A 56,767-nucleotide genomic window follows, 5' to 3' on the forward strand; every position below is an offset into this window, starting at 1 on the left:
CCGCCGAGCACGGCCGCAACCTGACGAAAGCGGGTCCTCTCCGCCTCCGGATGTTTGTCGTCGTCCGCGGCAATGTCCAGCGCTGTGATGATTCGCCCCAACTGGGATTCCGGGGAGGGCCATTGCCCTGCAACCCTCAGCGCGTGACCCGTCGGAGGGCTGGCGATCGACACGCCTCCGCCGTAATCGGTCACCACATCGAAGTACGGTTCACGACCGAGGGCGCGGACGGCGCGCACAACGGTGGTGAGATCGAACCCGCAGAAATCCGCGAGTTCGTGGGGCTGAGCCATGGAGCCGGTCTTGTCGAAGATCTCGACAGCTGCGCGCAGGACAGGTAGGTCTCGGTCGTTCCACGTATCGGTCATATGCGCGATTATGCGGATCGACTCTGACATCCGGGAGTCTCGCGGTCGGCGATAGATCGTGCGATTTCCACAGATGGGCGCGGATCCACAGAAGCTGCGTCGAGCGTGGCTGACGCGCAAGGATTGTCGGTGCGCGCCGATAGCGTCGCACACATGTTCGAGAAGGTTGTCGAGGCGGCTGATCGTCTCGCCGATGCCGTCCGCGAGTGCGAACCGCCCGCGGACGATGACGCGCTGCTGGCAGGGCTATGGGCCGCGGTCGCTGCCCGGAACGCTGCGGACGGGTTGCTGGCCCGGGTGACCGGGGAGATCGAGTGCAATGGCTCTGCGAAGCGGTTGGGAATGTCGGTGCGGGAGCTGTTGCGCCGTAACGGCTGTGTGCCGGTGGTGGCATCCCGGGCGATCCGGCTCGGGCGTGCCATCGCGCACCTGCCGGTGCTGGCGCGGCATCTGCGGGATGGGTCGCTGTCGGGCGAGTACGCCGACGCCGTCGCCCGCGGAGTCCGCCACGTCTGCACGCGCACACGCTCACCGCTCGGATCGGAGCTCGCGATCGAGACCGAGGCGGTCCTGATCGGGCACGCCCTCGCCGGCCGGTCGCCGGTCGAGATCGGCGACCGAGCGCGGGCCATCGCCCTCGAGAACCAGCCTGACGTCGACGAGGTCGACGGTCCGGTGCCGCCGGTCGCGGAAGACACGACGTTGAACGAGGTGTCGTGGGCGCAGCGCGACGACGGTCGGTTGGCGGGGTCGTTCGACCTCGACGTGATCGCCGGCGAACGATTGATCTCCTGCGTCGACACCGCCTCGCGGCCGCGGCCGCTACCGGACGGCACGCCGGACCCGCGGTCGGCGAATCAGCGTCGGGCGGATGCGTTCGTGCAAGTTGTCGAGGCGGCGTCCCGGGCGCTCGGGGTCGATGGGCTCGTCGGGTCGGCGAAGACCGAGATCCTGCTGACCGTGCCCGCCACCCAGGACGAGTGCTGCGGGATCGCACCGGCGGGGCCGGCGCATCTGCAGTGGATGGGCAGCGTCTCCGACGAGGCGGTGTCGTTGCTGTCATGCGACGCCTCGGTCACCCGCATCGCCGTGGATGTCGACGCCGCGCCGATCGACATCTCACCCGCCGCCAGGTTGTTCACCGGCCGCACCCGCAAAGCGATCGTGGCGCGTGACCAGTCGTGCGTGATGTGCGGAAATCCCGCCTCGTGGACCGATGTCCACCACATCCTGCCGTTCTCGCAGGGCGGGGCGACGACGTGTGACAACGGGTGCCTGCTGTGCCGCACCTGCCACGTGGCGGTCCACCAGCACGGCTGGGAGATCGTCATGGGACCCGACCGCCACCCCTGGATCCGGCCATCTGCCACCGTCGACCCACACCGCGAACTGCAGCCCGCCTACAACCGACGAGCACTGCGCCTCGACGCCCTCGCTGCCTGACCAGGCAGAACACATACAGCACCTGGCCCCGGCCAGAACCGCATCCGACCTTCGACAACTCCACAGTGTGGGTCGCGGCGCGCAGCCCGGTGGCTGCCGCCGCGACCAGGGCCTCTCTCGTAGACTGTCGCCGATGATCGCGACCCCGTACGAGGACCTGCTGCGCGACGTGCTCGAGACCGGCACGCCCAAGTCCGACCGCACCGGAACCGGGACCCGCAGTGTGTTCGGTCGCCAGCTCCGCTACGACCTGGCCGAGGGGTTCCCGCTGATCACCACCAAGCGCGTGCACCTGAAGTCGATCGTCTACGAACTGTTGTGGTTCCTCCGCGGGGACTCGAACGTGCGGTGGCTGCAAGATCACGGCGTCACGATCTGGGACGAGTGGGCCGACGCGAACGGCGAACTGGGACCGGTCTACGGCGTGCAGTGGCGCAGCTGGCCGACCCCGTCGGGCGAGCACATCGACCAGATCTCCGCCGCGCTCGACCTGCTCCGCAGCAATCCGGACTCGCGGCGGAACATCGTCTCGGCCTGGAACGTGGGGGAGATCCCGCAGATGGCACTCCCGCCGTGCCACGCGTTCTTCCAGTTCTACGTCGCGGACGGGAAGCTGTCGTGCCAGCTCTACCAGCGCTCGGCAGACCTCTTCCTCGGCGTCCCGTTCAACATCGCCTCCTACGCGCTGCTCACCCACATGATGGCGGCGCAGGCGGGCCTCGAGGTCGGCGACTTCGTGTGGACCGGCGGTGACTGCCACATCTACGACAACCACGTCGAGCAGGTCGCCGAACAGCTCACCCGCGATCCGTTCCCGTACCCGACGCTGCGTCTCGCGCCCCGAGAATCGTTGTTCGACTACACCTTCGACGACATCGAGGTCCTCGACTATCAGCACCACCCGGCCATCAAGGCACCCGTCGCGGTATGACGGTCGCGCTCATCTGGGCTGCCGACCGCGCCGGCGCCATCGGCAGCGGCAACACGATCCCGTGGCGGGTGCCCGAGGATCAGCGCCGCTTCCGTGACCTGACATCCGGCCACCCCGTGATCATGGGACGACGCACCTGGGACTCGCTCCCACCGCGGTTCCGGCCGCTGCCGAACCGCCACAACATCGTCATCACCCGAGACGCTTCCTGGTCGGCCGAAGGTGCCACCGCCGTGACCGACGTCGACTCGGCTCTACACCTCGCCCAGCGCGAGGACGACACCGTCGTCATCTCCGGTGGAGAACAGATCTACGCGCTGGCGCTGCCACACGCCGACACCCTGTGGGTCACCGACATCGACCTCGAGATCGACGCGCCGGACGCGTTCGCGCCCGCGGTCACGGAGGCGGACTGGGAGACCGTCGCCGATCACGGATGGCAGACCTCGTCGACGGGAATCCGCTACCGCTACCGCGACCTCGCCCGTCGAGGATGACGACACCCCACGCGCCCCGTCGCGAGATCGGGTCGGCGGTGGCACGCCGGATCGCCCTGGGCGCACAGGGTTTCGCCGACCGACAGCCGACCGGGGACGTGACGCGGAGGCATCTGCGGCGGGTCGTCGACCGGCTCGGCGTCATCCAGATGGACTCGGTCAACGTCGCGGTCCGTGCGCACTACATGCCGCTGTTCAGCCGACTCGGGCCCTACACCACCTCGGTGCTCGACGACGCGGCGTGGAGATCGACCGCATGGCAACCTCGCCTGCTCACCGAGTACTGGGCACACGAGGCCGCCCTGATCGACGTCGACGACTGGCCGCTGTTCGGGTGGCGCATGGCCGACTACCGCTTCGGGCGCTACTCCCGCGCGACGTCGGAGAGTCCGTCCCAGACCCGCTTGCGGGCCGAGATACTCGCCGCGGTCACCGACCTCGGTCCGTCGACCGGAGGCATGCTCGAGGACGCGCTCGGTCGCCGGCGTGAGGGCCCACGCCGCGGTACATGGTGGGACCGCAGCGAGGTGAAGCACACCTGTGAGGTGATGCTCGCCGCGGGCGAGCTGGCCGCCGTCCGCGACAGCACGTTCGCGCGTCACTACGACCTCGCCGAGCGCGTGGTGGGGGAGGAGCGCGTCGGCCGACAGATCCCCCGCGACGAGGCCGTGGATGCGCTGATGCGCCGCGCCGCTGGCGCGCTCGGCGTCGCCGCCGAACTCGATCTCCGCGACTACTACCGGCTCCCCGTGGTCGACGCCCGGGAGTCCCTCGCACGGCTGGTCGAGGCGGGCGACCTCGTCCCGGTGACCGTGCGGGGGTGGGACGCGACGGCCTACCTCGACCCGACCGCCCGGGTGCCACGGCGGGTCACGGCGTCGGCCCTGCTCGCCCCGTTCGATCCCCTCGTCTTCTTCCGGCCGCGCCTGGCCCGCCTGTTCGGCATGGACTACCGCATCGAGATCTACGTCCCCGAGCCCAAGCGCGTGTACGGGTACTACGTGTTCCCGTATCTCTGGGACGAGACCGTCGGTGCCCGTGTCGATCTCAAGCACGACCGCGCCGAGGGGCTTCTCCGCGTGCAGTCAGCGCACGCCGAGGACGACGTCGACCGCGGCGCGCTCGCGGCGTCGCTCGCGGACGATCTCCAGACGATGGCCGGATGGCTCGGAGCCGAGGACGTCGTCGTCTCCGACCGCGGCGACCTCGCAGCCGAGCTCACGCACGCCCTGCGCTGACGCGGGTCAGCGCGGGGACGCGAGCAGCGACGACCGGAGCTGCGCGATCACCCCCGCGCCGAGCCCGAGCCCGCGGCGCACGTAGCCGTCCATCCCGCCGAAGCGGGAGTCGACAAGACGCCACGACGTGTCGAGAAGCCCTCGATTCACGCCGTTCACCGGATCCGCGGCGGACGTGTGGCGGTAGGCGTTGCTGGCGAGATAGTCGGATCCGATGGTCTCGCTGTCCACGCCGAGGATGCTCAGCAGTACCGCCGACACCCACCCCGTCCGATCCTTCCCGGCGGTGCAGTGGATGAGCACGCGGTGTCCGGCGCCGGTCGTGGCCGCGATGTCCCGCAGTGTGGCGGCGATCTGCGCTCGCGCCGACGGGTCCGTCACGAACGCGCGGTACGCCGCCGGGAGGTCGACGACCGTCGTGATCGGCGCCCGCCCCAGCACGTCACGGACGCGGACGGTCGCACCCGGCACCGCCCGGTCCGGCTGCAACGCGCGCTCGAAGCTCGTCCGCAGGTCGACGATCAACCGCACGTCACGACGCTGCAGCGCAGCGACGTCCGTCGCGGTCAGACGGGACAGGTTGTCGCTGCGGATCACCCGGTCGTCGACGACACGCCCGGCGACGCCGGTGTAGCCCTGGAACGTCCGGGCGTTCGGCGCCCCGGCGAGGTGCAGCGACCGGTCGACCGTCGGACTCGTCGGTGCGGCGTCGGCGGCGGCGGTCCCGAGGAGACCGAGCACCAGCGTGAGCGTCGCGACGACGGCGGTCGTCGCCGCGCGGACCGGACGAGCGGACATGGAGGCCTCCTGTCGTCGGGAATCCCTCGTCGAGTGTGCACCGGAGGTGCGACCGGCGGCCGGCGGAGGGCGGATGGCGGGTCCGGCAGCGCATCAGGGGAGAATCGGCCCGTCGCGAGAGTCGCGGGGCGAGGAGTGTGTGCGGTGTCGGAGATGGTCGGGCTGCGAGTGCGACTGGTGGCCCACAGCGCGTTCCTCCCACCCGCCGACGTCGACTGGGAGACCGACGCCGCGGACGGCGAGGCGCTCGTCGAGTTCGCCGGCCGCGCCTGCTACCAGAGTTGGGACAAGCCGAACCCCCGCACCGCGACCAACGCGGGCTATCTGCGCCACATCCTCGAGGTCGGACACCTGTCGCTGCTCGAACACGCGACCGCGACGTTCTACATCACCGGCATCTCGCGGTCCTGCACGCACGAACTCATCCGGCACCGCCACTTCTCGTACTCGCAGCTGTCGCAGCGCTTCGTCCCCGAACACGACAGCAATGTGGTCTGCCCGCCGGCGGTGGAGGGTGACCCGGAACTCGAGGCGCTGTTCGCCGCGGCGACCGACGCGTCCCGGGCTGCGTACACCGAGTTGCTCGCCGCGCTGGAGGCGAAGTTCGCCGACGTCCCGAACGCGATCCTGCGACGCAAGCAGGCCCGTCAGGCGGCGCGGTCGGTGCTGCCGAACGCGACCGAGACGAAGATCGTCGTCACGGGCAACTACCGGGCCTGGCGGCACTTCGTCGGGATGCGCGCCACCGAGCACGCCGACGTCGAGATCCGCCACCTCGCGGTGGAGTGCCTCCGACACCTCACCGAGCTCGCGCCGACCGTCTTCGGTGACTTCGAGATCGGGACCCTCGCCGACGGGACCGAGGTCGCGACCTCCCCCTACGTCGTCGACGCCTGACGGTCCCGGACGCGCGGCTGACCCGCTGGTCGTCGCGCCCGCCGGGCGGGGTGGGCTGTTCGTGAGACGGGGTCCCCGGGCGGTAGCCTCTCCGCCATGAACAGCGCCCCTGCCCAGCACGGGCCGCACCCGTTCGGAACGGTGGGTGTGGCGATGGTGACGCCGTTCCGTCCCGACGGCTCGCTGGACCTGCCGCGGGCCGTGGAGCTCGCCGAGCACCTCGTCTCCCGCGGCATCGACGGGCTCGTCGTGTCGGGCACGACGGGGGAGTCGCCGACCACCACCGTCGACGAGAAGCTGGACCTGCTGTCGGCGATCGTCGAGGCGGTCGGGGATCGCGCGCGGATCACGCAGGGCGCCGGCAGCTACGACACCGCGGAGAGCGTCCGTTTCGCCGTCGAGGCCCACAAGCGCGGTGCCCACGGTCTGCTCGTGGTGACGCCGTACTACTCGCGTCCGCCGCAGACCGGCCTCCTGGCGCACTTCACGGCGATCGCCGACGCGACGCCCCTGCCGGTGCTGCTCTACGACATCCCACCGCGATCGGTGGTGCCCATCGAGCACCGCACGCTGCTCGAGCTCGCCCGCCACCCGAACATCGTCGGGGTGAAGGACGCGAAGGGCGATCTCAACTCGGCCGCCTCGCTCATCGCCGACGCCGGGCTCGAGTACCTCTCCGGAGAGGACGCGCTCAACCTGCCGTGGCTCGCGGTCGGTGCCAGCGGGTTCGTGTCCGTCATCGGCCATCTCGTGCCCGAACGCCTCCGCGACCTGCTCGACGCGGTCACCAAGGGGGACATGGTCACCGCGCGGGAGATCAACATCTCGAACATCCCGCTCGTCAACGCGATGGGCCGCCTCGGCGGGGTGACGATGGTCAAGGCCGCCCTGCGCATTCTCGGCATCGACGTGGGCGACCCCCGTCTCCCGCAGGTGCCCGCCACCGGCCCCCAGATCGAGCAGCTCATCGCCGATCTCCGTGCAGCGCAGGTGCTCTCGTGACGCAGCCCACCGGTGGGAACCGCCGCCGCAAGCGCGCCAGCCGTCCCTCGGGGCCACCGGCACCCGCACCCGAGCCGACCGTCGAACCGACACCGCAGCCCACCCGCGCGTCCGAGCCCGCCGCGCAGGACACGCGCACGCCCGACACCGCCCCGCAGGATGCACCGACGCAGCGATCCGGCGGCAGGCGTGGGCAGCGGAGCGGCGGCCCGAAGGGCAACGACCAGAACCCCTCTCGTGCTCCGCGCGACACCGGTCCGCGTCGGGACCGGCAGCCCCGGCCGGCGTCGGTCGAACCCGCCCGGGACCGGACGACGCGCCCGGCGTCGCAACCCGTGGGTGACGCGATGGACCGCCTGGGCACCCCGCGTAAGCTGCCGAAGAACGGCCTGCGCGTCGTCGCGCTCGGCGGCATCGGCGAGATCGGCCGCAACATGACCGTCTTCGAGTGCGACGGCAAGCTGCTCATCGTCGACTGCGGCGTCCTCTTCCCCGAGGACCAGCAGCCCGGCGTCGACCTGATCCTCCCGGACTTCCGCTACATCGAGGACCGGATGGACGACGTCGAGGCGATCGTCCTGACCCACGGCCACGAGGACCACATCGGCGCCGTGCCGTTCCTGCTGCGCCTGCGCGGCGACATCCCCGTCGTCGGGTCGCGCTTCACGCTGGCCCTCCTCGCGGCCAAGTGCCGTGAGCACCGTCAGCGCCCGACGCTGGTCCAGGTCGCCGAGGGCGACAGCACGAACCACGGGCCGTTCGAGTGCGAGTACTTCGCGGTCAACCACTCGATCCCCGACGCAATCGCCGTCGCGATCCGCACACCGGCGGGCGTGGTGCTGCACACCGGCGACATCAAGCTCGACCAGCTGCCGCTCGACGGCCGCCTCACCGACCTCGCCGGGTTCAGTCGACTGGGCGACGAGGGGGTCGACCTGTTCCTCGTCGACTCCACCAACGCCGAGGTCCCCGGGTTCGTCACACCCGAACGCAACATCGGCGGCGTCCTCGACACGGTCATCGGCAAGGCCCGCCAACGGGTGATCGTCGCGTCCTTCGCCAGTCACGTCCACCGCATCCAGCAGGTCGTCGACGTCGCGGCCGCCCACGACCGCCGCGTCTGCTTCGTCGGCCGGTCGATGGTGCGCAACATGCAGATCGCCCAGGACCTCGGCTACCTGTCCGTGCCCGACGGCGTCGTCGTCGACATGGACACCGCCGCAGCGCTTCCCGACCACCGGGTCGTGCTCGTCTCGACCGGGTCGCAGGGCGAGCCGTTGTCGGCGCTGTCACGGATGGCGCGCGGCGAGCACCGCCAGATCAACATCCACGCCGACGACCTCGTGGTGCTCGCGTCGTCGCTCATCCCGGGCAACGAGAACTCGGTGTTCACCGTCGTCAACGGGCTCGCCAAGCGCGGTGCGACCGTCGTGACCCAGGCCAGCGCCAAGGTCCACGTCTCCGGTCACGCGTCGGCGGGCGAGCTGCTGTACCTCTACAACGCCGTCCGGCCGCGCAACGCGATGCCCGTGCACGGCGAGTGGCGACACCTGCGCGCCAACGCCGCGCTCGCCGAGGCCACCGGGGTGGACCCGGAGCGCGTGGTGCTGGCCGAGGACGGCGTCGTCGTCGACCTCGTCGACGGTGTCGCGTCCATCGTGGGACGTGTGCCGGTCGGGTTCGTCTACGTCGACGGCCTGTCCGTCGGTGACGTCGGCGAGTCGACGCTGTCGGAACGTCTGGTCCTCGGGGAGGGCGGTTTCATCGCCATCACCGTGGTCATCGACGCCGCGGACGGTCGTCTGGTCAGCACACCGGAGGTGTCCGGGCGCGGCTTCTCCGACGACCCGAGTGCACTCAAGGACGCGGCGACCCTCGTCGACGCCGCCCTCGCCGATCTCGCGGCCGAGCGGGTCACCGACACCCACCGCATCGCGCAGACCATCCGACGCACCGTCGGGCGCTGGGTCGCCGACACCTACCGGCGGCGTCCGATGATCGTCCCGACCGTGCTCAGCGTCTCCGGCGGCGACCGCCGCCGCTGACGTCCACCGCGCTCACCGGCCGATAGTCTCGGACCATGAGCGCTGTCGCCGACGAACGAGCTGCCCTCGCCGCCACCTTCCGGGAGACGGCGCCCGACGCGCCCACCCTCTGCTCGGGGTGGGCCACCCGGGACCTCTTGGCGCATCTCGTCGTCCGGGAGAGCCGTCCCGACGCCGCCCCCGGGATCGTCGTGCCGTTCCTGTCCGGGTACACCGACCGTGTCCAGAACTCGTACGCGCGCGGCGACTACGCCGCGCTGGTCGACCGGTTCGCGGGCGGGCCGCCCTGGTGGTCGCCGTTCCGGCTGGTCGAGGGTCTGGCCAACACGGCCGAGTTCTTCGTCCACCACGAGGACGTGCGGCGTGCGATCGACGGCTGGGAGCCACGCACCCTGCCGCCTGCGCTCCGGGATGCGCTGCTGACCACCCTGAAGAGGGTCGCGAAGCCCACGTTGCGGTCCGTGCCGGCGCGGGTGACGCTCGTCGACCCGCAGGCAGGTGAGTTGGTCACCACCGGGGCCGGCCCGACGGTCACCGTCACCGGCGACGTCGGTGAGCTGGTCGTCTTCTGCTTTGGGCGGGATGCCGCCCGGCTCGACATCGACGGTGCCGCCGACGTCGTCGACGCGGTGCGGGGTGCGTCCCGCGGGATCTGAGGGTTCCCGGCGACGTCCGCCGCGTCGCACATCACGAAACAGACACACCGCCCGTGTGACCGGTGAGGTGGACGGGGCTTCTGTGACGGATGCGGTTTATCCTGAGCGGCATGAGCCCCAAGTCGACGGCCCGCCGCTCCGCCGCGCCCGCGTCGCAGTCGAAGGCCGCCTCGGGACGTCGATCCACCGGCACGCGCCGGTCCGGCACCGCGTCCGCCGGCACCTCGCGCAGCAGCCGGTCCACCGCGTCGCGCTCCACCTCGAGGACGTCGAGCTCGGGGTCGGCGACGCGGTCCACCGCACGGTCGGGGTCGGCATCCCGGGGTGGGAAGACGACCGCTTCCCGGTCCACCGCTGCGACCCGCCGCACCTCGTCGACCATGGTCGACGACCGCTTCGAGGACGCGCCGCCCCAGCGGTCGGCGGCCAAGGCCGTCGGTCGGGGAGTGGGCCGCGGTCTCGGCGCCGGCTGGATGGCAATGGCCCGCGGCGTCGGCTCGCTGGCGCGGGTGGGTACGCACCCCGCGGCCGCGGTCCACGACCGCGACCGCGACCGCGACGCGGACCTCGACGCCGTCGACGACCTCGACGACGACCCGTTCGGTGGCCCCGCCGGTGCGGTCGACGCGCCCGCTCAGACCGACCACCGCCGCGACGGGGTGGCCCTGGGCCTCATCGCCGCGGCCATCCTCATCGGGGCGTCGGTGTGGGTCCACGCCGCGGGGCCGATCGGGGCGTTCGTCGACACCCTCGTGCGCGCGGTCGTCGGGTCGGCGGCCGTGGTGGTCCCGATCCTGGCGGTGGTCGCGGCCGTCGCCCTCATGCGTCGGGGACCGAACCCCGCCGATCGGGGACGTCGAGTCGGTGTCGTGCTGTTGATCGGCCTGCCTCTGCTCGGGCTCTGGCACCTCGTCGCCGGCGCGCCCATCGACTTCGACGGCCGCCTGCGTGCCGGCGGCTTCCTCGGCTTTGCCGCCGCCGGGCCCCTGACCGCAGGCCTCACCGCCTGGGTCTCCGTCCCGATCCTGCTGCTGTGCATGGTGTTCGGCGTCCTTCTCGCGCTCCGCATGACGGTGCGCGAGGCCGTCACCCGCGCCGGCGACTACCTCGGCATCGGCCACCGACGAGCCGACCCCGACGACCTTCATGCCGACGACCTCGACGCCGACGACTGGTACGACGAGGACCCGCCGCCCTACGACGTCGACGAGACGCCGGCCTACGGCGACGACCCGTACGACAACTACCCACCCGACCCGCCGGTCGGACGCCACCGTCCCGTCACGGCGAGCGAGGCGCTCACCGAGCCCGTCATCGACGACACCCCGCCGGCGCCGGCGGCCGAGCAGGTCACCGAGGTCCTGCCCCGCCGTCGTCGTGCCGCACCGAAGAAGACCGCGACGCCGCCCACGCCTGCACCCGCGGTCACCGACACGGACGAGCTCGTCGACCGTCCGGTGGACGGCGACTACCGCCTCCCGCCGGCGTCGCTGCTCATCGACGGCGAGCCGCCCCGCACCCGCAGCGCGTCGAACGACGACATGATCGACCGGATCACCGCGGTGCTCGAGCAGTTCAAGATCGACGCCGCCGTCACCGGCTTCACCCGGGGTCCGACCGTCACCCGGTACGAGGTAGAGCTCGGACCCGGTGTGAAGGTGGAGAAGATCACGGCCCTGGCGCGCAACATTGCCTACGCCGCGGCCACCGACAACGTCCGGCTGCTCGCGCCGATCCCCGGCAAGTCCGCCGTCGGCATCGAGGTCCCGAACTCCGACCGCGAGATGGTGCGGCTGGCCGACGTCCTCAAGGCGCCGACCACGCGCAAGGACAAGCACCCGCTCGTCATCGGCCTCGGCAAGGACATCGAGGGCGACTTCGTCTCGGCGAACCTGGCGAAGATGCCGCACCTGCTGGTCGCCGGCTCCACCGGCTCGGGCAAGTCGAGCTTCGTGAACTCCATGCTGGTGTCGCTGCTGACGCGGGCGACGCCCGAGGACGTGCGGATGATCCTGATCGACCCCAAGATGGTCGAACTGACGCCCTACGAGGGCATCCCGCACCTCATCACCCCGATCATCACGCAGCCGAAGAAGGCCGCGGCCGCGCTGGCGTGGCTCGTCGAGGAGATGGAGCAGCGCTACCAGGACATGAAGGCGTCGCGGGTGCGCCACATCGACGACTTCAACGCCAAGGTGCGGTCGGGGGAGATCAGCACCCCGCTGGGGTCGCAGCGCGTCTACCGGCCGTACCCGTACATCCTGGCCATCGTCGACGAGCTCGCCGACCTCATGATGACCGCGCCGAAGGACGTCGAGGACGCCATCGTCCGCATCACCCAGAAGGCGCGCGCCGCCGGTATCCACCTGGTGCTGGCGACCCAGCGCCCGTCGGTGGACGTCGTCACCGGTCTCATCAAGACGAACGTGCCGTCGCGGCTGGCGTTCGCGACCTCGTCGCTGACCGACTCGCGCGTCATCCTCGACCAGCCCGGCGCGGAGAAGCTGATCGGCATGGGCGACGGCCTGTTCATCCCGATGGGCGCGAACCGTCCGATCCGCATGCAGGGCGCGTTCATCACCGACGAGGAGATCGCGGCCGTCGTCGATTTCGCCAAGGAGCAGGCCGACCCCCAGTACGACGAGGGCGTCACCACCCAGAAGGCGAGCGACAGCAAGGACATCGACGCCGACATCGGCGGCGACCTCGACGACCTGCTGCAGGCCATCGAACTCGTCGTGTCGAGTCAGTTCGGGTCCACGTCCATGCTCCAGCGCAAGCTGCGCGTCGGCTTCGCCAAGGCGGGCCGCCTGATGGACCTGATGGAGACGCGCGGGGTCGTCGGACCGAGCGAGGGGTCGAAGGCGCGCGAGGTGCTCGTCAAGCCCGAGGACCTCGCAGGCGTCATGGCCTCGATCCGGGGCGGCGTCGCGGGGTCCGGCGGGGACGAATGACCGACTCGTCCGAAAGCCCCGCCCTCTGACCTGCGACGATGCACGCGTGACAAACCAAAGGTAAAGTGGTCTTTGCTTTCGAGGGGAGTATCCCTGTCGCGGCAGTCTCGTCAATACGTTCAGCGGTCGCACCGGTGCGGATCATCGGTGTGTGCCCCTGTTCCGGGATGTCGGCCCGATCGCTGATCGGGTGGGAGAGACCTCTGGCGCCCTTGCATGGAGAGCTGGAGGAATCCTGTCGTGAACGTGTCCCTGACCGTCTGGTTGGTCACCATCGTGGTGATCATCGGACTGTTCGTCTTCGACTTCTTCGCCCACGTCCGTACGCCACACGCCCCCTCGTTGAAGGAGTCGGGGTCGTGGTCGGCGGTCTACATCGCCCTCGCCCTGGTGTTCGGCGGGTTCATCTGGTGGCAGTACGGCGGCACGTACGGCGGTGAGTACTACGCCGGCTTCGTCACCGAGAAGGCACTGTCGGTCGACAACCTCTTCGTCTTCGTCATCATCATGGCGAAGTTCGCGGTGCCCCGGGAGTACCAGCAGAAGGTGCTGCTTCTCGGCATCGTGATGGCGCTGGTGATGCGCGGCGCGTTCATCGCGGTCGGCGCGGCGGCCATCAACGCCTACAGCTGGGTGTTCTACCTGTTCGGCGCGTTCCTCATCTACACGGCGGTCAAGCTCATCCGTGAGGCCACCTCCCACGAGGAGGAGGACGACGAGGCCGACAGCGCCATCATGAAGTTCGTCAAGAAGTACCTGCGCACCACCGACGAGTACAACCGCGACAAGCTGTTCACCAAGATCAACGGCAAGCGTCTCGCGACCCCGATGCTCATGGTGCTCATCGTCATCGGCTTCACCGACGTGCTGTTCGCGCTCGACTCGATCCCGGCCATCTACGGTCTGACGACCGAGCCCTACATCGTGTTCACCGCCAACGCGTTCGCGTTGATGGGTCTGCGTCAGCTGTTCTTCCTGCTCGACGGACTGCTCGACAAGCTGGTCTACCTCTCGTGGGGCCTGTCGATCATCCTCGGCTTCATCGGCGTCAAGCTGGTGCTGCACGCGCTGCACGAGAACACCCTGCCGTTCGTCAACGGTGGCGAGCACGTGACCGTCCCGGAGATCTCGACGGGTCTGTCGCTGAGCGTCATCCTCGGCGTCCTCGTGATCACCACCGTCGCCAGCCTGGTGAAGTCCAGGAAGGACTCGGGCGGCACCGGGGGGACCCCCGCGGTGGCCGAGTCGACCACGGCGACGTCGGACACGTAGTCACACCGGTGCTCGCGGCCCTCAGTCGAGGGTCGCGAGCATCCGCGTGTTCCCGAGGGTGTTCGGCTTGACGTAGCTCAGGTCGAGGAACTCCGCGACGCCCGCGTCGTAGGACCGGCACATCTCCTCGTACACCTCGGCGGTGACGGGGGTCCCGTCGATCTCGGCGAACCCGTGCCGCCCGAAGAAGTCGGTCTCGAAGGTGAGCACGAACACTCGGGTCAGCTGCAGGTCGCGCGCACACGCCATCAACTTCTCGACGATGCGGTGACCGATGCCGCGCCCGACGTAGGAGGTGTCGACGGCGACGGTGCGCACCTCACCGAGATCGGCCCACAGGACGTGCAGCGCACCGCATCCCACGACCACCCCGTCGATCTCGGCCACCCAGAACTCCTGGACCGCCTCGTAGAGGGTCACCAGGTTCTTCTCCAGCAGGATGCGACCGGCGTACATGTCGACGATCTGCTTGATCCGCGCGACATCCGAGGTGCGGGCGCGTCGGACGACGACCTCACCGGCACCCGGCGCGCGCGGACGCGGCTCGTCGTCTGCCATGCGCGACACAGTAATCGGTGACCTGCACGGTGACCGTGCCCGACCGGCCGATAGTGTCGTCGCCGTGGGTGACGCGCGACACGGGACCGTCTCGCGGTGTCGCCGTGCCCGTGCGGCGACGCGCCCGGCGGCAGCAGGACCGCGGCGATGACCGAGCGCATGCGCGACTCGCTGCGCGCCAGGCACGACGACCCGATCACGGACCCGGTCAGCGACGTCCCCGTCGTCAACCTGGCCAACGCGCTGACGGTCTTCCGCATCGCCCTCGTGCCCGTCTTCCTGGTGACGCTGTTCTGGGACGGCGGCCACGACACGCTCTGGCGGGTGATCGCGTGGGCGGTGTTCGCCGTCGCCGCGGTGACCGATCAGGTGGACGGCCGCATCGCCCGCAGCCGCGGGCTGGTCACCGACTTCGGGAAGATGGCCGACCCGATCGCCGACAAGGCGCTGATCGGTGCGGCACTCGTCGGCCTGTCGGTCCTCCACGACCTGGCCTGGTGGGTCACCGTCGTGATCATCGTCCGCGAGCTCGGCGTCACCGGACTGCGGTTCTGGGTGCTGAGGCACGCGGTCATCCCCGCCAGCCGCGGCGGCAAGCTGAAGACCCTGCTGCAGGCGGTGGCGATCGGTCTCTACATCCTGCCTCTGCCGGGGCCCGTGCACTGGGCCGCGGTGGTCGTCATGGCCGCCGCGATCGTGATGACGATCGTGACCGGGCTCGACTACGTCTGGCAGGCGCTGCGCGTCCGGTCCGCCGGGCGCCGTCGCGCCGCCGCGGGCACGCGTCCGGCGCCGTCGCCCCGCCGGGACTAGAGTCGGCCGGACCCGGGGAACGCATCGGGTCGCCCGCGCGTTCCACCCGGTGGAGGATCCAGGAGGACCGCACATGGCAGCGTTGTTACGCGAGGCACTCGGCGACAGTCTCCGTCGCGTGCGCATCGAGCAGGGTCGGACGCTGCGTCAGGTCTCCACCGACGCCCGCGTGAGTCTGGGGTACCTGTCGGAGATCGAACGTGGCCAGAAAGAGGCGTCCAGTGAGTTGCTGGCGTCGATCTGCGGCGCCCTGCGGGTGGACATCGGCGACGTCGTGAGCGACGCCGGTGCCGCGATGCGTCGGATCGTCCCCGTCGACGCCCGCATCGACCCCGACACCCGGGTCGTGATCCCGGCCCCGAGCGAGTCCGGGGCGCTCACCGCGGCCTGACCGCCGCGACCCGCCGGGGTCCGTGTGGGTCGTCATCACTCCCGCTAGATTGGTGACCACGATGCGGCGCGGGCCCGCGAGGGCCCGCCGACCGCGGCTCATCGAGGACAGGGGCATCCATGCCGAACCCATTCGTCAAGGCCTGGCGCTACATGATGGCCTACGGGAACGCCACCATCGACGAGAAGGCCGACCCGAAGATCCAGATCCAGCAGGCCATCGAGGACGCCCAGCGCCAGCACCAGGCGCTGTCGCAGCAGGCCGCGAACGTGATCGGCAACCAGCGCCAGCTCGAGATGAAGCTCAACCGGCAGCTCGAGGAGGTCGAGAAGCTCAACGCCAACACCCGTCAGGCGTTGACGCTGGCCGACCAGGCCGCAGGCGCCGGCGATCAGGCCAAGGCCGCCGAGTACACCAACGCCGCCGAGGCGTTCGCCGCCCAGCTGGTCACCGCCGAGCAGAGCGTCGAGGACCTCAAGACCCTGCACGACCAGTCGCTGCAGGCCGCCGCCCAGGCGAAGCAGGCCGTCGAGCAGAACTCGATGATGCTGCAGCAGAAGCTCGCCGAACGGACCAAGCTGCTCTCGCAGCTGGAGCAGGCCAAGATGCAGGAACAGGTGTCGAGCTCGCTGCAGCAGATGAGTGAGCTGTCCGCGCCCGGCAACACGCCCAGCCTCGAGCAGGTGCGCGACAAGATCGAGCGGCGCTACGCCACGGCGCTGGGCTCGGCGGAGCTGTCCCGCAACACCGTCGGCGGACGCATGATGGAGGTCCAGCAGGCCTCGGTGCAGATGGCCGGCCACTCACGGCTCGAGCAGATCCGCGCGAACATGAAGGGCGAGTTGCCGTCCGGATCGGGTGGCACCGCCACACCCGGCATCGAGAGCGGTCGGCCGGACCTCCAGAAGGGCCCCGAGAACGCCTGACGTGGCCGGGGCGGTACCTCCGGGGAGTCCCTGATCTTCCCCCCGCTTTCGGCGCGCACCGGTGACAGGCGGGGTCGGCTCGGGTGACGCTGAGAGCACGGGTCGACGACCGACGTCGGCCGTGGATCTCGGAGGACATGACATGTGGTGGAAGATCGCACTCGCCGTGGTGGCCGTCTGGCTTCTGTTCGGACTGGTCGTCGCGCTGGTGAAGGGCGTGGCGGCGCTCGCCGTCATCGCGCTCGTCGTGATCGGCGCGGTCAGCGTCTACCGCTGGGCGACCCGTCCCGCGCGGGACGAGGTGACGAAGACGCCGGTCTGAGCCGGCCACGAGCTCGGGAAGGGAGCGGTGTGCGGATCGCTCTCGTCGCGGGACCCGATGCCGGACATGCCATCCCAGCCATCGCTCTCGCCCGACGCCTCGCCGCGGCCGGGGACGACGCGATCGTGTTCACCGGGGAACCATGGCACCGACGCTGGCGTCCCCGGGAGGCGAGCGACGAGCGGGTGACGCTGCTGCCGTTGCCCGGGCTGGACCGCACCGGTGGCGACGACTCCGACGCGGGGGCGAGACTCTCCGTCCGCGCCGCGCAGATGACGACCGACCTCGTCGGCCCGCTGGGCGAGCAGGACGTGGACCTCGTCGTCGGCGACGTGATCACCGTGTGCGGGGGATGGGCCGCCGAGACACTCGGTCTGCCGTGGGTCGAGCTCTCGCCGCACCCTCTCTACGAACCCTCCCGTGGCCTGCCCCCGATCGGCAGCGGCCTGGCACCGGGACGGGGACCGCTCGGGCGCGTACGCGACACGATCATGCGGGCGCTCACCGCGCGGTCGCGGGCGACGGGTGAACGACAGCGGGGCGCGGCGCGCGTGTCGATCGGGCTGCCCGCCGCCGCGCCCGGACCGGCGGCGCAGCTGATCGCGACCCTCCCGGTGCTCGAGCTGCCGCGCCCGGACTGGCCCTCCCGCGCGCACGTCGTCGGGCCGCTGCTGTGGGAGCCGACCGACGAGGAGTTCGCCCCGCCGGCCGGGGACGGGCCGCTCGTCGTGGTCGCGCCGTCGACCGCGGCCACCGGCGTCACGGACCTCGTGGAGACGGCTCTCGCCGCGCTGGACCCGGAGGTCACGGGGGTCGGTGTGCGGGTGGTGATCTCGGCCCTCGACGTCGCCGTCGGTGACCTCCCGCCCTGGGCCGTCGCCGGGACCGCACGGCAGGACCGGGTGCTCGCCGGGGCGTCGGCGGTGGTGTGCGGGGGCGGCCACGGGATGCTGGCGAAGAGTCTCGCCGCGGGCGTCCCCGTCGTCGCCGTGCCCGGGGGTGGCGACCAGTGGGAGCTCGCGAACCGGGTGCAGCGTGCCGGCGTCGGTGCCTGTGTCCGGCCGCCGGACGTCGCGGCCGTCCGCGCCGCCTGCCTCGCCGTCCTCGCCGACCCCGGCGTCGCCGCCGGCGCCCGCCGGGCCGCGCTCGGCGCCCGTGACGTCGCCGACCCGGTCGCCGTGTGCCACGCCGTGGTGGGGGAGCACCGTTCGTGATGGCTAGGCTCGGGAGTCGATGCGCCTCACCGAGTTCACCGAGCTGATGTACACCGAGTTCGGATCCGTCGCCGCCGAGTCCATGCTCCGCGACCACGTCTTCGTCGAGTTCGACAACCGCACGGGTGCCCGCGCGCTCGACGACGGCGTCGACCCGAAGGCCGTCTGGCAGGCCTACTGCCGCGAGTTCGACGTCCCCCGCGACCGCTGGTGACGCCCTGCCGACACGCCCGGCGTGTCGGTACGGGCGTCGAACACGTGTTCGGGATAGTCTGACGTCGTTCGATCGCGCAGCGCCGGCGGGCATCCACAGATGTCCGCCGTCCACAGCCCCCGGCCCCGACGAGACCGTCGTTGTCGGAGGCAGGCCCTAGCGTGACGCGCATCGAGAAGCACCGGCTCGCCGACGGGCCGCACGAGACGCGAGGAGCATCATGGCAACCGCACCGCAGGACCGCGAGAAGGCCCTCGATCTGGCGCTGGCGCAGATCGACAAGAACTTCGGCAAGGGGTCGGTGATGCGCCTCGGCGAGGAGGTGCGGCAGCCGATCGAGGTCATCCCGACCGGCTCCATCGCCCTCGACGTGGCGCTCGGCATCGGCGGCCTGCCCCGCGGCCGTGTCATCGAGATCTACGGCCCGGAGTCCTCGGGCAAGACCACCGTCGCCCTGCACGTGGTGGCCAACGCGCAGGCCAACGGCGGCATCGCGGCGTTCGTCGACGCCGAGCACGCGCTCGACCCGGACTACGCGGCCAAGCTCGGTGTCGACACCGACGCGCTGCTGGTCTCCCAGCCGGACACCGGTGAGCAGGCGCTGGAGATCGCCGACATGCTCATCCGTTCCGGCGCGCTCGACATCCTCGTCATCGACTCCGTGGCCGCGCTGGTGCCGCGCGCCGAGATCGAGGGCGAGATGGGTGACAGCCACGTCGGTCTGCAGGCGCGCCTGATGAGCCAGGCGCTGCGCAAGATGACCGGTGCGATGAACAACTCGAAGACCACCGTCATCTTCATCAACCAGCTGCGCGAGAAGATCGGCGTGATGTTCGGCTCTCCGGAGACCACGACCGGTGGCAAGGCACTGAAGTTCTACGCCTCGGTCCGCCTCGACATCCGTCGCATCGAGACGTTGAAGGACGGCACCGATGCGGTCGGCAGCCGCACCCGCGTCAAGGTCGTCAAGAACAAGGTGTCGCCGCCCTTCAAGCAGGCCGAGTTCGACATCCTGTACGGCCACGGCATCAGCCGCGAGGGCTCGCTGATCGACCTCGGTGTGGCCGAGGGCTTCATACGCAAGTCCGGCTCGTGGTTCACCTACGAGGGCGATCAGCTCGGCCAGGGCAAGGAGAACGCCCGCAAGTTCCTGATCGAGAACGTCGACATCCGCGAGGAGATCGAGAAGAAGATCAAGGAGAAGCTGGGCATCGGCGCCGTCCTCGACGCGGACGACATCGCGCCCGCGCCCGTCGACTTCTGATTTCCCGGGGCCGGGGAGCCGCGGTGGATCCGCACGCCATCGACCGACTGCGGTCGGCCACCGAGGAGATCGTCGCCCGCCCCCGACCAGCCGTCGCCGGGTCGGGGCGCGAGGCGGCGAGTCGCGCACCGCATCGTGGTCCGCAGTCCGCGGCCGCATCCGAGGCGCCTGCCGGCCGGTCGTCGTCGGCATCGTCCGGCGCGTCGCCGTGGGACAGCGCGCTGCGGTTGCTCGGCGTCCGCGCGCGGTCGCACGCGGAACTGCGAACCCGTCTGCTGGACAAGGACTTCTCGCCCGCACAGGTCGAGGAGACCCTCGCCCGGCTGACCGAGATGGGTCTGATCGACGACGCCGAGTTCGCCCGGCAGTGGGTCGAGTCGCGGCACCGCAACAACGGGCGTGGTCGGATCGCATTGCGGAACGAGCTGCGCGGCAAAGGAGTCGACCCCGCCGTCGCGGAGAGTGCGCTCGCACTCGTCGGCGACGACGACGAGCGGGACCGTGCCGCGGACCTGCTCGACCGCAAGACGGCGTCGCTCTCGGCGGCCGACATCGCCGACCGCGCGGATCGGGACAAGCACACGCGACGCCTGGTGGCGATGCTCGCCCGCCGGGGATACCCGGCGAACGTGGCGTTCGATCTCGTGCGCAGCGCTCTCGACGACCTCGTCTGAATCACGGGACCGCTCCTGGGATTCGAGCGGCCGGTGCGGTCAGCCGGCGAGTCGACCCCGGGTGGCGCCCCTCCAGGCCTCGACGGCCTGGTCGACCGGCAGCCCGATCGCCTCGCAGAGCGCGACCACTGTCCCGAACCCGGGGCTTGGGATGCGACCGACCTCGATCTTGCGCAGTGTCTCCGGTGAGATCCCGGCTGCCGTGGCGACCTCGGCGGGGTCACGGTCGCCGCGGGCGGCGCGGATGAGGGTGCCGAGCCGTCGGCCCGCCTCGAGCTGCTCGGGCGTGAGGGGGATGCGCACCATGTGATCAGGGTAGACGCTCAGCGGTATTTCGATACCGCGTCTGTTATCGTCGCATCGGTATAGAAATACCGATGCGGTGGGCAGGCGGAGGAGTGGCGAACATGATCGAGCTGAAGTCGGCGGGGGAGATCGACGCCATGGCCGCCACGGGCGCGGTGGTGGCACACATGCTCACGACACTGTCGGAGCAGGCGCGCCCCGGCGTCGACGTCATGGAGATCGAGCACCACGCACGTGATCTCCTCGCCGACGCAGGCGCCGTGTCCTGTTATTGGGACTACGCCCCGTCCTTCGGCCGTGGCCCGTTCCGCAACGTCGTCTGCCTGTCGGTGAACGACGCCGTCCTGCACGGTCGCCCACGCCCCCATGTGCTCGCCGACGGGGACGTGTTGTCCCTCGACCTGGCCGTCTCCGTCGACGGCTGGGTCGCGGACTCGGCCGTCACCGTCGTCGTCGGGACCCCGCGCGAGGACGGCGATGTCGCGCTGATCGATTCCACCCGGCGGGCGCTGGACGCCGCTGTCGCGGCGGCGGTCCCGGGGAACCGCCTCGGGGACGTCTCCGCTGCGATCGGCTCGGTGGCCGACGCGCACGGCTACCGCGTCAACACCGACTTCGGCGGGCACGGTCTCGGGCGGACGATGCACGAGGACCCGCACGTGTCGAACCGCGGCCGGGCCGGGAAGGGCCTGCGACTGCGCGCCGGGATGACCCTCGCCCTCGAACCGTGGTGGTCGCGTGGCGCGCCCGACCTCGTCGTCGACGACGACGGGTGGACGTTGCGGATGGCCGACGGATCCATGGCCGCGCACAGCGAACACACCGTTGCGATCACCGACGACGGTCCCCGCGTGCTGACCGCGCCCGCCGCCTGACGTCTCAGGCGCCGGCGGTGCCGACCTGCGAGCGGGTCTCGTCCGCGGGAACAGCCGTCTCCTTGCGACGTCCGGTCCGGATGCGCCGCTCCACCGTCGTGGCCAGCTGCGACAGCCCCGTGTTGATGACGATCATGACGACCGCGACGACCACCAGCGCGGGCAGGTAGTTGCCGTAGAACGACGCCGACTGGATGCCCGAGCGGACGACCTCGATGTAGCCGATCGCATAGCCCAGCGCACTGTCCTTGAGTGCGATCACCATCTGAGAGATCAACGCTGGGAGCATCGCCGTCACCGCCTGCGGCAGCAGGATCAGTCGCATCGTCTGACCGGGACGGAGTCCGAGGGCCTGCGCGGCCTCGGACTGCCCCGACGGCAGCGACAGGATGCCGGACCGGATGATCTCGGCGATGACCGAGCCGTTGTACAGCGTCAGGCCCGTCACGACGGCCGCGAACGACAGTCGCAGCGACGGGAAGACGGCGTATTCCGCGTACAGGTAGTAGGCGAAGATCATGAGGATCAGCACGGGGATCGCGCGGAAGGTCTCGACGACCGCACCCGACACCATCCGGACCCACCGGTGTTCCGAGAGTCGACCGATGCCAAGGACGCCACCGAGCACCAGCGCGAAGACGATCGACAGCGCCGCGGCTGTCAGCGTGCCCCAGAGACCGGGGAGCAGGTAGGTCGTCCACGTGGTCGCGGTGACGAACGGCTTCCACTTCTGTGCGGTCAACTGGTCGTTGCCGGCCAGCGTCACGAGCACGAACACGATCAGGGCCACGAGCACGAGCCCGAACACCGCCGCGATGACGGCGTTGCGCCGTCGGGCCCGCGGGCCGGGGGAGTCGTAGAGGACGGTGGCGCCGCTCATCGTCGCACCGCCAGTCGTCGTGCCAGCCAGCCGAACACGTAGCCCTCCGCCAGGGTGATGATCATGAAGCCGACCGCGATGATCGCGAAGATGGCGATGATCTGGTCGGCGTGGTTCTCGATCTGCTCCTTCATGAGCAGCGACGCCTCCGCGACGCCGATCGCCGAGGCGATCGTGGTGTTCTTCGTCAGCGCGATGAGCACGCTGCCCATCGGGCCGATCACCGACCGCGCGGCCTGGGGGAGCACCACCAACCCGAAGACGCGACCGAACCCGAGTCCGAGCGACCGGGCGGCCTCGGCCTGACCCAGCGGCACGGTGTTGAACCCCGACCGCAACGTCTCGCACACGAAGGTCGACGTGTAGAGCACGAACCCGAGGACAGCTAGCCAGAAGTTGTTGTTCTCGACGAAGTTCTCGTTCTCGGGTGCGAGCGTGAGACCCAGGTTCTGGTAGAGCCCGATCGAGCAGAAGATGACGATGAGCGTCAGCGGGGTGTTGCGGACGATCGTCACGTACCCCGTGCCGAACGCGCGCATCACCGGGACCGGCGACACCCGGAACGCGGCCAGGATCGTGCCCCAGACCAGGGATCCGATCGCGGAGAAGAACGTCAGCTTCAGCGTCGTCCAGTACGCGGGCCACAGCGCGGGGCCCATGTCCGACCACAACTCGTTCATGACAGACCTGCCGGGCAGGGCGTCGACGGGGAGTCGAGGAACGACAGGTCGCCAGGCTTCGGGGTGAAGGTGAAGGGCGAATCCGGTGCCGCCGCACGCGACATCAGCTTCTCGACCTCGGTGTCACCGATCGAGGACCGTAGGGCCCGCTCCCACGGCGACGTCCCGGACCCGTCCGGGGTCAACATCTTCTGCAGCGCCGTGTTCACCGCGGCCACCGCCTGGGGGTAGTTCTTGGCCATGCCGATGCCGTAACGCTCGGTGGAGAACGGGGCACCCTCTTTGCGGAGGACCTTCTTCCCCGACGACGTCACGCACGCGTTCTTCGGATAGGTCATGTCGACGACCCGGAAATCCCCTTTGTAGATGTCGAAGTCGGCGAAGCCGGCGAGGATCACCTCGTCGGTCGTGAGTGCGTCGACCTTGCCCTGGCGGAGCGCCTCGACGCAGCCGGAGTAGGAGTCGTACTCCTGCAACTGGACTCGCGGCAACTGGGCCTTGACGTTCTGCGCCGGTGTCGACCCGGTCACCGAACAGAGCTTCTTGCCCTTGTCCAGATCGGTGAGGGTGCGGATGCCGGTGTCGTCGCGGCGGACCAGGAGACCCTGGTAGTTGACGAGATACGGCCCCGCGAACGCGACGCGCTTCGACCGTGCCGCGTTGATCGAGTAGGTGGCGGCGATCATGTCGACCTCGCCGTTCTCGATGAGGGTCTCGCGCTGGGCCGATGGCGTCTCGCGCCACGTGATCTTCGGCGTCTTCACGCCCATGTCGGCGGCGATGGAGTCGACGACGTAGCGGGAGACCAGGGTGTCGAAACCGGTGAAGTCCTTGTCGGGTTCGCGCAGACCGAGACCCGGCTGGTCGTACTTGGTGCCCAGGATGACCGACCCGTCGCGGATCGACCCGAGCAGGTCGCGGGGGTTGGTGTTGCCGCAGGCGGACACGACGCCGGCGGCGACGGCGAGGGAGAGGACGGCGAGCGCGGTCGCGCGCAGCCGGGGGCGTCGGGTGGTCGGGTGCATCAGTGGCCCAGGATCTTGCCGAGGAAGTCCTTCGCGCGGTCCGACGACGGCGCGGTGAAGAAGCTCTCGGGGTCGGTGTCCTCGACGACGGCGCCGTCGGCCATGAACACCACACGGTCCGCGGCCTTGCGGGCGAAGCCCATCTCGTGAGTCACCACCACCATGGTCATGCCCTCCTTGGCCAGGGAGACCATGACATCGAGCACCTCGTTGACCATCTCCGGGTCCAGTGCGGAGGTCGGCTCGTCGAACAGCATCACCTTCGGCTCCATCGCCAACGACCGGGCGATCGCGACGCGCTGCTGCTGGCCGCCGGAGAGCTGGGCGGGGTACTTGTCCTTCTGTTCGGCGATGCCGACCCGCGCGAGGAGCTGCTCGGCGTTCGCGCGGGCCTCCGCCTTGTCCTTCTTGCGCACCTTGATCGGGGCGAGGGTCACGTTCTCGAGGATCGTCTTGTGGGCGAACAGGTTGAACGACTGGAACACCATGCCGACGTCGGTGCGCAGCCGCGCGAGTTCCTTGCCCTCCGACGGGAGCACCGTCCCGTCCACGCGGATCTCGCCGGCGTCGATCGGCTCGAGCCGGTTGATGGTGCGACACAGGGTCGACTTGCCCGACCCGGACGGTCCCAGGACCACGACCACCTGACCGCGGGGGATCTCGAGATCGATGTGGTCGAGGACGTGCAGGTCACCGAAGTACTTGTCGACACCCCGCAGGGAGATCATCGGGGGCGCCTGCCCGGTGTCCGGTGTCGCCGGGCCGGTCTGCGAAACGGTCATGGGGTGCAACCTCGCTGTTCGACGGTGCTGCCCACCGGCGGGGTGTGCCGAGAGCAAAGAGGACTTTACTGTTGCGGCGGCCGCTCCGTCGGGGTTCGTCGCCCCGGGGAGGCGTCGGCCACACCGGCGCGACTGGGGTCCCAGGCCCGGGCGGACGTACCCTGGTGGTCGATGAACGCCCCGGTCACCCACCCCGCGAGCCCCCTGTCGGACGCCCCCCGCCGCTATCAGGTGAAGACGTACGGCTGCCAGATGAACGTCCACGATTCCGAACGCATCAGCGGCGTGTTGGAGGACGCGGGATACGAGCGTGCGACGAGCGACGACGAGGCCGACCTGGTCGTCTTCAACACGTGCGCGGTGCGGGAGAACGCCGACAACAAGCTCTACGGGAACCTGTCGCACCTGGCGCCGGTGAAGGCGGGTCGGCCGGGGATGCAGATCGCCGTCGGCGGCTGCCTGGCCCAGAAGGACCGGTCGACGGTCGTCGACCGCGCCCCGTGGGTCGACGTCGTGTTCGGCACCCACAACCTGGGGTCGCTGCCGGCCCTGCTCGACCGGGCCCGCCACAACGAGACCGCGCAGGTCGAGATCGAGGAGTCGCTGAGCGCCTTCCCGTCGACGTTGCCCGCGCGCCGTGAGTCGGCCTACGCCGGCTGGGTGTCGATCTCGGTCGGGTGCAACAACACCTGCACGTTCTGCATCGTGCCGTCCCTGCGCGGCAAGGAGGTCGACCGTCGACCCGGCGACGTGCTCGCCGAGGTGGAGGCGCTCGTCGAGCAGGGCGTGCTCGAGGTGACGCTGTTGGGGCAGAACGTCAACGCGTACGGGATGTCCTTCGCCGACCCCGACACGCCGCGCGACCGGTCGGCGTTCGCGGAGCTGCTGCGCACGATCGGGTCCGTCGACGGTCTCGAGCGGCTGCGCTTCACCTCACCGCACCCCGCCGAGTTCCGCTCCGACGTCATCGCGGCGATGGCGGAGACCCCGTCGGTGTGTCCGCAGCTGCACATGCCGCTGCAGTCCGGCTCCGACCGGATCCTGCGGGCGATGCGTCGCAGCTACCGCCGGGACCGTTTCCTGCGCATCCTCGACGAGGTGCGCGAGTCCATGCCGCACGCGGCGATCACCACCGACATCATCGTCGGGTTCCCCGGGGAGACCGAGGAGGACTTCGCCGCCACGCTCGACCTCGTCGAGCGCGCTCGGTTCAGTTCGGCGTTCACGTTCCAGTACTCGAAGCGGCCTGGGACACCCGCCGCCGACCTGCCCGATCAGGTCCCCGCCGACGTCATCCGCGAGCGCTACCTGCGGCTCACGGCGCTGCAGGACGACATCTGCCTGCAGGAGAACCGCCGTCTGGTGGGCACGGAGGTCGAGCTGCTGGTGATGGCCGAGAGCGGGCGCAAGGGCGCCGTCACCGGTCGACGGACCGGGCGTGCCCGCGACGGCCGGCTCGTCCACTTCCTCGCCCCGGACGCGGGCCCGGACGGGGCGATCCGCGCCGGCGATCTCGTGGAGACCGTCGTCACCGAGGCCGCACCCCACCACCTCGTCGCCGACGGCGGCCTGCGCGCGCACCGTCGGACCCGTGCGGGGGACGCGTGGGAGGCGGGGCGCACACCGTCGACGCCGCCGATCGGCGTCGGCCTGGGGATGCCGGGTGTCGGCGCCCCTGCTCTGACGGCGACCGCGAGCCCCGCGGCGTCGTGTTCGGAAGGATGTTCGGCATGAGCGACAGTCAGCACGGCACCGGCTCGGGTGCACCCGCGGGTCTCGAACAGCTCGAGGGGGACCTGCGCAAGGCCGAGCGCAAGATCGCCGGCGAGATCGAACCGGGCGCCCGCGCGGTCGTCGTGGCGGGTGCGGTGCTCGTGGCCATCGTCGCGATGGTGCTCCCGCACACCGGCGCCGCCAACGGCATCGACGTGCTGACGTTCTCCGGCGCCGCGCGCGACGAACGCGTGACCATCACCTCGCGGGTGTTCGTCTACCTGCTGGTGGTGTTCGGCATCGGCTTCTCGATGCTGGCGCTGGTGACCCGTCGGTGGACGGTCGCGTTCGTGGCCCTCTGCGGCAGCGCCGTCGGGTGCGTCGCCGGGATGCTCGCCTGGTGGTCGCGGAACACCCCCGGCGTCAACGGCGTGACCCCGCCGCACGGCGTCGGCCCGGGACTGGTCCTGGGGTGGTTCGCGCTGATCGTCATCGTCTTCCACTGGTCACGCGTCGTGTGGGCGCGCACGTCGTACCACCTGGCGCTGGAGGCGCAGCGACGCGACGAGGCCCGCGAGGCCGAGGACCGGGCACGGTCGCTGCAGAGGTCGGTGGACGGCCGGAACGCGTCCGGCGGGGGCTCGGCGGCCGGCGATGCCGAGGGCACCGACGGCGGCGCGGGGTCGAAGGCCTGATCCGGCCCTAGCGGCCGCCGACGGCGTTGTCCGCGGCGGCGGCCCACTCACGCCACTGCTGTGCCTGGGCACGCAGGTCCGCGGCGTCCTTGTCCTTCCCGCGCGCGGCGGCCTTCTCCGCCTGCTCCTCGAGCTGGGCGACGCGGGACCGGAACTGCTCGGCGCGGGCTGCGACCTCGGGATCGGTGCGGTGCCAGTGGGTCTCCTCGGCGTCGCGGACCCGCTTCTCGATGGCCCGGATGCCGCGTTCCAGTGACTGCATCCGCTCACGGGGCACCTTGCCGATCGCGTCCCACCGTTCGCGGATGTCGCGAAAGGCGCGGCGAGCCGCGTCGAGGTCGGCCGACGGGTCCACGGACTTCTCCGCCTCGTCGAGCAGTGCCTGCTTGGCGTCGGCGTTCGCCGCGAACTCCTCGTCCCGTTCGGACTGCGCGGCGTTGCGCGCCGCGAAGAACACGTCCTGGGCGGCCTTGAAGCGTTCCCACAGGGCGTCGTCGGAGTCGCGCGGCGCGCGACCGGCGGCCTTCCAGTCGGCCAGCAGCTCGCGGAAACGGCCGGCCGTGACGCCCCAGTCCGTCGACGACGACAACGACTCCGCCTCGACGATGATCTCCTCCTTGCGCGCGCGGGCACCCGCACGCTCCCGGTCGAGTTCGGCGAAGTGGGCGCCGCGGCGACGGTTGAAGGCGTCGCGCGCCTTGGCGTAGCGCCGCCACAGCACGTCGTCGGTCTTGCGGTCGACGCCCTTGATCGTCTTCCACTCGTCGAGGATCGCGCGCAGCCGGTCACCGGCGTGCTTCCACTGGGTGCTCTCGGCGCCGATCGTCTCCGCCTCGGCGCAGAGTTCCTCCTTGCGGGCGACGGCGGCCGCCCGCGCGGCGTCGCGAGCCCGCGTGCGCTCGACGGCGACGCCGTCGGCCCCGTCGATCACCGCGGTCAGGCGTGCCCGCAGCGCGGGGACGTCCCCGATCACCGCGGCGTCGGCGAGGGTGTCGCGCACCGCGATCGCCGACGCCTTCGTCTTGCGCGGGTCGCCGGTGCCGGCGGACAGGCGCTCCTCCAGCAGCTCGATCTCGGTGGCCAGGTCGTCGTAGCGGCGGCCGTAGTGGGCGAGGCCCTCCGCGGGTGTCCCGGCCTGCCAGGAGCCGATGACCCGCGGGGTGCCGTCCTCGATGAGCCAGACCGTGCCATCGTCGTCGACGCGGCCGAACAGCGACGGGTCCGACGCGGGCCGCGCACGGGGCGTCTCGACGGGAACGGCGGCGGGTCGGGGGACCGGCGTCGGGCGCGGTCCCGGTCGGGGACCGGGGCGTGGACCGGGCTTGGGAGGTGCCGGCGGCATCGCGGACGGGCTGGGTGCGGAGGTGCTCTGTGCGGAGGTGCTCTGTGCGGGAGGTGCGGCGACGGCGGTGTCCGCTGCCGGTGCGGCGGACGCCTCCGGCGGCGGGGGTGCGCTCGCGTCGTCGACGGTGCCGGTCTCCTCGGGGGCCGCCCGGCCCGCGTCCTCGCTCATCGTGATCCTTCGTCCTCGCCGCGCGTCACGGCTGCCGTCCTCGTGCCGCGCGCCGCGCGGCGAGCCCACGCCGGGGGCGCGGTGCAGACCATTCAAACAGGTGCCGTCCGTTTTCGTGCGCACTCGTCGCAGCGCACCGGTCGCCTGACCGACACGCGCGCACGTCGTCCCCACGCGCTCGATCGGTAGCGTGTGCAGGCGTGCTCGCTGCCGTCGCGATCGTGCCGGGGTCGCCGTCGCTCGTACCCGCCCTCACCGGTCCCGACACGACCGGTCCCGCAGCCGATCTCGACGTACCTCGGCTCGCGGCCCGTCGGGTGACCGACCGTCTCGCCACCGCGGCGCCGGGTCGATGGGTCGCCCTGTGTGCCGCCGACGTCCACGATCCCGTCCCGGTCGGGGACACCGGTATCCGGTGCGGCGACCTCCCCGTCGACGGGACGTACCGCGGCTTCGGGGTGGACGTCCGGGTGCGTCTGCAGCCCGGGGCGTTCCCGACCGACGTCGACGACCTGATGCCGACGACGCTGCTCGCGGCGGCCTGGCTGCGCAGCGAGGAGGCGCCCACGGTGACCGTCGACCCGGTGGTGGTCGCGCCGACGCTCGACGCCGTCGGGGTCACGTCTGCGGCCCGGGTCGTCGCCGATCTCCTCGCGGGCCACCCCGCGCCGACGGGGCTGCTCGTCGTCGCCGACGGGTCGACCGGTCTCACCCCGAAGGCCCCGGGTGGCCTCGTCGAGGGCGCCGACGCGGTGCAGGCGACGGTCGACGCCGCGATCGCCCGCGCCGATCTCGACGCCCTGACGGCCCTCGACGTCGACGACTGCGCCCGCGCGCGGATCGACGGTCGCGCGGTCCTGCAGATCGCCGCCGCGGTGGTGCGCGACGCCGGCACCCCCGTCGTCGAATCCGAATCCCTCTGGCACGGTGCGCCCCTGGGCGTGGGTGGGCACGTCGCCTGGTGGCGGATCGGGCCGGCCGGTGCCTGATCGCCCGGTGGCCGTCGTCGGTCCGACCGGCACGGGCAAGTCCGATCTCGCGCTCGACATCGCCGAGCGGTGGGGCGGGGAGATCGTCAACATCGACGCGATGCAGCAGTACCGCGGCATGGACGTCGGCACCGCGAAGGTGCCCGTCGCCCAGCGGCGCGGGATCCCGCACCACCAGCTCGACGTCCTCGACGTCACCGAGATCGCGACCGTCGCGCGCTACCAGCGCGCCGCCGGCGCCGACGTCGAGGACATCCTCGCCCGCGGTCGGCTCCCGGTCATCGTCGGCGGTTCGATGATGTACGTGCAGTCGCTGCTCGACGACTGGTCGTTCCCCGCCACCGACGACGCCGTGCGCGCCCGCCTCGAGGACGAACTGGCCGACCGGGGCGTCGCCGCGATGCACGCACGCCTACAGGAGGTCGATCCCGACGCGGCCGCGTCGATCCTGCCCACCGACGGTCGACGGATCGTCCGTGCGCTCGAGGTCGTGGAGATCACCGGTGAGCCGTTCGCCGCCTCGGCCCCGCGCATCGGGACCCCGCGGTGGTCGACCGTGATCGTCGGGCTCGACCGCGACACCACCGAGCTCGACGACCGCCTGCGGTCCCGCACCGAGGCGATGTTCTCCGGTGGGCTGCTCGCGGAGGTCGCCGGACTGGTCGGGCACGGGCTGCGCGAGGGGCGGACCGCGTCCCGCGCGATCGGCTACGCGCAGGCCCTCGCCGTCCTCGACGGCACGATGACACCGGCCGACGCGGTCGAGGCGACGTTCGTCGGTACCCGCCGGTACGTCCGCCGCCAGCGGTCCTGGTTCCGCCGTGACCCGCGGGTGCACTGGCTCGACGCGGGTGCCCCCGGGCTGGTCGACGCCGTGGCGGCGGTGCTCGAGCCCGGCTGAGGCACGCTCGGTGACTACCCTGGGGGGATGGCCGACGTCGACACCGCGCTCCCGTTCGTCAAGGGACACGGCACCGAGAACGACTTCGTGCTGCTCCCGGACCACCAGGCCCGGCTCGACCTCACCGAGGACTTCGTCGCCGCGCTCTGCGATCGCCGCGCCGGCATCGGCGGCGACGGTCTCCTGCGGGTGGCGCGCACCGACGCACTCGTGATCGCGGGTGTGCTCGACGAGATCCCGGCCGGCGTGTCGAGCTCCGACTGGTTCATGGACTACCGCAACGCCGACGGGTCGATCGCCGAGATGTGCGGCAACGGCGTGCGGGTGTTCGCGCACCATCTCGTCGTCGCGGGTCTCATCGACCGCACCGAGTTCGTCGTCGGCAGCCGCGCCGGCGGTCGTCGTGTGCACGTCCGGTCCGCCGATGCCGCCGACGCCGACGTCACCGTGGAGATGGGACCGGTCCGGATCGGGGAACGCAGCAGCACGACCCTGGGCCGACAGCTCGACGGGGTCGCGGTCGACGTCGGCAACCCGCACCTGGCCTGCGTCGTCGACGACCTCACCGTCGCCGACCTCGACCGCCTGGACTTCACCGGCGGCGCCGTGGTGGACACCGGTGTCTTCCCGCACGGGGTGAACATCGAGGTGCTCACACCCGTCCGCGACGGCTCCGTCCACATGCGTGTCCTCGAACGCGGCGTCGGGGAGACCCGCAGCTGCGGCACCGGGACCGTCGCCGCGGCGGCCGCGGCCCTGCTGGCCCAGACCGGGAAGCCGCAGGGCGCCCTCGACGTTCACATACCGGGAGGCACCGTGACCGTGACGATCACCGACGACGGCGCCACCCTGCGTGGGCCGTCGCGCCTCGTCGCCGTCGGGACCGTCTCCCTGCCGGAGGCGACCGGCAGCCCCGCCGAAAACCGGGTGCACGTCGCACCGTCGGTGTGAGTCACTGATGGCGGCACCCGACCACGATCCGATCACCGAACCCGACCGCCGACGGGGCACCGCCCCGTCGCGTCCTTCCCCCGAGGAGACCACCTTCTTCACCGAGAACACCTCCGGCGTCGCCTACGCCGACGACGACACACAGGACACAATCACCGGCTACCGCCACACCCCGACCACCGGCGAGCTCCAGCTCGACGAACGGTCGTCGCTGCAGCGTGTGCCGGGTCTGTCCACCGAGCTCACCGACATCACCGAGGTCGAGTACCGACAGCTGCGCCTCGAGCGCGTCGTGCTCGTCGGTGTCTGGACCGAGGGCTCCCAGCAGGCCGTGCAGGGACGTATGGCCGAGCTCGCCGCCCTCGCCGAGACGGCCGGGTCCGAGGTCCTCGACGGCGTCGTCCAGCGCCGCGACCGACCCGACCCCGCGACCTACATCGGTTCCGGCAAGGCCCATGAACTGCGCGAGGTCGTCCTCGCGACCGGCGCCGACACCGTCATCTGCGACGGCGAGCTGACCCCGGCGCAGCTGACCGCGCTGGAGAAGGTGGTCAAGGTCAAGGTCATCGACCGCACCGCGCTCATCCTCGACATCTTCGCCCAGCACGCCACGTCCCGGGAGGGCAAGGCGCAGGTGGCGCTGGCACAGATGGAGTACATGCTCCCGCGCCTGCGCGGCTGGGGTGAGTCCATGTCCCGACAGGCCGGCGGTCGCGCCGGCAGCAACGGCGGCGTGGGCCTGCGCGGTCCCGGTGAGACGAAGATCGAGACCGACCGTCGTCGCATCCGCGAGCGGATGGCTAAGCTGCGGCGCGAGATCCGCGGGATGAAGACCGCCCGCACCGTGAGTCGTACACGGCGCAGGTCGTCGGTGGTGCCGACCATCACGATCGCCGGGTACACCAACGCCGGGAAGTCCAGCCTCATCAACGCGATGACCGGAGCCGGTGTCCTGGTCCAGGACGCGCTGTTCGCCACCCTCGACCCGACCACGCGCCGGGCCACGCTGGACGACGGCCGCGAGGTGACGTTCACCGACACCGTCGGCTTCGTCCGCCACCTGCCGACGCAGCTCGTCGAGGCGTTCCGGTCGACGCTGGAGGAGGTCGTCGACGCCGACGTCGTCCTGCACGTTGTCGACGCGTCGGACCCGATGCCGATGGACCAGATCTCGACGGTGCGTCGGGTCATCGCCGACGTCGTCGCCGAAGAGGACGCGGTGTCACCCCCGGAGATCCTGGTGATCAACAAGATCGACCGCGCCGACCCCCTCGTGCTCGCGGCGCTGCGCGGGGAGTTCCCCGACGCCGTGTTCGTCTCGGCGGTCACCGGTGCGGGTCTCGAGGACCTGTTCGCGCGGGTGCGCGAGGTGGCGAGTCGTCACGACGTCGACATGACCGTCCTCGTGCCGTACTCGCGTGGGGATCTGGTGTCGCGCATCCACGCCCACGGTGACGTGCTCGACACCGAGCACGTGGTCGACGGGACACGCCTGCACGTGCGTGTGCCACCGGCGCTGGCCGGCGAACTGCAGGAGCTGACCGTCTGACGCCCCCTGCGCCGGACCCTCGGAGCCGGACACGACGCGGCCCCCGATGCTCGAGAGCATCGGGGGCCGCGTTCGTCGGACCGGTCGGTCAGTCGGCGTCGAGGTCCTTCGCGACGAGGCCGGCGATCGAGTCCAGCGTGGGCTGGTCGTCGGCGGTGACGACGACCTGCGTCCCCTTCTCCGCGCCGAGGGTCATGATCATCAGGGCCGAACCGGCGTCGACGGGCTCACCGCCCTCGACGGCGAGCGTGACGGCGGAGCCGGCGGCCGCGACGGCCTCGGCGATGATCGTCGCGGGCCGGGCGTGCAGTCCGACGGCGGAGCCGACCGGAACGGTGGTGCTGGGCATGGGGTGGGTCCCTTCTTCGGTGACGGGTGTGGTCAGGCTGCCACGGGGGTGGCGGCCGGGGTGGCGGTGACGGTGTCCTTGGTGGTGCGGACGCGCATCTCCTTGAGGGCGACGACGATCGCGGCGGCGACCACGGTGCCCGCGGCGAGGGCCACGAGGAACCCGAGGACGTTGCTCATCGCGAAAAATACGAAGATGCCGCCGTGCGGGGCGCGCAGGCCCACGTCGAACGCCATGGTGATGGCGCCGGTGACCGCGCCGCCGGCCATCATCGAGGGGATGACGCGCAGCGGGTCGGCCGCGGCGAACGGGATGGCGCCCTCGGAGATGAACGAGGCACCGAGCAGCCACGCGGCCTTGCCGTTCTCACGCTCGGGCTCGGTGAAGAGCTTCGGGCGGACGAGGGTGGCGAGGGCCATCGCCAGCGGCGGGACCATGCCCGCCGCCATGACCGTGGCCATGATGTGCAGTTCGGCGGGACCACCGGTGGCGAGTCCCTGGACGGCGAACGCGTAGGCGGCCTTGTTCACCGGGCCGCCGAGGTCGAAGCACATCATCAGGCCGAGCACGATGCCCAGGATGATCGCGGAGCTGCCGGACATGTTCGACAGCGCGCTGGTCAGCTCGCGGGTGACCCACGCCAGCGGACGACCCAGGACCATGAGCATCAACGCGCCGGTGATCAGGGTCGCCAGCAGCGGGATGATGACGACCGGCATGAGACCGCGCGCCCACTGCGGCAGCGGGATCCGGCTGATGTAGAGCGCCACGAAGCCGGCGATGAGACCACCGACGAGGCCGCCGATGAAGCCGGCACCCACGGTCGCGGCGATGTAGCCCGCGGTGAAACCGGGTGCGAGACCGGGCCGGTCGGCGATCGCGAAGGCGATGTAGCCGGCGAGCGCCGGGACCAGGAAGAAGAACGCCAGCGAGCCGATCTCGAAGAACACCCCACCGAGGTACTGCATGATCCCGCCGGACGGCAGGTTGGTGAGGCTGTTGCTCAGCGCGATGGTGGCGCCGATCGGGTCGGTCGCACCGTCGGGCTTCAGTGCGATCTCGTACCCGCCGAACAGGAATCCGAGGGCGATGAGCAGACCACCCGCGGCGACGAACGGGATCATGTAGCTGACGCCGGTCAGCAGGATCTGGCGCAGACGGGTGCCCCAGCCCAACTCGCTGCCGGACGACGCGGATGCGGCGCCGGCGGCGGCCGCGGTGCCCGAGACCCGGGGAGCCGACGGGTTGCCCGCCGCGGCGACGGCGTCGGCGATCATGGCGTCGGGCTCGTTGATGGCGCGCTTGGTGCCGGACTCGACGACGGGCTTGCCCGCGAACCGCTCGCGGCCCTTGACGCCCACGTCTGTGGCGAAGATGACGGCGTCGGCGGCCGCGATGACCGCGGGGTCGGCCGGGGTCGACTTCGACGATCCCTGGGTCTCGACGACGAAGTCCACCCCGGCACGCTCGGCGGCGTAGGTGAGGGAGTCGGCGGCCATGTAGGTGTGGGCGATCCCGGTGGGGCACGCGGTGATCGCGACGATCGACGTGCGCTTCCCGGACGCCGTGGTGCCGGTCGGCTCGGCCGAGGCCGGCGCCGGGGTGGCTGCGGCGGGCGCGGCGGCGGCACCGGTGGCGCCGGCGGCGGGGGTCGGGGACACGACGTCGCCGACGAGGTCGACGACCGTCGCGGCGTCGGGCGCCGAGCGCAGCGACGCGACGAAGTCGGGACGGACGAGAGCCCGGGCGAGCGCGCTCAGCAGCTTCATGTGCTCGGAGCCACCCGATGCCGGTGCGGCGATGAGGAACACGATGTCGGCGGGGCCGTCGGCGGCGCCGAAATCGACCCCGGGTGCCAGGCGGGCGAACGCGAGGCTCGCCCGCGTGACGCCCTCGGTGCGGCAGTGCGGGATGGCGATCCCGCCGGGCAGCCCGGTGGGCGACTGCGCCTCGCGGGCCAGCGCGGCCTCGACGAGGCCGTCGGCCTGCGTCGCGCGCCCCGTCTCGACCAGCAGGCCGGCGAGATGTGTGATGACCGCGGCGGTGTCGGACCCGGCGTTCACGTCGAGGGCGACGGTGGCCGTCTCGATGATCGCCGACGCCTGCGGGTCGGAGCCCGGGGTGACCGGGCCGGGATGGGTGGTGGACATGGTGCCTCTTCTGTTCAGGTGGGACGGTGCTCGTGGGATGTGATGCGGGAGTGCGTCGGTCGTCGGTGCTCGGCGACCGTGGTCGTCAGACGAATGGTGTGGACACCTCGCTCACCCGCACCGCGTGCAGCGCGAGGTCACCGGGGGAGGGGGGCTGGGTCCCGGGCAGGGCCGCCGCGGCCGATCCGTGTGCGACGGCGGCGCGCAGGGCCTCCGCGGGTCCGTGACCGGCCATGTCCGCCAACAGGTATCCGGCGAGCGTGGCGTCGCCGGCGCCGACCGTGCTCACCGGCGTGATCGGCGGCGGTGACGCCTGCCAGGCCCCGTCGGCCGTGACGAGGAGCGCGCCCGCCGCGCCGAGGGTGGCGAGGACGGCGCAGCCACCGGAGCCGACGACCGACCGCGCCGCGTCGAGGGTGGGGGTGAAATCCCCACCGGCTGCGGCGGAGTCGAGGTCGGCCACGTCGGCGCCGGTGATCTCACAGAGCTCCTCGGTGTTGGGCTTGATCAGGTCGACCGACCCGTCGGCGAGGGCGCCGACCAGTGCGGCCAGGGGTGCCCCGGAGGTGTCGACCGCGACGCGGCAGCGCGATCCCGACAGGGCCGCGGCGATGCGCGCGTAGAGATCGGCCGGGACCCCGGGCGGCAGCGACCCGCACAGCGCGACCCAGTCCGCGTCCTCGGCGACGTCGAGCACGAGCGAGAACAGCCCGTCGATCTGCGCGGGGCCGAGCGTGGCGCCCGGGAGGTTCAGCTTGGTCGTCGTCCCGTCGGGTTCGGTGACCGTGATGTTGGTGCGGACCTCGTCGGCGATCTCGACGGTGCGGTGGTGCAGACCCACCGCGTCGAGTCCGAGCAGGAGGGGGTCGCCGGCCGGGGCGGGCAGGATCGCGGTGGTCGCGACCCCGGCGACCTGGGCCACGCGGGAGACGTTGATGCCCTTGCCGCCCGGCTCGCTGCGGGTGCCCAGGGCTCGGACGACGGCGCCGCGCTCGAGGACGCCCGGCAGGACGACGGTGCGGTCGAGGCTGGGGTTGGCGGTGACGGTGACGATCATGCGATCACGACCTCGACGCCGAGCGCGGACAGGCGGGCGGAGAAGGCGGGATCGATGCCGTCGTCGGTGATGAGCACGTCCACCGCGGCGATGTCGGCGAAGCTGCGCAGGTCCTCCCGGCCGATCTTGGTCGAGTCCGCGAGCACGACGACACGTTGCGCGGCCGCGACCATGGCCGACTTCACCGCCGCCTCCTCGATGTCCGGCGTCGACAGACCGTGGTGTTCGGTGAGGCCGTTCGTGCCGATCATCGCGACGTCGACCCGCAGGTCGCCCAGCGCGGCCAGCGGTGCGGGACCGACGGCGGCCTGGGTGATCCCGCGGATCCGTCCGCCGAGGAAGTGGAGGTCGGCACCGGGGTGCTCGGCCACCGTCGACGCGACCGACAGCGAGTTGGTGAAGACGGTGAGGCTGCGGTCGCGGGGGAGACGGGCGGCGGCCTGGATGGTCGTGGTGCCGGCGTCGACGACAAGGCTGCCGCCGTCGGAAGGGATGAACCGGCACGCGGCGGCCCCGATGCGCATCTTCTCGTCCGGGCGGGCGTCGGCGCGCTCGGCCACACCGAGTTCCGACGGCCGGACGGCGTCGACGGTGACGGCGCCGCCGTGCACGCGGCGCAGTGCGCCGACCCGTTCCAGCGCGGCCAGGTCGCGGCGCACCGTCTCGCTGGTGACCGCGAACTCGCGGGCGAGCGCGGTCACCGACGCCCGTCCGTGGTTCGCCACCTGCTCGGCGATGGCCTGCTGTCGCTCCTCGGCGTACACCGTGGCTCCTGTCGTCGTCGGCGCCCCGGTGTCCGTGGATCAGGTGATCCGTGTGGATTTCTGTGGGTGCCGGTGTTGGTTCATGTCTGTTTACGCTTGACTGTGTTGACAAGTCAAGCATTTCTTGTAATTTGAGTCACAACAGCCGGTCCACCGGGGCCGGGACACCATCCATCCGTCGCCGACCCGAGGTGAACCCATGACCGCTCACGCCACCGCCGCACCCGACTCCGGGACGGTCCTCGTCGGGACCCCGGTGGTCGCCGGCGTCGCCTACGCCCCGGTGATGTGGCCGGGTGCCCGCCCCGCCCTCCCGGGACCGGGCACGCCGCCCGCGGACGTCGAGGCCGAGTGCGCGCGGTTCGTCGCGGCGGCCTCGGCCGTCGCCGACCGTCTGCGGTCGCGGGCGTCGGCGGCCACCGGTGTCGCATCGGAGGTGCTGTCGGCCACGGCCGCCCTGGCCGAGGACCGCGGGTGGATCGGCGCGGCACAGAAGGAGATCCGCGGCGGGGCGCCGGCGCCCAACGCCGCCGTCGCGGCCACCGAGCAGTTCGTGACCCTGTTCACCAAGCTCGGCGGCCTCATGGCGGAGCGGGTCACCGACCTCCAGGACGTCCGAGACCGTGTCCTCGCGGAGCTCGCGGGGGAGCCCGAGCCGGGGATCGCACGGCCCGACCACCCCGTCGTCCTGTGTGCCGACGACCTGGCCCCCGCCGACACCTCCGGCCTCGACCCCGCCGTCGTGACCGCGCTGGTCACCCGCCTGGGCGGGCCCACCAGCCACACCGCGATCATCGCCCGCCAGCTCGGCATCCCGTGTGTCGTCGCCGTCACCGGGCTCGACGACGTGCCCGCGGGCGCGCCGGTGCTGGTCGACGGTGCCACGGGCGCGGTCACCGTCGGCCCCGACGAGGAGACCGCCGCCGCGGCGGTGCAAGACGCCCGCGCGGTCGCCGCCGAGATCGCGCGCTGGTCCGGACCCGGACGCACCGCGGACGGACACGACGTCGCGATCCTGGCCAACGTCCAGGACGGAGCGTCCGCGCGGGCCGCGACCGACCACCCGGTGACGGGCGTCGGCCTGTTCCGCACCGAGCTCGCGTTCCTCGACCGGGCCTCCGAACCGACCGTCGACGAGCAGACCACGCTGTACCGCGAGGTGATCGAGGCGTTCGCGGACACCCCGGACCCCGCCAAGATCGTCATCCGCACCCTGGACGCGGGATCCGACAAGCCGCTGGCGTTCGTCGACGCGGGTGTCGAGGCCAACCCGGCGCTCGGTGTCCGCGGCCTGCGCGTCGCCACCGCCCACCCCGCGCTGCTCGAGCACCAGCTCGACGCGATCGCCACCGCGGCGGTCCAGGCAGGCGCGACCCCGTGGGTCATGGCCCCGATGGTCGCCACCGCGGCCGAGGCCCGCGCCTTCGCCGCGCAGGTCCGCGACCGGGGGCTGGTCGCCGGCGTGATGATCGAGGTGCCCTCGGCGGCTCTGCTCGCCCCCGCGATCCTCGCCGAGGTCGACTTCGTGTCGATCGGCACCAACGACCTCACGCAGTACACGATGGCCGCCGACCGGATGTCGGCCGACCTGGCCACGCTCACCGACCCGTGGCAGCCGGCGGTCCTCACGCTCATCGAGCGCGTCGCCGCAGCGGGCGCCGCCGCCGGCAAGCCGGTCGGGGTGTGCGGTGAGGCCGCGGCCGACCCGCTGCTCGCGTGCGTGCTGGTCGGCATGGGTGTCACGTCGTTGTCGAGCGCGCCCGCGGCCGCCGCCGCGGTGGGTGCGGCGCTGGGACGGGTCACCCTCGCGGCCTGTCGCGCGGCCGCCGACGCGGTCCTCGCGACGGCCGACCCCGCCGACGCGCGTGCGGCCGCCACCGCGGCGCTGCAGAGCTGAGCCGCACGGCCCACCCACACAGCCCCACCGACGACACGAGGCGCCCTCCTCGCAGGAGGGCGCCTCGTGTCATCGAGGAGAGCGGGATCAGATGCGGCGCATCACGGTGACGACCTTGCCCAGGATCACGGCCTCGTCGCCGGGGATCGGGTCGAACGCGGGGTTGTGCGGCATCAGCCAGACGTGGCCGTCGGCGCGCTTGAAGGTCTTGACCGTCGCCTCGCCGTCGATCATGGCCGCGACGATGTCGCCGTTGTCGGCCACGTTCTGCTGACGGACCACCACCCAGTCGCCGTCACAGATGGCGGCGTCGATCATGGACTCACCCACGACGCGGAGCAGGAACAGCGCGCCGTCGCCGACGAGTTCGCGGGGGAGCGGGAAGACGTCCTCGACGGCCTCCTCGGCCAGGATCGGCCCACCCGCGGCGATCCGGCCGAGGACCGGGACGAACGTCGGGGTCGGCAACGGGGTCGCGCCGCTGTCGCCGCCGTCGCCCGGGTCGTTCTCCTGCACGTTCACCGCACGCGGGCGGTTGTGGTCGCGCTTGAGGAAGCCCTTGCGCTCCAGCGTGCGCAGCTGGTGGGCGACCGACGACGTGGAGGTGAGGCCGACCGCGTCGCCGATCTCCCGGATGCTCGGCGGGTACCCGCGCTCGCGGACCGACGTGCGGATGACGCGCAACACCTCGAGCTGGCGCTCGGTGAGCTCGCTCTCGGCGGGGGCGGTCGTCCCGGTGCCGCCGGGGGTGATGGTCGTGTCGGACACGGCGTCCTCTCCTTCGCGATGCGGTGCGCGCGGGGCGGGTGCCCGCGTCCTGAGGCGTGCATCTGTCCTGCTCGTGCCCCGACCGTAGTGCACCGGGTCACGACTTTCAAACATTTGTTCGACGGTGTGTCGACCGTGTCGGAGGCCCGTGGTAGAACTCGAACACACGTTCTTTCGAACGCCTGATCGAGAAGGAGATCGCGATGAGCCAGTCCCTCATGGCCCCCGGCGTCACCCGTCCTCGCGCGGCCCACGTCGAGCCCCGCACGGCTCGTCGCCACCCGCTCGACCCGTCGCCCCGCCGCAGCGCGCGGGTCGCGGCACCGACGCCCGCCCGGCCGCGGACGCGCCCCGCCGCCACCGAGCCGCGTCGCCCGGTCGCGCCCGCGCCGCGGCCCGTCGGGTCCGTCTGCCGCACGGGATCGGAGCGGTCGGGACTGATCCGCCCCGCCCGCGTGGGGTGGGGGGCCGCGATCCTCGCCGGCCTCGCGCTCGCCGTGGCCGTCTGGGCGGTCGTCGTCGGCGGGTCGATGGTCGCCGACGACCACGCCCCGGCGGTGGTCGGCAGCAGCGTCGTGCACGTGCGCGGCGGTGAGTCGCTGAGCGCACTGGCCGCCCGGACCGTCCCCGACGCCCCCGTCGCACAGGTCGTGGCCGACATCCGCGAGATGAACCACCTCGAGGGCTCCGCGCTCGTCCCGGGGCAGCCGTTGCTCGCACCGCAGTACGCGCGCTGAACCGTCCCGTCTCCCGGCAGTGATGTCGTACCCGCTGCTCGTGTCCACGGCGACGTGGGTACCGGTCGTGTTCGCACCGCCCCCGACCGTCCCGGCCGCACCACCGGTCCCGGTATCGTCGACGGGTACGGATCATCTCGATCCACCCGGCCCGTCCCGGGCGCACCCGCCCGACGCCGGCCCTCCGAGCACCGAGGACGTCGCGATGCGCTGCCCGTTCTGTCGACACGAGGACACGCGCGTCGTGGACTCCCGTGTCGCCGACGAGGGACAGGCGATCCGTCGACGCCGGTCGTGCACCGAGTGCGGACGCCGCTTCACCACGGTCGAGAGTGCCGTGCTCGCGGTGGTCAAGCGCAACGGCGTCACCGAGCCCTTCTCCCGCGAGAAGGTCATGCGCGGTGTGCGTCGCGCCTGTCAGGGCCGCGCCGTCGACGAGGACCGTCTCGCCCTGCTCGCCCAGCAGGTGGAGGACACGGTGCGCGCGTCGGGTTCGGCCGAGATCCCCAGCAACGAGGTCGGTCTGGCCATCCTGACGCCGCTGCGCGAGCTCGACGAGGTCGCCTATCTGCGCTTCGCGTCGGTGTACCGGTCGTTCGAGTCCGTCGAGGACTTCCAGCGCGAGATCGACGACCTCCGTGCCGCCGGGCACGTCGGCGCCGGGTCAGGCGGCCAGGGCGTCGATCGCGCGTAGCACCCGCTTCTCCGACACCGGGAACGGCGTGCCCACACGTTCGGCGAACAGCCCGACCCTCAACTCCTCGATCAGCCAGTGGGCACGATCGTTCACCGCGGCGCGTCGTGCCGGGGCGCACCGCGCGACCACCTGCGCCCAGTGCTCGACGACCCGGTCCACCGCGTCGATGCCGCGCGCGTCCGTCGACGCGGCGGCGGGCAGCCGCTGCAATCGCACCACGACCGCGTCGAGGTAGGCGACGAGCCGGGGCCGTTGTGCCGCCGGCGTGTCCCCGACGAACCCGGCGTAGACGAGCTGCGACAACTGGTCTCGGACATCGGCGGTCGCCCGGCTCTCACCGAGTCGCGCGAGTTCGGCGTGGACGGCGGGCAGGCGCGTGAGCGCGTCGGCGACCGTCCCGAGGATGGCGCGGCCCTGCTGCCCCGCGACCGCCGCGACGCGTGCGCGTAGTGCGGCGAACGTCTCCGGGTCGCGGACGTCACCGGTGTCGCCGGCGGCCTCCACGATCGCTGCGCGGGTGCAGTCGGCGAGCAGCGCCTCGACCGAGGCATAGGGACTCTGCGACAACGCGAGTCGCTGCTCCATCGGCAACGCGGAAGCGGCCGACGCCTTCAGGGGTGGGACGGACAGCTCCAGCAGCCGGAGCACGGCCCGATGCGTGGACGCACGGGCAGCCGCGGCGGTGGTCTCGAGCACCACGCTCACCCCGCCGTCGACCACCCGGAGTGCGGGGTGGCTCGTGACCGTCTGTCCTGCGACGGTCTCGGTCACCTGCGACTGCAGGGTCCCGATCGTCGACGCCGTCCAGCTCGTGACCACGGGGGCGGCAGGTCGGGCCTCGGCACGCGGCGCGGCCCGGGACGCGGTCCGGGTGGATCCGTGGACGGCGGCGGTGAGCGCGGCGAGGGAGTCCGCCTCGGCCACGACGTCACCCGCGTCGTCGACCGCGGCGAACCGCAGCACGAGGTGCGCCGGCAGCGCGGACGGGTCGAAGTCGTCGGCGCCGACGGACACTCCCGTCAGACGGGTGACCTCCCGGGCGAGTCCGGTCACCACCGGTTCGCTCCGGGGTGTCAGCGCCGCCATCGCCTGCGGTCCGACGTCGGCTGCGGGTCCGAGGCGACGCCGGATCGACTTGGGAAGGGTGCGGATCAGTGCCACCGCGAGATCGTCGCGCAATCCCGGTACCAGCCAGTCGAACCCGGCGGGTCGGATGCGGGGCAGGAGGGCGAGCGGGATGAGCACCGTGATCCCGTCGTGGGTGCTGCCGGGCGAGAACCGGTAGACCAGGCGCAGTCGCGCCTCGCCCTGCTGCCACACGTCGGGGAACTGCCCGGCCGACACCGTGCTCGTGTCCGCGACGTCCTCGGGTGTGAGGTCCAACAGGTCGGGTCTGGTACGCCGCGCCTTCTTCCACCACGTGTCGAAGTGCGCACCGGACACCACGTCGGCGGGGATGCGGGCGTCGTAGAAGTCGTACAGCTGGTCGTCGGAGATCACGAGGTCGCCCCGGCGTGCGCGGTCCTCGAGCTCCCGCGCCTCCTCCAGCAGCGCGCGGTTGTGCGCGAAGAACGCGTGCTGTGTCCGCCATTCGCCCTCGACGAGTGCGCGGCGCAGGAACAGGTCGCGGGAAGCCTCGGGGTCGATCCGGCCGTAGGGGACGGCGCGGCGTGCCACCAGGGGGACGCCGTAGAGCGTGACGCGCTCGTACGCCATCGCCGAACCGCGCTTGCTCGACCAGTGCGGCTCGCTGTACTGCCGCTTGGCGAGATCGCCCGCGAGGCGCTCGGCCCACTCCGGCTCGATGCCGGCGACCGTGCGGGCGAACAGCCGTGAGGTCTCGACGATCTCGGCGGCCATGACGAACCGCGGCGGCTTCCTCGCCAGGCCGGAGCCCGGGAAGACGACGAACTTCGTCCCGCGCGCACCGAGGAACTCCCGGGTGTCGCCCTCCCGCACGCCGATCTGGCCCAGCAGGCCCGCGAGCACCGACTGGTGTATCGCGGCGGCGTCCGGGTCGGGGGAGTCGTCGGTCGGTCGGGTGACCGTCCAGCCCTTGTCGACGACGATCCGCTCGAGCTGGCCGACGAGGTCACGCCACTCACGGATCCGCAGCCAGTGCAGGAACTCGCGCGCACACTGCCGACGGAACTGGTTGCCCGACAGCGCTCGTCGCTGTTCCTCGAGGTGGCGCCACAGGGCCAGGATCGACAGGAAGTCCGAGCCGGGTACCGCGAAACGGGCGTGCATCTCGTCGGCGGCCTGGCGGTGCTCGGTGGGTCGTTCGCGGACGTCGGGCAGCGACAGCGCCGCGACGACGACCAGCACCTCGTACAGGACGCCCTGCTTGTGCGCGGCGACCACCATCCGCGCCCACCGGGGTTCGATGGGCAGGCTCGCGATGTCGCGCCCGACGGGCGTGAGCTCTCGGTCGTCCCCGCGGCCTCGCAGCGCGCCCAGTTCCTCCAACAGGCCGACGCCGTCGCGGATCGCGCGCGGGTCGGGCGGGTCGACGAAGGGGAACCGGGCGACGTCACCCAGGTCGAGCGCGGCCATGGTGAGGATGACCGACGCGAGGTTGGTGCGCAGGATCTCCGGGTCGGTGAACGCGGGACGTGCCTCGAAGTCGTCCTCGGAGTACAGGCGGATGGCGATGCCGTCGGCGACACGTCCGCAGCGACCCGAGCGTTGGCGCGCCGACGCCTGCGAGATCGGCTCGACCGGCAGTCGCTGCACCTTGGTACGGGTGGAGTACCGGGAGATGCGGGCGGTCCCGGCGTCGATCACGTAGCGGATGCCGGGAACGGTGAGTGAGGTCTCGGCGACGTTGGTGGACAACACGATCCGCCGACCCGAGCTGCGCGAGAACACCCGGTTCTGGTCGGCGGTGGACAGTCGCGAGAACAGCGGCAGGATCTCCTCGTCGGGATGCGATCGACGCAGGCTGTCGGCGGTGTCGCGGATCTCGCGCTCGGTGGCGAGGAACACGAGGATGTCGCCCGGACCCTCGCGACGCAGTTCCGTGACCGCCGCCGCGATGCCCCCGATCGCGTCGAGGTCCTCGTGGTCGCCCTGCTCGTCGGAGTCCCGGACCAGTGGGCGGTAGCGCACCTCGACGGGGTAGGTCCGCCCCGACACGGAGATCACCGGCACCGGTGCGTCGTCGGTGGCGAAGTGGTCGGCGAAGCGGCCGGGGTCGATGGTGGCCGAGGTGATGATCACCTTCAGATCGGGCCGGCGGGGCAGCAGCTGCTTGAGGAAGCCGAGGATGAAGTCGATGTTGAGGCTCCGCTCGTGGGCCTCGTCGACGATGATCGTGTCGTAGGCGCGCAGCAGTCGGTCGCGCGCGATCTCGGCGAGCAGGATGCCGTCGGTCATCACCTTGACCAGCGTGTCGGCGCCCGACCGGTCGTCGAACCGGACCGAGAACCCCACGGCGGCACCGAGATCGGTGTGTGTCTCCTCGGCGATGCGGGTCGCCACCGACCTGGCGGCGATCCGCCGTGGCTGGGTGTGCCCGATGGCGCCGCGGACGCCGCGACCCAGTTCGAGGCAGATCTTCGGCAGCTGCGTCGTCTTGCCCGATCCGGTCTCCCCGGCGATCACCACGACCTGGTGCGCTGCGATGGCCTCGCGGATCTCGTCGCGCGCGGCAGAGACCGGGAGGTCCGCCGGGTAGTCGAGCGTCGGGACGAGCTCGCGGCGGCGCGACAGGCGCTGCGTCGCGCGGGCCACCGCGCTCTCGAACGCCGCGGCGTCCTCCTGCGACCGGACGCGTCGGGCGCGCTGGTGCAGGCGGTGGGCGTCGGCGATCGTGACGTCGTCGTCGGGGATCGGGACCGTCGCGACGGGCGGGTGCGCCGATGCCTGGTCCGACGGGCGGCGGGACCCTCCCCGGCGTCGGCGCGGACGGCGCGCCGGGCGCGGGGACTCGTCGGACATGGCCTGACCAGGATAGTGGTCGGTCGCTCCGTCGCTCGCCGCGGCGGGCATGATGGGCGTCATGACGTCGACTCTGTGGCACGGGTTCGCCGACATGGGAGCGGTCAGCGCGAGCGGCCCGTTCGCGATCGCGAGCGGGTCGGGCACGCGCATCACCGACACGCACGGCACCGAGTACATCGACGCGACCGCGGGGCTGTGGTTCACCAACGTCGGGCACGGGCGCGCGTCCATCGCCGACGCGGTCGCGCAGCAGCTGCGGACCGTCGCGCACGTGTCCGGGTTCGGCGACGTGATGCCCGCGGTCACCGTCGAGCTCGCCGACCGTCTCGGCGGCCTCGCCCCGATCCCGGGCAGCAAGGTCTTCTTCACCTCGGGTGGCAGCGACTCGGTGGACTCGGCCGCCAAACTGGCCCGACGGTACTGGCACGAGATGGGTCGACCGGGCAAGACGATGATCGTCGGTCGGACGAAGGCGTACCACGGGATGCACGTCGCCGGTACGGCGTTGTCGGGTCTCCCGCCGAACCGCGAGGGCTACGGGACGCTCATGACCGACGCCGCGACGGTCGACTTCGACGACGCCAAGAGCCTGCTGGGGTTGATCGAGCGCGTGGGTGCGGACTCGATCGCGGCGTTCTTCTGCGAACCGGTGATCGGTGCGGGCGGCATCTACCCGCCGCCGGACGGCTACCTGAGCGAGGTCCGCGACATCTGCCGTGAGCACGACGTGCTGTTCGTCGCCGACGAGGTCGTCACGGGGTTCGGCCGGATCGGCGGTGCCTGGTTCGCGTCGTCACGGTTCGACCTGCAGCCCGACATGATGACCACCGCCAAGGGGCTCACGTCGGGATACGTGCCGATGGGCGCGCTGTTCGTCGCCCCGCACGTCGCGGAGCCGTTCTTCTCCGGTGGGGTGTGGTGGCGGCACGGCTACACCTACGGCGGGCACGCCGGGGCCGCCGCGGCGGCGATGGCCAACCTCGACATCGTCGAGTCGGAGGGCCTGCTCGACGAGGCCCTTCGGCTCCAGGACGACCTGCACACCGCTCTGACGCCCCTCGCCGACCTCGACGCGGTGTCCGAGGTGCGCAGCGGAGTGGGGGCCGTCGCCGGGGTGCAGCTCGCCGACCCGTCCGTCGGACCCCATGCCGTGGCCGCCCTGCGCCGTCACGGGGTCTCGACGCGCGTGGCCGGCGCAGGGGCCCTGCAGGTGTCGCCGGCGTTGGTCATGACCACCGACGAGGTCGGCGAGATGGCGTCGCGCTTCCACGCCGCGCTGAGCGGACTCTGACGGCTCAGCCGGAGACGACCGCGACGTCGACCACCTGCGGCATGTCGTCAGGGTCGTCGGGGCCGGGCAGGTCGACCGACGCCGTGATCGCCCAGCCGTGGTGCCCCGACGGGTCGTCGAGGGTCTGTCGCACCGACCACCGGTCACCCTTCTCGTCGAGGGTGAAGAGACGGGGGCTCCGCGCGTCCGGTCCCATCCCGATGTCGTCGTACTCGTCGAAGTAGTCGTCGAGAGCGGTCGGCCAGTCGACCTCGGGGTGCATGCGCCGCAGCGCGTCCTCGTCCTCGGCGGCGAATGCGGAGACGATCGCGAACATGTGGTTCCGGACGTGCACCCGCCATGCGCGGCGGTCCGGGCCGGGCGGGGCGCTGGGCGTCACCGGACGGGTCGGGTCGGGAGAGGTGAGCTGTTCCCACTCGTCGATCAGGCTGGAGTCGGTGGACCGGACGAGATGCCCGAGCCAGGCGACGACGTCGTCGAACTCGTCGGTGTGGCGGTCGGGCGGGACGCCGTGGCGGGCGATCCGGTAGACGTCGGTGAGATACCGGAGCAGGACCCCCTCGCTGCGGGCCAGCGACAGGCGTGCCACGACGTCGCCGAAACCGTCGGCGTGCTCCAGCATCTCGCGGACCACGGACTTCGGGGACGGTCGGGTGTCCGCGACCCACGGGTGACCGCGGAGGTAGATCTCGTAGGCGCCGTCGAGGAGCTCGTCCAGGGGTCGCGGGTAGGTGATCTCCTCGACGCGCGCGACCCGCTCCTCGTAGTCGAGCCCGTCGGCCTTCATCTGTGCGACGGCGGCGGCCCGGGCCGCGTTCTGTTGAGCCCGCAACACCGGCCGCGGGTCGTCGACGATCGACTCGATCACCGACACGGCGTCGCGCGCGTAGTCGGGGTCGTCGACGTCCAGCAGCTCGAGTGCGGCGATGGCGAACGCCGACAACGGGTTCGACAGCGCGAAATCGGACGGGAGCTCCGCGGTCAGCCGGACCGTGGCGCCCGTCGCGTCGGGCTCGGTGGTCTCGACGAGCCCCGCGGTCCGCAGTCCCCGGTAGATGTCGATGGCCCGCAGGATGTGTCGGCGCTGCCGCGCGCGGGGTTCGTGGTTGTCCTCCAGCAGGTGACGCATGGCGGGAAAGCAGGGACCCGGCCGGGCGATGACGTCGACCAGCATGGCGGTGCTCACCCGGAAGTGGGATCGCAGCGGCTCCGGTTCGGCGCCGATGAGGCGGTCGAAGGTGGGGTGACCCCAGGAGACGAACCCGTCCGGGGGTTTCTTGCGCTGGATCTTCTTGAGCTTCTTCGGGTCGTCCCCGGCCTTGGCGAGCAGTCGCGCGTTCTCGATCTCGTGATCGGGGGCCTCGACGACGACGTAGCCGCGGTCGTCGAACCCGGCACGCCCTGCGCGGCCCGCGATCTGGTGGAACTCGCGCGCCTGCAGATGGCGGGTTCGGGTCCCGTCGTACTTGGTGAGACCGGTGAACAGCACGGTGCGGATGGGGACGTTGATGCCGACACCGAGCGTGTCCGTACCGGCCACGACCCGCAGCAGACCCTGCTGCGCAAGGCGTTCGACGAGACGGCGGTAGCGGGGGAGCATCCCGGCGTGGTGCACGCCGATCCCGGCGCGCAGCAGCTTCGACAACGTCGCGCCGAATCCCGAGGCGAAGCGGAAGTCGCCGATGGCGTCGGCGACGGCGTCCTTGCCCGCGCGGTCGAGCAGGGGCACCGACAGCAGCGCCTGCGCCCGCTCGACGGCCGACGCCTGGGTGAAGTGCACGACGTAGATCGGCGCCCGACCCTTCTCGACGAGCAACTCGATCGTGTCGTGCACGGGCGTCGTGACGTAGGAGAACTCCAGTGGGACCGGTCGTTGTGTGCCGGTCACCGACGCGGTCGGGCGGCCGGTCCGGCGGGTGAGGTCGTCGACGAAGAAATCGATCTCGCCGAGGGTCGCCGACATCAGGAGGAACTGCGTGCGCGGCAGCTCGATGAGGGGGACCTGCCACGCCCACCCGCGGTCGGGGTCGCCGTAGTAGTGGAACTCGTCCATCACGACCAGCCCGATGTCGGCGTCCGCGCCGTGCCGCAGCGCGAGGTTGGCGACGATCTCGGCGGTCGCGCACACCACGGGAGCGCCGGCGTTGACCGTGGCGTCCCCGGTCATCATGCCGACGTTCTCGGCGCCGAAGACGGCGCACAGGTCGAAGAACTTCTCGCTGACCAGCGCCTTGATCGGCGCGGTGTAGAAGGTCCGCTCGCCCCGTGCGCGGGCGAACTGCGCCGCACCCGTCGCCACGAGCGACTTCCCCGACCCGGTCGGCGTCGACAGGATCACGTGCGACCCGCCGACGAGTTCGAGGAGTGCCTCCTCCTGCGCCGGGTACAGCGACAGGCCCCGCGAGGACACCCACTCCGTGACGGAGTCGAATGCCTCGTCGGGGCCGTCGGGCAGGCGCGACAGCGGCGCCGGTACGGACTCGGCGGGAGCGGTCACCTAGGGCCGGTCGTCACCGGGTGAGGTGTCTCCCTCGGGCCCCTCGTCCGGTGCGTCGGTGTCGGTCTCGCCGGCCGCGGCCTGCGCGAGGAACATCTCGACCTCGGCGCCGAGCTCGTCGCCGCTCGGCAGCGACTCGTCGGAGGCGAGCAACGACGGCGCCTCCTCGGCTCGACCGGTGACGGCGTCGTACTGAGTCTCCAGCGCCGACACGACCGCCTCGACCTCGGCGTTGCCCGACACCTCGGCGTCGATCTGTGTGCGGACCGTCGACGCGGCGTTCTCGAGGGCGCCGACCGGCAGGTCCAGACCCGTGACCGTCGACAACGTCTCGATGAGGGTCGCCGACGCCGCGGGGTACTTCGCCTGCGACAGGTAGTGCGGGACGTGCACGGACAGACCGGCGGTCCGGTAGCCGTGCTGGGCCATCCGGAGCTCGATCAGCATGGAGGCGCTGCCCGGGATCTTCAGTGGGCTGCCCCAACGCGGCAGGTCGCCGAGCATCTCCGGCGCGGACCCGTGCGCAGTGACCGTCGGCGGTCGCGTGTGGGGGATCGCCATCGGGATCGCGTTCAGGCCGACGACCGACGACACCTGGAAGTGGTCGGACAGACGGCGGACCGCCTCGACGAAGCGGTCCCACCGCAGGTCGGGCTCGGCACCGGCGAGCAGGAGGAACGGGCGACCGGAGTTGTCACGGACGGCGTGGATCGTCAGAGCGGGCATCTCGACATCGGTGAACTCCTGACCGGAGAACACCATGGTCGGACGGCGGGACCGGAAGTCGATCAGCTCGTCGGCCGAGAACGTCGCCACCAGTTCCGAGTCGAGGCTGTCGCGCAGGTGCTCGGCCGCCAGGGCGACCGCGTGCCCGGCGTCGGCGAAACCCTCGAGCGCGTGCACCAGCACCGGTCCGTCGCCCTCGTCGCCGCTGACGTGGGGCACGGGGAACTCCAACTCGTAGAGCGTGGATTCCTCGTCCATCACCACTCCTCGTTCGTCGTCGGTCCGCGGCACTGCCGCGGTGTCGTCGCTGTACAACGATCCCACCCGCCCCGCGTGTTCCGGACGGCCAGGGGTCGGCGACACGGCGACAGGCGACCATCGTCACACCCGTGCAGGTGGACACCTGTCCACCTGCGCGCCATGAGCCCCGTCACACGTGAAAGGATCGTGGTGTGCGCATACGCGCACCCCGACCCGAACCGAGAGGACGCCGGAGAGCATGCCGCAGCAGGTACGAGGTGTCGTGTCCCTGTCGACGAAAGAGCCGACGCAGGTGGTGACGGTGGTGATCCCGGACCCCGGACCCCGCGACGTCGTCGTGCGGGTGCAGGCGTGCGGTGTGTGCCACACCGACCTGGCCTACCGCGACGGCGGCATCAACGACGAGTACCCCTTCCTGCTCGGCCACGAGGCCGCGGGCGTCGTCGAGCAGATCGGCGACGAGGTCACCCACGTCGAGGTCGGCGACTTCGTCGTCCTCAACTGGCGCGCCGTGTGCGGTCAGTGCCGCGCGTGCAAGCGCGGACGCCCCTGGTACTGCTTCGACACCCACAACGCGAGCGTCCCCATGACCCTGGAGGACGGCACCGAGCTGACCCCGGCACTCGGCATCGGCGCGTTCGCCGAGAAGACCCTCGTCCACGAGGGCCAGTGCACCAAGGTCGCCCCCGACGCCGACCCCGCCGTCGCCGGTCTCCTCGGCTGCGGCGTGATGGCGGGCCTGGGTGCGGCGATGAACACCGGGAACGTCGGCCGCGGCGACAGCGTCGCGGTGATCGGCTGCGGCGGCGTCGGTGACGCCGCGATCGCCGGCGCGCGTCTGGCGGGGGCATCGACGATCATCGCCGTCGACCGCGACCCGCGGAAGCTGGACTGGGCCACCGATCTCGGCGCCACGCACACCATCGACGGGTCTGCCGTCGACGACGTCGTCACCGCGATCCAGGACCTCACCGACGGCAACGGCGCCGACGTCGTCATCGACGCCGTCGGACGGCCCGAGACCTACGAGACCGCCTTCTACGCCCGCGATCTCGCCGGGACGGTCGTCCTGGTCGGCGTCCCGACGCCGCAGATGCGCCTGGAGCTGCCGCTCGTCGACTTCTTCTCGCGCGGCGGGTCGCTGAAGTCGTCGTGGTACGGCGACTGCCTGCCCGAACGCGACTTCCCGATGCTCGTCGACCTGCACCAGCAGGGCCGTCTGCCGCTGGACAAGTTCGTCTCCGAACGCATCTCGCTCGACGACGTCGAGGCGGCGTTCCACAAGATGGAGGCCGGCGAGGTGCTCCGGTCGGTGGTGATCCTGTGACCGTCCGCGTCGACCACGTCGTCACCTCCGGCACCTTCGAACTCGACGGCGGCAGCTGGGACGTCGACAACAACATCTGGATCGTCGGGGACGACGACGAGGTCGTGGTCATCGACGCGGCGCACTCCGCCGACCCGATCGTGGAGAAGGTCGCCGGCCGCCGCGTCCGGGCGATCGTCGCGACCCACGGTCACAACGACCACGTCACGGTCGCACCGGAGCTCTCCGAGCGTCTCGACGCCCCCGTGTTCCTGCACCCCGGCGACGACATGCTGTGGCGCGACACCCATCCCGAGGCCGGTCACCGGGACCTCGAGGACGGGCAGCGGATCACGGTCGCCGGCACCGACCTCGTCGTGATCAACACGCCGGGGCACTCGCCGGGGTCCTGCTGCCTGTACCTGCCGGAGGCCGGGATACTGTTCAGCGGCGACACGCTCTTCTCGGGCGGGCCCGGCGCGACCGGGCGGTCGTTCTCGAGCTTCCCGACGATCATCGAGTCGATCCGGGACAGGATCTTCACCCTGGACCCCGCCACCGAGGTCCGCACCGGACACGGTGACTCCACCTCGGTGGGCCAGGAGGCCCCGCATCTCGAGGAGTGGATCGCGCGCGGCAGCTGACCCCGAGACGGCCGTGGTGCGGGTGTCGGTCCCGGCCGACGGGCACCGGTGGTGGCAGGGTGACGCGTGTGACCGTGCCCCGCCGTGCCCGACTGCTGCTCGCCGCCGTGCTGGTGACCGCCGCGTCGGCGGGGTGCGCGCAGAGCATCGACGGTGACCCCGTCGCCGCGCCGAGTTCGCAGGCGACGGCCGACCTCGACCGCCTCGCGATCAGTCCGAACGAGTTCCCCGCGGGCTACCCGGCGACGCGCCTGCCCGCGCCGCAGGCCGCCGATGCGCTCGCCGACCTGTCGGGTCGTCCGAACGGCGGGTCGGTGACGCCGTCGTCGTGCCTGCCGCCGCCGTTGGTGGCCGATCTCGGGTCGACGATCGTCGTCACCGGCCAGTCGTCGTCGGGCGGGAACCTCACGGTGGTGCTGACGCGCGCGCAGACCGCGCTGGCCGACATCGCCGACGCGGTCGCACGGTGCGGCTCGTACACCGTCGACATGGGGGCGATCCGGTCGACCGTGCGCGCGGAGATCCTGCCGCCCTCGCCGATCGACACCCAACAGTCGCTCGCGTTCCGACGTACCTCCACCTCCGGTCGGGCGCCGGTCACGGTGTCGCAGACGACCACGGTCCTCGCCGCCCAGAACGACGGCATCCGCGTCTACGCCGCGTTCGTCTCGTTCTCCGGTGCCCGCGTGGACGGTGCCGCCCTCGACCAGGTGTTCACGACCGCCGTCCAGCGTTCGCGGGGCCGCTGACCGGGGTCGGCCGACACCGACGGCGTCGCGCGGGTCCGCGGCGCCGCGTTCCTATGGGGGCCGCCGGAACTGTGCACAGGCCGGGGTCGCGGGCCCGACGACGGCCGACGTGGTCGGGCGGGTGCCGGAGTGTTCGGGCCATGGACATCGACCACCACACCCTGACCCTCCACGACCCCGGTGACCTCATCGCAGCGATACCCCCGATGCTCGGGTTCGTCCCGGCGCGAAGTCTGGTCCTGGTCTGCTTCAGCGGCCCCGGGTCCCGCCTGGGGATCACGATGCGCCACGACATGGTGCTCGACCACGACGACGCACCCGCCGCCGTCATGTGCGACGTCGTCGACCACCTGGTCACGGTCGCCGCCCGTGAGCGCGCCTCGTGTGTCGCCGTGATCGTCGTCGACGACCGGCTGCCCGCCGACGACCCGCGCTGGGAGGCGTTGGTCGCCGACATCGAGGCGCGCCTGGGCGACATCGACCTCGGGGTCGCGCTCGCGGTCGACGAGATCCGCCACGGCGCACGGTGGTTCGTCGTCGGTGCCACCGCCGGACGCGGCGCGTGGACCGGTCTGCTCCCGGACCCGTCGTCGACGCCGACCGCGGTCGCGCGGGCCGTCACGTCGGGCACCACCGTGCACGCCCGTCGGGAGGACATGGCCGCGGCGCTCGACCCCGCGCCGCCCTGCATCGACCTCGACTGCCGCCACCACCACACCGACGACTCGCCGGCGCACAACGGCACCCGCCACTCCGACGCCGCGCGCCTGCGGTCGGTGCTCGGCCGACTCGGTCGGCGCGAGCTCAGCTGCGCCGACGTCGAGGTCGTGGCCGCCGCGATCGCGGTGCCACGTGTCCGCGACGCACTGCTGGCGTTGGCCGTCTCGGTGCACGCCGAGGAGGCGGGCGCACTGTGGACCGCGGTGACCCGACGGTGCCGGGGGCGCGACCGCGCCAACGCCGCGACCCTGCTCGCGCACTGGTACTACGCGCACGGCGACGGGTCCTTCGCGGGGATCGCCCTCGACACCGCGCTGGTGGCCTTCCCGGCGCACTCGATGGCGGGTCTGCTCGACCGCTCGCTGCGTGCGGGGCTGCCGCCGTCGCTGCTGACCGGACTGCTCGCCACGTCCCACGGGGTCGCCGCGGAGCTGGGCGTGGCCATGCCACCGTCACTGCCCGAGCTGCTCGAGCCCGGCGCGTGACCGGGGGCGTCGCCGGGCGACTACGCGGTCGCGGAGTGGGCGCGGTCGCCCAGGGCGCGGATGTACTCCCACGCATCGGTGACGATCGTGGGCAGTGCGGTCTTCACCGGCTGCCACCCGAGCTCGTCGATCGCCTTGTCGCTCGAGGCGATCAGCACGGCCGGATCGCCCGCGCGGCGCGGTGCCTCGACCACCGGGATGTCGATGCCGGTGACCTCGCGGCACGTGTCGATCACCTGTCGCACGGAGAAGCCCGCACCGCTGCCGAGGTTGTACAGGGCGTGGCGACCCGCGACGGCCGCCTCGAGCGCCAACGCGTGTGCCTGCGCGAGGTCGTGCACGTGGATGTAGTCACGAACGGCTGTGCCGTCGTCGGTGTGGTAGTCGGTGCCGAAGATCTTCACCGAGTCGCGGTGGCCGAGAGCGGCCTGCAGGACGATCGGGATCAGGTGGGTCTCGACCCGACGGTTCTCGCCCGCGCCCGCGTAGGCGCCGGCGACGTTGAAGTACCGCAGGCTGATCGCGGCGAGCCCGTGCGCGACGGTGTACGAGCTGATCGCGTGGTCGATCGCGAGCTTCGTGGCGCCGTAGGGGTTGGTGGGTCGGGTCGGGGACGACTCCACGATCGGCACGGCGTCGGGCTCGCCGTAGGTCGCCGCGGTCGAGGAGAAGACCAGCCGGGGGGTCCCGGTGCGACGCATCGCCTCCAGCAGCGCGAGCGACTCGACGACGTTGCCGTACCAGTACTTCTCGGGTGCCTCCACGGACTCGCCGACGAGGGACTGTGCCGCGAAGTGCAGGACACCGTCCACGTCGCCGTCGGCGAGCACGTCCTCGGCGACCGCACTGACGTCGCCCTCGACGAAGCGGGCGCCCTCGGGGACGGCGTCGCGGTTGCCGGTGCTGAGGTTGTCGACCACGGTCACGTCGTGACCGGCGTCGACCATGACGCGCGCGCAAACGCTCCCGACGTACCCGGCCCCGCCGGTGACGAGCAGCTTCACCCGTCTCAGACCTTCTCGACCTGGACCGAGTGGGCCATCTCCGACGACAGCCGCAGACCCTCGTGGCCCGGGGTGTTGATGGTGACCGCACCGTGCTCGTTGGTCACCGTCACGCGGGCGTTGGGTACCACACCGGCCTCGCGCAGCCGCGCGATCAGCTCGGGGTCCTCCTGGGCGTGCTCGGACAGCCGTCGCACGATGACCGCGACCGGCTCGCCCTCGGGCAGCTCCGACAGCCGTGTCGCGACCGCCGCCACCCCGTCGGTCTCCACGCCGAGCAGGTCGAGTCCGGGGATGGGGTTGCCGTAGGGCGACGTCGTGGGGTGGTCGAGGACCTCCAACAGACGACGCTCGACGTTCTCGCTCATCACGTGCTCCCAGCGACACGCCTCGGCGTGGACGTCCTCCCAGGGCATCCCGATGACGTCGACGAGGAGCCGCTCGGCGAGGCGGTGCTTGCGCATCACCGAGATCGCCAGGGTGCGGCCGCGGTCGGTGAGCTCCAGCTGCCGGTCGCCGGCGACCCGCAGGAGTCCGTCGCGCTCCATCCGGGCGACCGTCTGCGACACCGTCGGCCCGCTCTGCTCCAGGCGCTCGGCGATCCGGGCGCGCAGCGGGACGATCCCCTCTTCCTCGAGGTCGTAGATGGTGCGCAGGTACATCTCGGTGGTGTCCACCAGGTCGTTCACGATGCGATTTCCTCCGTCGCCGTCCCCGCGTCGCACGTCGTGGCGCTCCGCGATCTCGCCCCACAGGTTACCGTCTCGACCCCGCACCGAGGGCGCCCGCGGCGCGGCGCGTGCGCCGTACGCTGAGGCCATGACCACCCCAGCCGGCGCGCGGCCCGGTGCGGTCGGGCGTGTCGAGGACACCCTCGTCGTGTGGGGGGAGGACCTGCTGGCCTATAGGTGGACCCCGACGCACCCGATGAACCCGATCCGCCTGGCGTTGACCATCGGCCTCGCACGCGGACTCGGCGTCCTCGACGACGTCGCGACCCACGCCCCGATCGCCGCCGACGACGACCTGCTGCGGACGATGCACCGCAGCGAGTACATCGCCGCGGTCCGGGAGGCGGGGGAGGCGGCGGCCGGACACCCGGTGCCCGGCTGGTCGTCGGCGGTCGCCGAACGCATCTTCGGCCTCGGCACCACCGACAACCCGATCTTCGGGTCCATGCACGACGCCGCCGCGTTGATCGTCGGCGGGACCGTCGCGGCCGCGGACGCCATCGCGCGCGGGACGGCCCGACGCGCGGTGAACATCGGTGGTGGGATGCACCACGCCTTCGCGGGACGGGCGTCGGGCTTCTGCATCTACAACGACTGCGCCGTGGCCATCGGTCGACTGCTCGACGCCGGGTTCGACCGGATCGCCTACATCG

The 56,767-nt window shown here is 71.6% G+C and carries 54 protein-coding genes (2 of these 54 cut by a window edge); 34 read left to right on the forward strand and 20 right to left on the reverse strand.

The features are described 5' to 3' along the window. A protein-coding gene (locus LX12_RS01020) for a hypothetical protein (RefSeq protein ID WP_253652645.1) crosses the window boundary here: on the reverse strand, positions 1–368 show its 5' portion. The gene continues 61 nt to the left of window position 1, outside the view; the window shows 368 of its 429 coding nt (coding positions 1–368); the start codon lies at positions 366–368; the stop codon falls past the left edge of the window. A 153-nt stretch (positions 369–521) separates the two neighbouring features. On the opposite strand from LX12_RS01020, the gene LX12_RS01025 reads away from it, so the two are divergent. The 4 genes from LX12_RS01025 (at position 522) to LX12_RS01040 (ending at position 4,477) form a co-directional block, all read left to right on the forward strand. Next, a complete protein-coding gene (locus tag LX12_RS01025; RefSeq protein WP_253652646.1) occupies positions 522–1,811 on the forward strand; it encodes an HNH endonuclease in 1,290 nt (429 codons plus the stop codon). Positions 1,812–1,944: 133 nt separating this feature from the next. After that, entirely contained in the window at positions 1,945–2,742 is a 798-nt protein-coding gene (locus tag LX12_RS01030) for a thymidylate synthase (RefSeq protein ID WP_253652647.1), read from the forward strand. After that, a complete protein-coding gene (locus LX12_RS01035; protein WP_253652648.1) occupies positions 2,739–3,239 on the forward strand; it encodes a dihydrofolate reductase in 501 nt (166 codons plus the stop codon). Before LX12_RS01030 ends, LX12_RS01035 begins: the two co-directional genes overlap by 4 nt. Further along, positions 3,236–4,477: a winged helix-turn-helix domain-containing protein gene (locus tag LX12_RS01040; RefSeq protein WP_253652649.1), complete on the forward strand. Its 1,242-nt coding sequence runs from the start codon at positions 3,236–3,238 to the stop codon at positions 4,475–4,477. The genes LX12_RS01035 and LX12_RS01040 overlap by 4 nt, the downstream gene beginning before the upstream one ends. A gap of 6 nt (positions 4,478–4,483) precedes the next feature. Here LX12_RS01040 and LX12_RS01045 read toward each other — a convergent pair whose 3' ends face one another. Beyond that, complete coding sequence (locus LX12_RS01045; protein WP_253652650.1) at positions 4,484–5,275, reverse strand: tyrosine-protein phosphatase; 792 nt, start codon at positions 5,273–5,275, stop codon at positions 4,484–4,486. Positions 5,276–5,419: 144 nt separating this feature from the next. Between LX12_RS01045 and thyX the strand changes: the two genes are divergently transcribed. The 4 genes from thyX (at position 5,420) to LX12_RS01065 (ending at position 9,875) form a co-directional block, all read left to right on the forward strand. Continuing rightward, positions 5,420–6,172: an FAD-dependent thymidylate synthase gene (gene thyX, locus LX12_RS01050; RefSeq protein WP_253652651.1), complete on the forward strand. Its 753-nt coding sequence runs from the start codon at positions 5,420–5,422 to the stop codon at positions 6,170–6,172. 96 nt (positions 6,173–6,268) lie between these two features. Next, positions 6,269–7,174, forward strand: coding sequence for a 4-hydroxy-tetrahydrodipicolinate synthase (dapA, locus tag LX12_RS01055; RefSeq protein WP_253652652.1), 906 nt, complete (start codon positions 6,269–6,271; stop codon positions 7,172–7,174). Continuing rightward, on the forward strand, positions 7,171–9,219 hold the full coding sequence (locus LX12_RS01060) for a ribonuclease J (RefSeq protein ID WP_308213951.1): 2,049 nt from the start codon (positions 7,171–7,173) through the stop codon (positions 9,217–9,219). Before dapA ends, LX12_RS01060 begins: the two co-directional genes overlap by 4 nt. Before the next feature lie 35 nt (positions 9,220–9,254). Then, positions 9,255–9,875, forward strand: coding sequence for a TIGR03085 family metal-binding protein (locus LX12_RS01065; RefSeq protein WP_253652653.1), 621 nt, complete (start codon positions 9,255–9,257; stop codon positions 9,873–9,875). Positions 9,876–9,906: 31 nt separating this feature from the next. Here the strand turns inward: LX12_RS01065 and LX12_RS01070 are convergent, their stop codons facing one another. Next, entirely contained in the window at positions 9,907–10,257 is a 351-nt protein-coding gene (locus tag LX12_RS01070) for a hypothetical protein (RefSeq protein ID WP_253652654.1), read from the reverse strand. Here LX12_RS01070 and LX12_RS01075 point away from each other — a divergent pair. After that, positions 10,256–12,829, forward strand: a complete 2,574-nt coding sequence (locus LX12_RS01075) for a DNA translocase FtsK (RefSeq protein ID WP_253652655.1) — start codon at positions 10,256–10,258, stop codon at positions 12,827–12,829. The genes LX12_RS01070 and LX12_RS01075 overlap by 2 nt on opposite strands. 240 nt (positions 12,830–13,069) lie before the next feature. Then, a complete protein-coding gene (locus LX12_RS01080; protein ID WP_253652656.1) occupies positions 13,070–14,101 on the forward strand; it encodes a TerC family protein in 1,032 nt (343 codons plus the stop codon). 21 nt (positions 14,102–14,122) lie between these two features. Here LX12_RS01080 and LX12_RS01085 read toward each other — a convergent pair whose 3' ends face one another. After that, positions 14,123–14,659 carry an amino-acid N-acetyltransferase gene (locus tag LX12_RS01085; RefSeq protein WP_253652657.1) on the reverse strand — a complete coding sequence of 179 codons (537 nt, stop codon included), beginning with the start codon at positions 14,657–14,659 and terminating at the stop codon, positions 14,123–14,125. 147 nt (positions 14,660–14,806) lie between these two features. Here LX12_RS01085 and pgsA point away from each other — a divergent pair, with 147 nt between their 5' ends. The 8 genes from pgsA (at position 14,807) to LX12_RS01125 (ending at position 20,477) form a co-directional block, all read left to right on the forward strand. After that, complete coding sequence (gene pgsA, locus LX12_RS01090) at positions 14,807–15,472, forward strand: CDP-diacylglycerol--glycerol-3-phosphate 3-phosphatidyltransferase (RefSeq protein WP_253652658.1); 666 nt, start codon at positions 14,807–14,809, stop codon at positions 15,470–15,472. A gap of 73 nt (positions 15,473–15,545) precedes the next feature. Beyond that, positions 15,546–15,863, forward strand: coding sequence for a helix-turn-helix domain-containing protein (locus LX12_RS01095; RefSeq protein WP_253652659.1), 318 nt, complete (start codon positions 15,546–15,548; stop codon positions 15,861–15,863). Between the two features lie 119 nt (positions 15,864–15,982). Beyond that, positions 15,983–16,789 carry a PspA/IM30 family protein gene (locus LX12_RS01100; protein ID WP_253652660.1) on the forward strand — a complete coding sequence of 269 codons (807 nt, stop codon included), beginning with the start codon at positions 15,983–15,985 and terminating at the stop codon, positions 16,787–16,789. 142 nt (positions 16,790–16,931) lie between these two features. Next, positions 16,932–17,111, forward strand: coding sequence for a hypothetical protein (locus tag LX12_RS01105; RefSeq protein ID WP_253652661.1), 180 nt, complete (start codon positions 16,932–16,934; stop codon positions 17,109–17,111). Between the two features lie 29 nt (positions 17,112–17,140). Further along, the gene (locus LX12_RS01110) at positions 17,141–18,325 is read left to right on the forward strand and encodes a glycosyltransferase (protein ID WP_253652662.1); all 1,185 of its coding nucleotides are present in this window, start codon (positions 17,141–17,143) and stop codon (positions 18,323–18,325) included. Between the two features lie 19 nt (positions 18,326–18,344). Next, positions 18,345–18,539 carry a DUF3046 domain-containing protein gene (locus LX12_RS01115; protein ID WP_253652663.1) on the forward strand — a complete coding sequence of 65 codons (195 nt, stop codon included), beginning with the start codon at positions 18,345–18,347 and terminating at the stop codon, positions 18,537–18,539. 220 nt (positions 18,540–18,759) lie between these two features. Beyond that, complete coding sequence (gene recA / locus LX12_RS01120) at positions 18,760–19,803, forward strand: recombinase RecA (RefSeq protein WP_253652664.1); 1,044 nt, start codon at positions 18,760–18,762, stop codon at positions 19,801–19,803. Between the two features lie 23 nt (positions 19,804–19,826). Then, complete coding sequence (locus LX12_RS01125; protein WP_253652665.1) at positions 19,827–20,477, forward strand: regulatory protein RecX; 651 nt, start codon at positions 19,827–19,829, stop codon at positions 20,475–20,477. 39 nt (positions 20,478–20,516) lie between these two features. Here LX12_RS01125 and LX12_RS01130 read toward each other — a convergent pair whose 3' ends face one another. Beyond that, a complete protein-coding gene (locus tag LX12_RS01130; RefSeq protein ID WP_253652666.1) occupies positions 20,517–20,783 on the reverse strand; it encodes a helix-turn-helix domain-containing protein in 267 nt (88 codons plus the stop codon). A 101-nt stretch (positions 20,784–20,884) separates the two neighbouring features. Here LX12_RS01130 and map point away from each other — a divergent pair, with 101 nt between their 5' ends. Next, the gene (gene map, locus LX12_RS01135) at positions 20,885–21,658 is read left to right on the forward strand and encodes a type I methionyl aminopeptidase (RefSeq protein WP_253652667.1); all 774 of its coding nucleotides are present in this window, start codon (positions 20,885–20,887) and stop codon (positions 21,656–21,658) included. A gap of 4 nt (positions 21,659–21,662) precedes the next feature. Here map and LX12_RS01140 read toward each other — a convergent pair whose 3' ends face one another. Genes LX12_RS01140 through gluA form a run of 4 tightly spaced genes read right to left on the reverse strand, consistent with a single transcriptional unit; the run spans position 21,663 to position 24,971 of the window. After that, complete coding sequence (locus tag LX12_RS01140) at positions 21,663–22,538, reverse strand: amino acid ABC transporter permease (RefSeq protein ID WP_253652668.1); 876 nt, start codon at positions 22,536–22,538, stop codon at positions 21,663–21,665. Beyond that, complete coding sequence (locus LX12_RS01145) at positions 22,535–23,218, reverse strand: amino acid ABC transporter permease (RefSeq protein WP_253652669.1); 684 nt, start codon at positions 23,216–23,218, stop codon at positions 22,535–22,537. The genes LX12_RS01140 and LX12_RS01145 overlap by 4 nt, the downstream gene beginning before the upstream one ends. Continuing rightward, entirely contained in the window at positions 23,215–24,243 is a 1,029-nt protein-coding gene (locus tag LX12_RS01150) for a glutamate ABC transporter substrate-binding protein (protein ID WP_253652670.1), read from the reverse strand. Before LX12_RS01150 ends, LX12_RS01145 begins: the two co-directional genes overlap by 4 nt. Further along, on the reverse strand, positions 24,243–24,971 hold the full coding sequence (gluA, locus tag LX12_RS01155) for a glutamate ABC transporter ATP-binding protein GluA (protein WP_253653134.1): 729 nt from the start codon (positions 24,969–24,971) through the stop codon (positions 24,243–24,245). Before gluA ends, LX12_RS01150 begins: the two co-directional genes overlap by 1 nt. Positions 24,972–25,196: 225 nt before the next feature. Here gluA and miaB point away from each other — a divergent pair, with 225 nt between their 5' ends. Both miaB and LX12_RS01165 read left to right on the forward strand, forming a co-directional pair. Continuing rightward, complete coding sequence (gene miaB / locus LX12_RS01160; protein ID WP_253652671.1) at positions 25,197–26,759, forward strand: tRNA (N6-isopentenyl adenosine(37)-C2)-methylthiotransferase MiaB; 1,563 nt, start codon at positions 25,197–25,199, stop codon at positions 26,757–26,759. Beyond that, positions 26,756–27,433, forward strand: coding sequence for an Rv2732c family membrane protein (locus tag LX12_RS01165; protein WP_253652672.1), 678 nt, complete (start codon positions 26,756–26,758; stop codon positions 27,431–27,433). The genes miaB and LX12_RS01165 overlap by 4 nt, the downstream gene beginning before the upstream one ends. Positions 27,434–27,440: 7 nt before the next feature. Here the strand turns inward: LX12_RS01165 and LX12_RS01170 are convergent, their stop codons facing one another. Further along, on the reverse strand, positions 27,441–28,946 hold the full coding sequence (locus tag LX12_RS01170; RefSeq protein WP_372504891.1) for a DUF349 domain-containing protein: 1,506 nt from the start codon (positions 28,944–28,946) through the stop codon (positions 27,441–27,443). Positions 28,947–29,146: 200 nt separating this feature from the next. On the opposite strand from LX12_RS01170, the gene LX12_RS01175 reads away from it, so the two are divergent. Genes LX12_RS01175 through hflX form a run of 4 tightly spaced genes read left to right on the forward strand, consistent with a single transcriptional unit; the run spans position 29,147 to position 33,336 of the window. After that, entirely contained in the window at positions 29,147–29,935 is a 789-nt protein-coding gene (locus LX12_RS01175; RefSeq protein ID WP_253652673.1) for a class III extradiol ring-cleavage dioxygenase family protein, read from the forward strand. Beyond that, complete coding sequence (gene miaA / locus LX12_RS01180) at positions 29,928–30,836, forward strand: tRNA (adenosine(37)-N6)-dimethylallyltransferase MiaA (RefSeq protein WP_253652674.1); 909 nt, start codon at positions 29,928–29,930, stop codon at positions 30,834–30,836. The genes LX12_RS01175 and miaA overlap by 8 nt, the downstream gene beginning before the upstream one ends. 27 nt (positions 30,837–30,863) lie before the next feature. Then, positions 30,864–31,787, forward strand: coding sequence for a diaminopimelate epimerase (dapF, locus tag LX12_RS01185; protein ID WP_253652675.1), 924 nt, complete (start codon positions 30,864–30,866; stop codon positions 31,785–31,787). A gap of 7 nt (positions 31,788–31,794) precedes the next feature. Continuing rightward, entirely contained in the window at positions 31,795–33,336 is a 1,542-nt protein-coding gene (hflX, locus tag LX12_RS01190) for a GTPase HflX (protein ID WP_253652676.1), read from the forward strand. 88 nt (positions 33,337–33,424) lie between these two features. Here the strand turns inward: hflX and LX12_RS01195 are convergent, their stop codons facing one another. The 4 genes from LX12_RS01195 to LX12_RS01210 form a co-directional block, all read right to left on the reverse strand. Further along, entirely contained in the window at positions 33,425–33,685 is a 261-nt protein-coding gene (locus LX12_RS01195) for an HPr family phosphocarrier protein (RefSeq protein WP_253652677.1), read from the reverse strand. Positions 33,686–33,717: 32 nt separating this feature from the next. After that, a complete protein-coding gene (locus LX12_RS01200; protein ID WP_253652678.1) occupies positions 33,718–35,835 on the reverse strand; it encodes a PTS fructose transporter subunit IIABC in 2,118 nt (705 codons plus the stop codon). An 85-nt stretch (positions 35,836–35,920) separates the two neighbouring features. Next, positions 35,921–36,892, reverse strand: coding sequence for a 1-phosphofructokinase family hexose kinase (locus tag LX12_RS01205; protein WP_253652679.1), 972 nt, complete (start codon positions 36,890–36,892; stop codon positions 35,921–35,923). Further along, complete coding sequence (locus LX12_RS01210) at positions 36,889–37,656, reverse strand: DeoR/GlpR family DNA-binding transcription regulator (RefSeq protein WP_253652680.1); 768 nt, start codon at positions 37,654–37,656, stop codon at positions 36,889–36,891. Before LX12_RS01210 ends, LX12_RS01205 begins: the two co-directional genes overlap by 4 nt. Positions 37,657–37,855: 199 nt before the next feature. Between LX12_RS01210 and LX12_RS01215 the strand changes: the two genes are divergently transcribed. Next, complete coding sequence (locus tag LX12_RS01215; RefSeq protein ID WP_253652681.1) at positions 37,856–39,553, forward strand: putative PEP-binding protein; 1,698 nt, start codon at positions 37,856–37,858, stop codon at positions 39,551–39,553. 87 nt (positions 39,554–39,640) lie between these two features. Here LX12_RS01215 and lexA read toward each other — a convergent pair whose 3' ends face one another. Continuing rightward, positions 39,641–40,321 (reverse strand): transcriptional repressor LexA, encoded by a 681-nt coding sequence (gene lexA / locus LX12_RS01220; RefSeq protein WP_253652682.1) that lies wholly within the window; start codon positions 40,319–40,321, stop codon positions 39,641–39,643. A 203-nt stretch (positions 40,322–40,524) separates the two neighbouring features. Here lexA and LX12_RS01225 point away from each other — a divergent pair, with 203 nt between their 5' ends. Both LX12_RS01225 and nrdR read left to right on the forward strand, forming a co-directional pair. Further along, positions 40,525–41,058: a LysM peptidoglycan-binding domain-containing protein gene (locus LX12_RS01225; RefSeq protein WP_253652683.1), complete on the forward strand. Its 534-nt coding sequence runs from the start codon at positions 40,525–40,527 to the stop codon at positions 41,056–41,058. A 205-nt stretch (positions 41,059–41,263) separates the two neighbouring features. After that, on the forward strand, positions 41,264–41,752 hold the full coding sequence (gene nrdR, locus LX12_RS01230; protein ID WP_253652684.1) for a transcriptional regulator NrdR: 489 nt from the start codon (positions 41,264–41,266) through the stop codon (positions 41,750–41,752). On the opposite strand, the gene hrpA is transcribed toward nrdR, so the two are convergent. After that, a complete protein-coding gene (hrpA, locus tag LX12_RS01235) occupies positions 41,723–45,697 on the reverse strand; it encodes an ATP-dependent RNA helicase HrpA (RefSeq protein ID WP_253653136.1) in 3,975 nt (1,324 codons plus the stop codon). The genes nrdR and hrpA overlap by 30 nt on opposite strands. Positions 45,698–45,758: 61 nt before the next feature. On the opposite strand from hrpA, the gene LX12_RS01240 reads away from it, so the two are divergent. Further along, entirely contained in the window at positions 45,759–46,991 is a 1,233-nt protein-coding gene (locus LX12_RS01240) for an aminotransferase family protein (protein WP_253652685.1), read from the forward strand. A 4-nt stretch (positions 46,992–46,995) separates the two neighbouring features. On the opposite strand, the gene LX12_RS01245 is transcribed toward LX12_RS01240, so the two are convergent. Both LX12_RS01245 and LX12_RS01250 read right to left on the reverse strand, forming a co-directional pair. Then, complete coding sequence (locus tag LX12_RS01245) at positions 46,996–49,488, reverse strand: DEAD/DEAH box helicase (RefSeq protein ID WP_372504892.1); 2,493 nt, start codon at positions 49,486–49,488, stop codon at positions 46,996–46,998. Continuing rightward, positions 49,489–50,472: a proteasome assembly chaperone family protein gene (locus LX12_RS01250; protein ID WP_253652686.1), complete on the reverse strand. Its 984-nt coding sequence runs from the start codon at positions 50,470–50,472 to the stop codon at positions 49,489–49,491. A gap of 241 nt (positions 50,473–50,713) precedes the next feature. Here LX12_RS01250 and LX12_RS01255 point away from each other — a divergent pair, with 241 nt between their 5' ends. From LX12_RS01255 to LX12_RS01270, 4 genes are all read left to right on the forward strand, one after another. Continuing rightward, the gene (locus LX12_RS01255) at positions 50,714–51,802 is read left to right on the forward strand and encodes an S-(hydroxymethyl)mycothiol dehydrogenase (protein ID WP_253652687.1); all 1,089 of its coding nucleotides are present in this window, start codon (positions 50,714–50,716) and stop codon (positions 51,800–51,802) included. Beyond that, on the forward strand, positions 51,799–52,425 hold the full coding sequence (locus LX12_RS01260; protein ID WP_253652688.1) for an MBL fold metallo-hydrolase: 627 nt from the start codon (positions 51,799–51,801) through the stop codon (positions 52,423–52,425). Before LX12_RS01255 ends, LX12_RS01260 begins: the two co-directional genes overlap by 4 nt. 68 nt (positions 52,426–52,493) lie before the next feature. Next, positions 52,494–53,174, forward strand: a complete 681-nt coding sequence (locus LX12_RS01265; protein WP_253652689.1) for a hypothetical protein — start codon at positions 52,494–52,496, stop codon at positions 53,172–53,174. Between the two features lie 140 nt (positions 53,175–53,314). Continuing rightward, complete coding sequence (locus tag LX12_RS01270) at positions 53,315–54,379, forward strand: DUF4192 domain-containing protein (RefSeq protein ID WP_253652690.1); 1,065 nt, start codon at positions 53,315–53,317, stop codon at positions 54,377–54,379. A 20-nt stretch (positions 54,380–54,399) separates the two neighbouring features. Here the strand turns inward: LX12_RS01270 and galE are convergent, their stop codons facing one another. Together galE and LX12_RS01280 are read right to left on the reverse strand one after the other, a co-directional pair. After that, positions 54,400–55,383, reverse strand: coding sequence for a UDP-glucose 4-epimerase GalE (gene galE, locus LX12_RS01275; protein WP_253652691.1), 984 nt, complete (start codon positions 55,381–55,383; stop codon positions 54,400–54,402). A gap of 5 nt (positions 55,384–55,388) precedes the next feature. Beyond that, on the reverse strand, positions 55,389–56,072 hold the full coding sequence (locus LX12_RS01280; protein WP_253652692.1) for an iron-dependent transcriptional repressor DtxR: 684 nt from the start codon (positions 56,070–56,072) through the stop codon (positions 55,389–55,391). 130 nt (positions 56,073–56,202) lie between these two features. Between LX12_RS01280 and LX12_RS01285 the strand changes: the two genes are divergently transcribed. Continuing rightward, positions 56,203–56,767, forward strand: partial view of an acetoin utilization protein AcuC gene (locus LX12_RS01285; protein WP_253652693.1) — the 5' end (the start) only. The gene runs 743 nt beyond the window's last position; the window shows 565 of its 1,308 coding nt (coding positions 1–565); its start codon is at positions 56,203–56,205; its stop codon lies beyond the right edge, outside the window.

It is taken from the genome of Williamsia serinedens, from assembly GCF_024171725.1.
GTDB classification, from domain to species: Bacteria; Actinomycetota; Actinomycetes; order Mycobacteriales; family Mycobacteriaceae; genus Williamsia_A; species Williamsia_A serinedens.

Excerpts from the sequence above, each read along its gene's own strand:
- LX12_RS01025 (WP_253652646.1), top strand. The coding sequence starts at position 522 with ATGTTCGAGAAGGTTGTCGAGGCGGCTGATCGTCTCGCCGATGCCGTC.
- LX12_RS01030 (WP_253652647.1), top strand. The coding sequence starts at position 1,945 with ATGATCGCGACCCCGTACGAGGACCTGCTGCGCGACGTGCTCGAGACC.
- LX12_RS01035 (WP_253652648.1), top strand. The coding sequence starts at position 2,739 with ATGACGGTCGCGCTCATCTGGGCTGCCGACCGCGCCGGCGCCATCGGC.
- LX12_RS01040 (WP_253652649.1), top strand. The coding sequence starts at position 3,236 with ATGACGACACCCCACGCGCCCCGTCGCGAGATCGGGTCGGCGGTGGCA.
- LX12_RS01045 (WP_253652650.1), bottom strand. The coding sequence starts at position 5,275 with ATGTCCGCTCGTCCGGTCCGCGCGGCGACGACCGCCGTCGTCGCGACG.
- dapA (WP_253652652.1), top strand. The coding sequence starts at position 6,269 with ATGAACAGCGCCCCTGCCCAGCACGGGCCGCACCCGTTCGGAACGGTG.
- LX12_RS01065 (WP_253652653.1), top strand. The coding sequence starts at position 9,255 with ATGAGCGCTGTCGCCGACGAACGAGCTGCCCTCGCCGCCACCTTCCGG.
- LX12_RS01075 (WP_253652655.1), top strand. The coding sequence starts at position 10,256 with ATGGTCGACGACCGCTTCGAGGACGCGCCGCCCCAGCGGTCGGCGGCC.
- LX12_RS01070 (WP_253652654.1), bottom strand. The coding sequence starts at position 10,257 with ATGGTCGACGAGGTGCGGCGGGTCGCAGCGGTGGACCGGGAAGCGGTC.
- LX12_RS01085 (WP_253652657.1), bottom strand. The coding sequence starts at position 14,659 with ATGGCAGACGACGAGCCGCGTCCGCGCGCGCCGGGTGCCGGTGAGGTC.
- pgsA (WP_253652658.1), top strand. The coding sequence starts at position 14,807 with ATGACCGAGCGCATGCGCGACTCGCTGCGCGCCAGGCACGACGACCCG.
- LX12_RS01095 (WP_253652659.1), top strand. The coding sequence starts at position 15,546 with ATGGCAGCGTTGTTACGCGAGGCACTCGGCGACAGTCTCCGTCGCGTG.
- LX12_RS01100 (WP_253652660.1), top strand. The coding sequence starts at position 15,983 with ATGCCGAACCCATTCGTCAAGGCCTGGCGCTACATGATGGCCTACGGG.
- LX12_RS01105 (WP_253652661.1), top strand. The coding sequence starts at position 16,932 with ATGTGGTGGAAGATCGCACTCGCCGTGGTGGCCGTCTGGCTTCTGTTC.
- LX12_RS01115 (WP_253652663.1), top strand. The coding sequence starts at position 18,345 with ATGCGCCTCACCGAGTTCACCGAGCTGATGTACACCGAGTTCGGATCC.
- recA (WP_253652664.1), top strand. The coding sequence starts at position 18,760 with ATGGCAACCGCACCGCAGGACCGCGAGAAGGCCCTCGATCTGGCGCTG.
- LX12_RS01130 (WP_253652666.1), bottom strand. The coding sequence starts at position 20,783 with ATGGTGCGCATCCCCCTCACGCCCGAGCAGCTCGAGGCGGGCCGACGG.
- map (WP_253652667.1), top strand. The coding sequence starts at position 20,885 with ATGATCGAGCTGAAGTCGGCGGGGGAGATCGACGCCATGGCCGCCACG.
- LX12_RS01140 (WP_253652668.1), bottom strand. The coding sequence starts at position 22,538 with ATGAGCGGCGCCACCGTCCTCTACGACTCCCCCGGCCCGCGGGCCCGA.
- LX12_RS01145 (WP_253652669.1), bottom strand. The coding sequence starts at position 23,218 with ATGAACGAGTTGTGGTCGGACATGGGCCCCGCGCTGTGGCCCGCGTAC.
- LX12_RS01150 (WP_253652670.1), bottom strand. The coding sequence starts at position 24,243 with ATGCACCCGACCACCCGACGCCCCCGGCTGCGCGCGACCGCGCTCGCC.
- gluA (WP_253653134.1), bottom strand. The coding sequence starts at position 24,971 with ATGATCTCCCTGCGGGGTGTCGACAAGTACTTCGGTGACCTGCACGTC.
- miaB (WP_253652671.1), top strand. The coding sequence starts at position 25,197 with ATGAACGCCCCGGTCACCCACCCCGCGAGCCCCCTGTCGGACGCCCCC.
- LX12_RS01165 (WP_253652672.1), top strand. The coding sequence starts at position 26,756 with ATGAGCGACAGTCAGCACGGCACCGGCTCGGGTGCACCCGCGGGTCTC.
- LX12_RS01170 (WP_372504891.1), bottom strand. The coding sequence starts at position 28,946 with ATGAGCGAGGACGCGGGCCGGGCGGCCCCCGAGGAGACCGGCACCGTC.
- dapF (WP_253652675.1), top strand. The coding sequence starts at position 30,864 with ATGGCCGACGTCGACACCGCGCTCCCGTTCGTCAAGGGACACGGCACC.
- hflX (WP_253652676.1), top strand. The coding sequence starts at position 31,795 with ATGGCGGCACCCGACCACGATCCGATCACCGAACCCGACCGCCGACGG.
- LX12_RS01195 (WP_253652677.1), bottom strand. The coding sequence starts at position 33,685 with ATGCCCAGCACCACCGTTCCGGTCGGCTCCGCCGTCGGACTGCACGCC.
- LX12_RS01200 (WP_253652678.1), bottom strand. The coding sequence starts at position 35,835 with ATGTCCACCACCCATCCCGGCCCGGTCACCCCGGGCTCCGACCCGCAG.
- LX12_RS01205 (WP_253652679.1), bottom strand. The coding sequence starts at position 36,892 with ATGATCGTCACCGTCACCGCCAACCCCAGCCTCGACCGCACCGTCGTC.
- LX12_RS01215 (WP_253652681.1), top strand. The coding sequence starts at position 37,856 with ATGACCGCTCACGCCACCGCCGCACCCGACTCCGGGACGGTCCTCGTC.
- LX12_RS01225 (WP_253652683.1), top strand. The coding sequence starts at position 40,525 with ATGAGCCAGTCCCTCATGGCCCCCGGCGTCACCCGTCCTCGCGCGGCC.
- nrdR (WP_253652684.1), top strand. The coding sequence starts at position 41,264 with ATGCGCTGCCCGTTCTGTCGACACGAGGACACGCGCGTCGTGGACTCC.
- hrpA (WP_253653136.1), bottom strand. The coding sequence starts at position 45,697 with ATGTCCGACGAGTCCCCGCGCCCGGCGCGCCGTCCGCGCCGACGCCGG.
- LX12_RS01240 (WP_253652685.1), top strand. The coding sequence starts at position 45,759 with ATGACGTCGACTCTGTGGCACGGGTTCGCCGACATGGGAGCGGTCAGC.
- LX12_RS01250 (WP_253652686.1), bottom strand. The coding sequence starts at position 50,472 with ATGGACGAGGAATCCACGCTCTACGAGTTGGAGTTCCCCGTGCCCCAC.
- LX12_RS01255 (WP_253652687.1), top strand. The coding sequence starts at position 50,714 with ATGCCGCAGCAGGTACGAGGTGTCGTGTCCCTGTCGACGAAAGAGCCG.
- LX12_RS01270 (WP_253652690.1), top strand. The coding sequence starts at position 53,315 with ATGGACATCGACCACCACACCCTGACCCTCCACGACCCCGGTGACCTC.